Consider the following 57,671-nt stretch of genomic DNA (forward strand, 5'->3'; position numbering starts at 1 on the left):
GCAGTACTTACAACAATCTAAAATCCGCTTTACTTGGGGTGAACGTGATGGGTCTGGTGAGCCGTTAGTGATTCCGCTCCCAGAATACTTGGAAACGTGGGTCGATGGCGATACCTATAACAATGCCAGTATCAGCGTTAACGAGTTTAAGCACAGCGGCAATATGATTAATAATTTAAAAGAAATTTATCCCAATTCTGAGTTTGTTGAGTTTTACCATAAAGGCTCAGAGCAATACTCTGGTATGGATTGGCGTATCCTACGCTTAGTGTTTGATGAGTACCAAGGCAAGCGCTATTTGGTCGCTATCGTCAATGAACAATGGACGGTTTAAATAATTTTTAGATACAAAAACAAGCGCTTACAGTCATAAAAGCCAACAATAATGGGCAGTGCTATTAAGTCAATACACTGCCCTTTTTATTTGCTTTTATTGCTATATATTCACTTTTGATTAGAGCGGCGTTTGGCGAAAAAATTTCACCATTATGTCGTAAATATCAGGATAAGCCTCAATCAGCTTTTGCGGCGTTTCAAAAAACACTTCACTCAGTACCGCGAAGAACTCCGCTGGATTGGTCGCGCCATAACGGTCGAGACCTGATTTATGATGGCTTTGAAAATCCTCAAAGTCTCGGCTCATAATCTTGGTCCAGTGCGCCGGATCCATATCAGGTTGCAGCGGCGGAAAGCCATTGGCACGACCATTTAGCATATCAAGCTTATGCACAAACTCATGAATGACCACGTTGTGACCATCGCGCTCGCCTGAGTGTTTGGCATCCTTCCATGACAGAATGACAGGCCCGCGCAGCCACGCTTCTCCGCTACGGTGCTGACTGCCCTCATGGACAATCCCCAACTCATCGACAGTGGTGATTTCGCTTTTATAAGAACCTGGATAAATAATAATGGCCGACCAGCCAGCGTACCACTCAAGGTTTAGGTTTAAAATAGGGAGGCAAGCTTGTAAGGCGATAGATTGCTTGACCGCGTCGGTAATCTCAAAACCCTGTGCGCCAGTAATCGACTTATCCGCCAAAAATAACGTCGCCAGCTCAAACAGACGTATTAGCTCATCCTCGTCTAGCCTATCAAGTATCACAATACGCTTAGCCGCTTGCAGCCAGTCAGCATGGGCAAACTCGCTGTTGTCTAATATGCGCTGCTCGCGCCAGTCTTTTATCATGCTAAACATAGTGAGTTTCCTTTAATTTTGTCGTTAGACTGTGCTTTTTATTATTAGCGTTATGTGTTTTTAAGTGGTTAAATGGTGCTGACAATAAACCTGTTTATCAAGACTCTAAGGACAGCATATTCATAATCAATTTAATCAAGGTTTCTTTTTGGTTGGGGTCAGACTCGGCAACCAATAAGGTTAATGCGGCAAGGCCTGTGTTATTGATGACCATATCACCTTTATCATTGAGCAGTCGATTATTCCGATGCAGAAAATCTACAAACAAAAAAGCGCCGCTGCGTTTATTGCCATCGGTAAAAGGATGATTTTTGACCATAAAGTACAGCAGGTGCGCCGCTTTACTCTCGATGGTTGGGTATGCAGGCGCGCCAAACACCGTCTGCTCTAAATTACCCAGCACACTGTCCAAGCCATCACCGCGAGGCTTGGCAAATAGCTCAGTCGCCTCACCTCTATCTATCAGCTGTGCTTTCAAATCCGTCAGCGCTGCCATTGCCTCAGTTAGACTGGGTAAGATACCGCCCTCTTGCCCTGCGGGATCGTCAAGCAAGCCTTCATCATAGCGCTGTAACCATAAGAATGTCTGTGTATAACGGCTGATAATCTCAACCAAGCCGCGACCTTCATCGGTTTTCAGCTCGGGACTTTGCGCGGTTTTTCGAATTAAATTTAACGCTTGTTGTAGCTCGCTTGAATTTTTATCAAAGCGCTCTTGATTGAGCGTGTAGCCTTGGACCAAGTATTCACGTAAGCGCTGCGTTGCCCAGCGTCTAAACTGCACACCTTGAGGGGACTTGATGCGATAGCCTACTGAGATAACCACATCTAAGTCATAAAACGTCACAGGGCGATCAGAATTTGCAATATGCATTTTTTGCATATTGCTTTTTTCAGCAATTTCTTCATCGTTTATAGCATTGGCAATATGACGCGAAATCACTGATTGGTCACGACCAAACAGCTCAGACATTTGTGCTTGCGTAAGCCAGACAGTCTCTTGCTCAAAACGTACGTCTACCTGTGCCTTTCCATCAGCGCTTTCATATATCTCAATGATTGAGTTATCGTTATTTTCAGCCACTTTCATTGATACAGCCTCTATCCTTATATAGATTATTTCGCTAAATACAGTCTATAGTTTAAATACACTGATAGTAATAGAGATAACAAAAAACCCAAGTCAACATATACTTGATGACTTGGGTTTAGTGGTTTTGAATAGCATCATAGCGATGTCTAATTCGGTGTTGTGTAATCTACCTCATAACCTGGTACATGGAAGACTCACTGGACTGCACCTAGATAGTGCCCCTAGTGCATTAGCTCAACCACGATTGCGTGGTTGCGCCAGCGAGCTAATGACACTAGGGGCACTATCTAGGTATTAGCAGGACTGAAACAGTTTTCCTTGGGTAAAATGTAATGGCTTGACTCGTGGACGACGCAGCATCGTCCTTCACCGAAAACGGCGAAACGCTAAATCTCACAACATCCCTATTTTGCCTTAATCCTAATCAGTCTGTCAATCAATCTTTGTTCAATATTTAGGTTTTTTGAGACGTATGCGTCATATAGTGTCGCGCATTTCTACTTATTTATTGGCGCGTCATATAATGTCGTGTTTTTATTTTTTATTAACAAAAGTTCTTGATATTTATTCTCAAATAAGCTTTTATATGCTCACAAACATCATTCGCTGACCACATTATTATTTAAGGCAAACCTCTATGAGTCTGTCGTTCGAACACATTCAGCACGCTTGGCAGGTACAAGACCCAAGCTTGGTCGAAAAGCTTTGTTTATTAGCCCAGCAACCTGATCCGTTATCTGAGTCGACGATAGCAGATGACGAGCTAACATTTGAGCGATTTTTAAATAAGATCCTAAGTTATTCGTTCCGTCAGCAACATCCTGAAATACAGTTTGCAGAACGTGTGGCAATGATAGCAACTGTAGAGTCAGATGAAGGCACTTATTCTCTTCCTGATCGCTACAAAATCTACTTAATATTAATAGCACTTTGGGACGATGGAAGTACCTATTCAAGAGCCATTTTAAAGCAAGCCATCAATAAGTTGCCCTTAAGTTACGGCGTTTGGCGCGGGTTAAAATACATTTATAAAGCAGCTGAGTATGAGCAAGATTATGAAATTTTTGCGCCTATCGCTGCCAAAGTAGACTTACATCGTTTTGATCAAAGCGCTCGAGATTCTGTCAGTCTTGCTACCAAAACCTATATGAGCCTTAGGGCATGGCGTTATCTGCGGAAACTTGGTCAGCAGATGCCAGCGGGCTATATTGAGGCAGCCGTTTCTGTGCTTGCCAGCTATGATGAGACCATGACCGTCGGTCAATTGCCACAAATCAATAGTTGGGTGCTCAATCACATCTGCTTTCACAATTCAGCAGATTATGGCGTCAATCGCTTTCATAGCCACACACCGCGCAAGTTATTTGACAATAAAGGTCGGGCTTTTAAAGAAGCGTGGCAACGAGATGCTGAACCGCTTATCAGATTATTGGCAACAGCGAAAAACGAGGCCATACGGCAATTTTCGACAGATAGCTTAAAGCATGATTTTAAGATTCAGATGCGTGATGTAAGCTGTGAGACTATTCAATACTTATCGGCAGGCTATGCACACAGTCAAGCGCGCGATGAGATGATTGTATGGCTGATTGAGCAATCACCACACTTTGAGAAGTCTAAATTTGTGCCGCTTGGGTTACATGAGGTGGTACTCAAGTTATTACATTCGAACCATTCTGCCGCTTATCAATATGCCATTGACTATGCCAAAAGCTACGCACAAGCACTACCGCTATCAGAACTAATGATGCTTGCTGTGTCAGATCACGAGCCTATGCGCAGCTTTGCAATCAATATTATTTTAAGCCGTCATCCTGTCAATGATATTGGGGTGTCAGGTTGGGGGCAGTTACTAGATACATCTTATCATCATAGTATTGCAGCTGAACAACTTAGTAAGCACTTCACGCGCCGTGATCTGACTGCTGAATGGTTTTTTGAGCGCTTGATCAGTAATCAGCGTTACAGCACGCGCTTTGCTATACGCAGACTGCCTGAGCTATACAGCGCACAGGAACTTGGCGTTGAGTATTTTATCCGTCTGGCAGTACAACTGGATACTTCCACAGATAGTGACAGCAACTATCTGTGCATGAACTTTGCACTGCAAGAGCTCAAACGTCTCGATCTGAGCGTAGTGGATACTAATGTATGGCAGTATCTATTACTACATCCGCTGGCTCAACAAACAATCATCGATTGGATTAATGAAGATATTTTGTCAGCTGGCAAAATACAAATGCCCTATTGGCACGCTCTTGCCTATGAGCCTGATTGGCATAGCAGTAGAGAAATTGCACAGCTGAAAACCTCTCCCTATTTTACCCATTCGCATGACAATCTAGGTATAAGCAATTCAAATGTAAATACGGTCAAACAGTGGCAAAAAGATCTGACCTTTGATGAATATTTAGCTGATACCGTGCGTGGTTGGTTGGCCGATGTCCGTAGGTTTGTGCCAACTCAGTTGGGATTTGATTGGCTCATGACACTTGCGCACAGCGAGCATTCGCATTATCGAGAATTTGCGATTGAGCGCATCAATAAAGGTTTCTTGCCAGCAGATTTTGCGACCAATCAAAATAAGTTGTCAGAGGAAAACCTGTCTAACGACACAAACGCTATTCATACTACTGATGTCATTGATAATATCACTGTCGACCTAGGCAATCAGCGTTACTTGTTCACTGGCAAAATGCAAAGCATGAGCCGAGGCGATGCTGAAAAGCTGGTCAAGGCCGCAAATGGCGCGATAAGTAGTGCGGTAAATGCCAAGCTGGACTATCTGGTAATCGGTGATGACGGCTCTCCTCTATATGGCGCTGGCCGTAAAGGCAGTAAGCAACTCAAAGCAGAAGAATTAATCGCTGGAGGGGCACCGCTCAAAATTATATCAGAAACGGCATTTTTGCAGATGCTAACAGGACAATCACGCGCCGCATCCAAAGACGATACCGTAGCAGGTGCTGAGGTCTTGTGGTCGATGGCGATCGATGATCCTAACGCTCCTATCAGTGAGCTTGCGATCAGTTATCTGAGTCATCATCACGAGCAGATCTGTATGGCATTAACGGACAGACCTGTCGATCCTGATGCTATTATTCCTTCTTCCTTCTTCAGTGCCGAACGCGTCATACCATTATTGCAAAGTACACAGCAAGCGCTGCGCAATTTTGGGATGTTACTCACAAAGTATGAGCTGGCCAAATGGTCGCCAACACCTGCGCTGTGGCTGATAATAGCAGAATCGCCTTATCTTGAGGTGACGCAGTTATTACAGCAAGCACTATTGGCAGCACCCTCTGTCAGCAATCGCACCTACCATGTGCCTGTAGAGCAGTTCAATGAGACCATTCTCAATGCATTCATTGGCAGTAAAAAACGACTGGCGCGGCAGCTTGGTATGACATTATTGCAGCGCCATCGTCAATTTCAAAACCCGCAGTCTCTCTATATATTAAGTCAAAGTGCTGATCGTGAAGTACGCTATTCAGCAGTAACCATGCTTTGGCAGCAGTACAAAGCGCGTCATGTTTCACCACATTGGCAGCCAGCAGACCAGTATGATAAGACTGACACAAAAACTACCACATATACTCAGCCAAACGACTGGTCAACCAATCCACCTGCTGACTTAAATCAGTTATTAATGCTCTTGCGGCGCGGTCTGTTTGAGCTGCCACCAGGAAGATTGAGCACCCCTCAAAGTAGCGAGCGACCAAGTCTGGCAAAAAACGAACAAAGTCGTCATACCAAGTATGGGAAACGCACTGATAAGACAAATGAGCTAGCAGATCAGGAGCAAACCCTCTCACATAAACCCATACCTGCCAGCCAAGCAAAGCTGGCATTGATTGAAACATTCCGTGATGTGGGATTAGCGGATGAACATTTTGCTACGCTGATCATGCCTTTGTTGTACACCTTTACCCATTCTGCAGGCAAGATGGAGCGTCATGCGTGTTTGGTCGCAGTCACGCGCTTATTGCATCGCTATCCCAAGCTATCCAACCATTTACAGCCAATAACAGCGCGCTCAAGTTAAAAAGTAAGTAGCAAACAAATAAGAAAGATGATCACACCATACGACGCCATTTCAACTGAGATTAGATCATGAAAACAACCACACTACCCTATTGGGGTCAAATCATAGGGTTGGTCAGTAGACAGCCTACGACTGAGTATGCGACGCAAAAAACCACAAAAACAGCCGCGCTACCAGTAACGCAAGGCCGAAGTTTGTTTATTACTCGCAAGCCATTGGATGCTGAAAACAGCACTGAAACCTTGTATCGACTCGATAATAGTGGTGAGCAAGTAAGCTTAGCAACCGCTGCCTTGCCTTGTGCCATGGATGCCATCACGACGTCAGATGACACTATTATATTACTTGGCTGTGACGGGAATTTATATCAGACAGATTGGCAAGGAGAGACAATTCATAAAATCAGCCAAGAGTCGCTATTCACGAGTATTACTGGGGTTAACGATAAATCCTTATCAATGAAGCGCAGCCCACAAGCAATTGCTATGGCCACGTTGCATCAAGCTATTGTCGTGCTGTATCCGAATTACATAGTCGTCTGTCCGCTTGCTGGTCATACTTCTTCAAAATTATCAATGCAGGCGATGGTTAATCAGATTGTTGTGCAGCCTTGTACTGACAATAAAACTCAAAAAGCCACTGCTCTTGCGGCATCAAGTGATGGTAAATGGCTGGTAATAGGTGACGATCTTGGTAATGTCAGTAGTTATCAATGGCTAAATAATGCTGATATGAATGCCAGTGGCCAACTAATACAAAGTAGTAGTAAGTTACTACATCAAGGCCGTGTCAATGCATTATGTTTTGAGCCTATTGGTCATTATTTCTTTTCAGCAGGCGCAGACAAACAGCTTTATCGCACGCATGTACAAGGCGAGCTACAAGCAATAGATAGAGCCAAGTCAAGCCAGCATAGTCAGATGATTACTGCGCTTTGTGTCTCGTATACGCGCCTATTTACTGGTGCTAATGACAGTAGCATTAAGTCATGGGCGTTTGATAAAGGCCAACCAAACACCTGCAAAGATGACCTCAGTAAAACGCAGCTATTGGTATACACAACTTATGCAGAAAAACCGGCCCTGTTGGCGGTTGGGTCAGATCAAAGTTTACGTTTTTCACCGATTGATGAGACGCAAAACAGTAAGCTGTTGACCGTTGCTACTATCATTGAAGATGGATACCATCGACTTCAGAAGCTATTAACCGACAGTAGTAATAACAGTGAAGCGGCATTTTTGGATGGCATGGCATTGCTTGAATCACAAGCGAGTCATCAGACGATAAAGTTGGTTGGACGCCTGTTAGCAGACCGTGGCAATAGCTTGAGCACAAGCCATGCTTTGCAGTTAGTACATTGGCTAGCTGGCACGACGCTTGATACGCGCTTACCGATACTCGAAGAGCAGCTCAACTCACCACGCGGCAGCAGCGTCCGCCTTGCTGCTTTTGAGGGTCTGGCTATCGCTGCCACGCATACAGCAAGTCCTCATGCACTACCTGCCTATTTAGAATACGCCCTTGGACGCGCTAACGAAGACATCATTAGCGCTGCGCTACAGAACTATCTAAAAATTGCCGTTCATGATGCGGACAAACAGTCTCGTATTTTACCAATTTTTCAGACAGCATTATCGCACTCCATGTTGCCTATTCGTCGGCAAGCCTTGGCATCACTTGAGCACTTACTGCCTGATTCCAGCCCAAAAGCAGATTTTATGGCTTTAGATAGCCGCTACCCTGACACTATTCAGGCAGGACTGATTCGACTCTATCAGCGCGGTTTGTTAGACAACCCAGAAGTGTCGCGCCAGCTGATGTTGCTACAAAGCCACCATCAAGCCGAAGTCAGACAAACTGCCTTTTATGCCGCTTTACTGGCGCAGCCTGAGCTCATCACTGCCTTAAAGCAACAAGCCCATGCCCAAGAAGACGCTCAGTTACTACGCACATTGACCGACTTTGATGATTTTCGCTTATTGCGCGGTACGGCCTTTGATAATGTAAAAGCGGATAAGCGTACGTCTTATCATGATGCGCTATTAACTATTTCCATAGGAACACAGACTGAATCTCAAAACAAAAATGCGACTGTGGTCACCAATCAAAGCGCGGCAGATGAAAGCTCTGCCATCAGCCTTACGTTAAGTACACAAAATTTTGCTGCCTCAACAGCGCAAAAAAACATCATGGATAAAAGCACCACTCAAACGCCAAGAAAAACCGTATCAAAAACCACTAAGACAGTAGTACCGCATCCAATATTGAGTAATTCAAGCCTTGAGCCTTTATTACAAAACCTGAGTAATCACTACGAAGACATTAGTTTTCGCGCCGCCTATGCACTTGCCTGCTTAAAGGATGAGCGCGCCTTTGGCACCTTAATACGGTTCATGCATCATGAGAATGATGCGTTCATTCGCGCAGGGGTCGCTGCCGCCTTAGGACATCTAAAGCTAGCTGATGGTAAAGCCATTTTGCCCACCTTGCTGGATGATAAGGACGCAAGTGTGCGCCAAGTCGCAATGAGTGCCTTAGGTAAGCTCGTCAATGATGATCTATCTTGGGTAGCGTTTGGTTTTGCTTCAAAACACCAAGACATTCATGAGCGCGCGCTTGCGATACTGCTGACACAAGTGCTCAATGACAAAAAAACGTCATTCAATTCATCAAGTATGAGCAATATACTAGAGCAAGCGCTTAACAACCCTTTTACCAGTATTCGCTTAGAAGTGGTAAAAGTACTCCTCAATCGAGCGCTTGAACGCGTTTCCAAAGCTGCAATCATAAGCATGATTGAGCAGCTACAGCACAGTCTGTTTGAAGATGTGCATCAAGTGGCACTAGAAGAATGGCAGCGGTTACTGCTACAAAGCGCATCAAAGCCAGCTGTGACACCGGACAGCGTAGACACATATCAAGCGGTTATGACGTTACTGTTTGCAGATAATTTTGCTAATGTTCGCAAGCAAGCGTTTGATACTGCTCTTAAAAATAGCAAACGTCTCGGGCTTGACGATCTGATGTTGACCGCGCTTGCCAGCCCTTACCTTGATATCAAACGTTTGGCACTTAACTATTTACAAACCAAAGCCAGCACTCGGCAGCTGCGCGCTTTAATGCCTGCCTTAGTCAATTTATTAGCCGACGACAGCATGGACTTGCGCCAACAAGCATTAGAGGTCGCTTTGACGGTGGCTGATATTGGCATTTCGTTCAATCCAATTAACCACGCTAATAACGATAGTGGCAAGAGTAATAATATAAATCTGAGCGATCATGAGGCATTACTCACCGCAGGATTAAACAGCCCTTACCCTGATATTCAGTTGACCGTTGCTAAATTGCTGGCAAGACAGTCTCATATCTACCCTGAACCACTAAAAACGCAGTACGAAGAAAACGCTTATGCAGTGTTTGCACAGTACCTGAATAAAGAGATGCCAGTAGTCGCCAACGATAAGAAAAACAATGAGGATTACAAGCAGTGGCATCACCATATTGCTGAGGCGCTGACAGGATTGGCAACACTCTGTGATCCTCAAAAATACCACGCTTTAGACTGGTATGCGCGTTACCTACATCATCCCGATGCAGATTTTAAAGCACTTGCGCCCAAGCTCATGTACATTGCTTCCGCACAAGATGCTGAAGTGGCTGACGTATTGGCCACATGGCAAAAAGACGAGCGCCCCCTCATTCGTCAATCAGCCAGTTTGGCATTGGCGGTTTGGGGAGATAGTCGCGGCCAATACTTTTTTAGCAATACATCAACCAATGTATCGAGCAGCAGCACTCGTACCAACGACAGTCATAGAGATAGTCTGCGCCATCTTGTCGAGCCTATTGGCGCTATTGAGTGGCTACAAGCGCGTGCAGGTTTGGGTATTACTGAGGCACAGCAGTTGCGTGCTTTATTTGATACTCAATACTATGCGCCAGCGGCCAGATTATTACTCATATTTGATGCCTTAGTATCACAATCAGCATCGCCGCTTATGCGACCTGAGCGTTTGATTGAGACGCTTAGTTTTTCAGACAATGAGACTGCCGTTGTTTATGCGCACGTATTGGCACGCTTTAATTTACCCCTGATATCCAATTGGCAATACCTCAGTAAATACCTCTCTCAGAAGATTGATAGCATTTTGTCTGCCCACCCAAAGATACTGATATTATCATCAGAGACAAGTAGTACAACTGACGCACGTGCCAGCATAGTGAGTACGGTCAATGTTGCAAGCTTGCAGCAATTTGCACACTTGACCCAGCACGAGAAACCTTTGATACGCGCTCAAGCGGTGGCAGTATTAGGCAAGTTGTCTCGTCTACTGACGCAGCAACCTTATGACGATGAGGCACAAGTATTTAATATCTTACAAGAGTGGCAACGCAGTATCGAGGCGTTACTTCAGCGTCATCACAGCTCAATGGTTACCGATGATATCAGTCAGCAAGATTTAAGCAGCAGCGACATTGCCCATAGCTACCAGACACTTGCGTTTGGCGCTTGGCTTGGTGTGATTCGTGAAAGCGACAATGACAACAGCAGCACTGAGCAAGCAATTCGCGGACTAATGTGGCTGACCAAACAACCTTTGGCATCAATCACAGATACTGCATCTGCCGACAGCAATCAAGCTAGGACTATCGATTGGTCGGACAGTGTCAGTCGTGCGCTGTTACCGCTACTGCACCGTCCTCATATCGTGACGCGCGAGCTGGCATGGGATTGCTTGACTAAGCTACCTGTGCCGGCGTCAAAGCTGGCAGAGTATGCAATGAGTACGCCTTATCGTGACATGGTCAAGCGCGGTTTGCATTGTCTGATTGATAGTAAGGATGAGGCCATTGTTAATAAACAGCTGAAAGAATTACTGCTCACCAATCATCAGTTGCTGGCTGAAGAAACTTATCAGCTATTAAAAGAGCGTATGGGTCATCTGCCCGCCAGCTTGATGGCACTGCATACCGAGAGCTTACCACTTTTGCGCCAACTGGTTAGTGAGTGGCGTCAAGTCACGACTCGCGCTTCCAATTCGGCCACCACAGCTACGACGGTAATGGATACTTCTAATCAGGTGCTATCAGAGCAAGCGTTACGCCAAGACAAGCTGACCTTTTTATTACAAGCGCGCCATTGTCACGACTGGCAGGCACGTTATCAGGCCTTTATGCAACTCATCGAGTTTGACGAGGTATTGTTTACCGATACCGCGTTTAATAATACAAAGCTTAATGATACTGGACTCATTGACGAGCTATTCACCTTTTTGATGGACAGCACAAATAAATACGAGCAGGGACAAGTTTTATCGCTTATTACTCAGGTATTGCAGTCTTGCAAGCGTGTGAAAGCGGCGACGCATAATAATAATGTCGATGAAGCTTTTGATAAAAACATTGTTGAGCAAATTGTTGAGCAAGTGGCTCAGACAGCCTGCAAAAAGCTATTGGACTTGCTAGATAATCCAACACTCAAACTGTCAAATGCTGACTTGTATCAAACTATTGGTACGCTTCGTGATACACACATGGCAGCACCTTTACGCCACCGCTTACAAAAACTGTTTGAGCATCCAGCACCGCACTCACATAAAGAGCGCCAGCAGCTATTTGATGCGCTTGTAATGATAAGTGGCTACGATCAACCCATTTATGATTATTTGGATGAGGACAAAGATTTGCGCTGGCTACAACGCCAGCATCCAAGAGATCCTGAAGCACTGCTGTCTTTATTCATCTTGCTCCTTCGCTATGCCGACTATACCCATGCCGCTCAACTGTTAAAATCACTTGCATGGATACCTGCGATATGGACGCAAGATACTGTTATTGATGAAGATATCGCCGATAAAAACGTTATTAGCAAAAGCATGACCAAGGAAAATGAGGATATTGCTGTTCGTATTGATAAAGCATTGGCATTGTCTTATGAGCAACTGCCTGCCAAATATATCCAAAACCTGATCGAAGCCGTCGCTTACCGTGCAAAAAAACGCAAAAATAATGCAGGCGTCCTGAAAAACATACTCAAAAAGGCGCTATCAAACAAAGAGGCGTCAATACCATTTTTGGCAGCCGAAGGTTTGGCGCTTTGCGGCAATAGTGAGGGTTTAAGCACCTTAATGGCGAGTATGGATTACCATACCGATGGTAATATTCGTCGGCGTAGTGTGCTTGCCATTGGTGAGATGATGCATGTTGATTCTCGCACTTCCATACAATTATCTGACGCTCAAGCGACTGACATAACGCATACGCTATACAAAGCTTATGATAAGTTAATCAAACTGGCTGAAGATAATGAGCATTATCTGCAAGACGTGGCTTGTGAAGCATTAGGGCATATCGCGCAGGGTGGTGAGTTTGAATACAGCGCGCAGATTTTTGCTTTATTAACGTCACAGTTATCAGACCCTGAATTACAGCCTTACAACCCAGCTATCACTCACTGGTTAAATGGGTTACGTTGGTTGAACACCAGCAATGCTTGGGCGCAAATCCGCAACCACATCCAGCGACAGTTGCATGAGCAGTTACTATTTGATCCGCAGCAGCATGCCATCTCTTTATTATCGCATCATGATAGTGAAGCAAATAAAGACCTACTGCTAGATATTCTCAAACAATATAACGATCAAGAAGAAATACTGGAAACCGCTTATACGGCGGCACAAAATCTGTGGGGCAACCGTGCTGATTACATTTATCCCTATGACTGGGCTGCGATACAAAATTCAGATGAAGACTTTGCAATTCTAGCAACGCCTAGCCTAAAACGCATCGTAACGTATAGCAGCATCGACATGCTGGCGCCTTTCATCACTGAGCATCTTCATCAGCTGCCCGCTCAGACGATTACTATCTTACAAAATGCGCTGTTGGCAAAACAGGATATGAGTCGTTCAACGCTACACAGCTTGATGAAAAGCTCTGATGCGCAGATACAGCAGGTAGGCCTGCGTTATTTAACGCAGTATCCTCGCGAGTATCTTGATACGCAGATGCAGATTGACTGTAAGCAATACTTCATCACCGCGCAGCATCGATGGCAATCTCTAATAGATACTGTCATCGCGCGCCCAGCGATGTGCCAAGACTATTTGTGGCTGACTGAGGTACAACAGGTAGCAACTACTATTACCCATCTGCTGTGGATCACATGCCGCTACAGCGTACCTGATAATGCCCTATTTGACTGGTTGAGAGATCAGCTAGCCTCACCTGTCATCAGTAGCGTAACTGCGCTTGCTACTGCTGTCAGCCAGTATTGGCAGCAAGCCTTATTAGGGCTGCTGGCAAGGCAAGCGAGCGACGATCATTTGCTGAGCGACCTAGTGCCTACGCTTACTAATTTAGCAAACGAGCAAATAGCATCTTTGGCGGCAGATGACAAAGTTCTTCTATTTACCTTACTTGAGCGATTAAGTGCGCAAGATGCTCAAGTAAACAAAATAAATGAAGCAGGTGTGTTGTCGCGATTGGTGGGCTTGTTCTCACAACGTGGTGATAATATTGAGACACTCAATGTAACGCCTCAGGCAGATATAAACCAGCCATTACTGCTAGCCATAAAAGCTAAGGATGCCGCTACGTTATATGAATATGCACAGGACAATCAGGTGGAGATGTCACTACGGGTACGCGCCATCGAAGCACTTGGGCAGCTACACGACCCTAACATTGGCACGTGGCTTAATGCTCTAATGCAAGCACCTGCTGATGCTGATGCTGATAGTCACGCTGACATTGATATTCAAAAGCTGGCTTACAAAGTTTTGCGCCGCTGGCAACGAGGATTGACACGCGCTCAGCAAAAGCGCCCACAAGTGCCTAACTTAAATGTAATGAGAACAACACATTTACAGGCTATAGATAATCAACGAGATCAGGGCGAAGGACAGCATCATGACCAATAATCAAATCGACAACTTAATTGAGCAAGAGGCCTCAGAAATCAGTCAAGATGACATGCCAACAGGTAGTGACGACATTAATGCTAATGGCATGACGATGCAGCTGAATTATGCCGCGCCCAGTCATGTGAGCTTATCTGCCGATCAGCAATCTACCCACAGCCGACATGTGGCGCTGTTCACACAACTAGATCGCGATGCCGTCAGCTTTCATGGCACGGTTAAAGATCCGCTGGTTTTTCGAGATAGCTTACTTGCCTTATTTGATGTGGTCAGTAGTGACTACCGCTATGTTCCCAAAGATCGCGCTGCCTATGCCGTTTTTATGCAAATGCGCCGTGCCAGTCGTCATAAGAACTTATCTTCTGCACAGCGTGATTACTTCACCTGGCTGTTCAATAATGACCCTTTAGCCTTTTGTCTTCTTGATCCTATCATTCAAGTGCATCAAGAAGGCGTTAGCTTTGAGGTGTTTAGCCGTGATGAAGGCTGCTATGCGCAATTAACCTTGCAGCATGATTTATTTGAAACAAACTCTGCACCAGTGCTTGGTACCACCAGTATTGATTACAGCAGCGCTTTATTTGATGGTATCGAGCAGATTAGTGATCACCAAACAACCCTGCTAGACATTGGTCAAGAGGCGGTACATCTACAACGCTCAGAGCCAGCAGACACATCAGACGCAGCAAGTAACGAAACCGAATCTGCGACCACAGTGAGCGAGGTCATCGAAAAACGTATCAATGTACCCAAAAGTTGGATACGCGCACTATTGCAAGTACAGTCTGCAGCTCAATTGGCACACGAACGAGTTGATCTTGACCCTATTGCTTTGTACAACGTTTTATTTGAGCTACGTATGCATGCCGATATCAAGGGCAAGCGCCGTGGTTTATTAATCGAGCTGATACCGCAGCAGCTGCCAGTGATAATTTTAGAGCCATTTGATATAGCTGTCACCAGCCAAGTCAGTCGCCAGCAAACCCCGTATCAAGGACAAAAATCCAAGCTCATCCGCTTATGGGGTCGCCGCCGCCTGAGTTTATTAAAGCGCTTGTTGCCGTATGCCGATACGGTCAGTGTGTCGCTGCTTGGACAAGGGATGCCAAGCTACTGGACGCTCACTGGTAAGGGTTTTCATTTTACCTTTGCCATGACAGGATTTAGCCAAGCCAACTGGTCGCAATCACTAAATTTTGATTTGTTATTGCCCAAGCGCCCGCAGCAAAATGCACTAAATAATGAAAACCTTAACAACGATGATTTATTACCGCTAGTACAAACGCTTGCGGAGCAACCTAGCCGTATCGATACCTTGACCAAGCATTTATCGGCGCAGCGTACATCAGATAACCCTATTACAGCCAGTCAGGTACGTCAGCAATTACTATCTGGCGCTCAGCAAGGTTTGATTCGCTATGATATGGCCAACCAGTCTTATCATTATCGCCCGTTGACGCAAACGCCTCTCGATATGTCGCAGTTTGCGCATCATAGCGAGGCAGAAAAACAGGCATTTGACATAGTTGGTCGTGAAGATGGTGTGCAGAATCTAAACGTACAGACAGTGGTAGGACAAGGCGTCTCCATCAGCGCTGATATCCATGTAAAAGAAGATCGTCGTACTTATCAAAGCCAGTTGCAATTGGGCGAAGATGGGTTGGTCAGTCGCGCCGTGTGCAGCTGTCCACAGTATTTACAGCATCGCCTTAGCCAAGGCATCTGCGCGCATCTTATCGCCCTGCGTTTAAGCTACCATCAATACGACCACACGCAGACAAACAGCAGTTATGACACGCGCACGCTTAGTAAACGGGTACCCAAACAGCAAAAAAGTAAGGATCAACAAAGGCAGAAAGCAAAACCATTATTTGCTAAAGAGACAGCTCAATCAATGTTGCCCACCAGTGATATCTTAGATTTATCAGCTCTTGCCCAAGGACTGCCATCAGATGATATGCAAGCAAAGCCTTCAACAAATAACTCTACTGAGCATACCATCCGCTATGTGCATTTGACCTGCGATGATAAAAAAGTGCTGATCGAACAGATCATCGATGATGACAGCACGCGTCAGCAGTTCATATTCAATCAGCCTGCCGCCGCACATGCAGCGTTTTTACAACATCTTGCCAGATTTGAAGCCAAAGGCTTTATCGAAAATAAAGGGGTATAACCCATGAGCACAACAAACAATCAGCAAACCGATTACATTACCCCTGCGCAGACTATGACCCCAGCTGAGCGTCAATGGCAACAACTTTGGCAAGACATTGAAAACGCTGGCGGGCGTTATCAGTATATCCAGCAGCAAATGGTACAGCATGGGTTTATGGTCGAGCGTAAGCCCATAGATAACATGTCGCCAAAAGAGCGTGAACGCTACAAAAAGTCTCTTAAGAAAGAGGCGGCTGAAGAAAAAAACCTCAAAAAGATAGCATGGCAAGCTTATAAAGCACAGCATATCGTTTATCTTGGGCGCCACATCTATTGGTCAGATGATACCAGCATCGACAAGTGGGATACCAAGGATGCTAGCAATCGACTCATTGAAAATAAGCTACCACTTATCAGCAAGCATACGCAATTGGCAAGTGCTGTCAATCTGACGGTGCCGCAGTTAAAAGGCCTATGCTATCAACAAGAGGTGGCTAGCAATATTCCTTACACACACTTTACCATCAATAAGCGTAACGGCACGCCTAGGCAGATATGGTCGCCTATTCCTCGACTCAAATTTGTCCAGCGCTGGATTTTAGAAAACATCCTAAACAATCTGATGACTCATGGCGCCGCACACGGGTTTGTCCGTGGTAAATCTATTGTTACCAATGCGACCGTGCATTGTAATAGCGCATTGCTTATCAAACTGGATGTAAAAGACTTCTTTCCTAGTGTGCATTGGCGCCGAGTCAAGGGTGTGTTTCGCCATGCAGGCTATCCTGAGCAAATAGCCACGTTGCTGGCTTTATTGTGTACAGAATCACCAAGACAGATGGTGCAGCAAAATGGCAAAACGTATTATGTGGCGCTCAGCGATAGAGCATTACCGCAAGGCGCACCAACCAGTCCTGCCCTAACAAATATCGTTTGCTTAAATCTTGATCGTCGTCTGACAGGACTGGCGGAAAAAATAGGTCTGCGCTATAGCCGCTATGCTGATGATTTGACGTTTAGCTTGCCAGCCAATTCTACCAGCATTAAAAACGCCGCCCAGCCGTCTGATCATAACCATCTGATTGGACAGTTATTAGGCTCTGTGCATAAAATTTTGCAGGAAGAAGGTTTTATCTTAAACAATGATAAGACGCGCGTCATACGTATGGGTAATCAGCACAACGTAACGGGCATGGTGGTCAATGGCGAAGGTGTGCCACGCGTGCCACGCAAAATAAAGCGCATGCTACGTGCCTCCCTTCATAATCTAGCATTAGGGCAACCTTTACGTGAGGGCGAAACGCTTGAAACTTTATCAGGATATGCCGCTTGGATCGCTTCAGCGGAACGTGAATTGGGGGAAACGTACTTAGAGAAACTTGCGGTGCTACAAGACCAGGGTAAGCTTGTCGAGATAAAGGGCAATGCCGCCACAGTAAATACTCATTAGAGAAATTAAAATCATTAATAGGGACAGGTAATATTGCAAAAATAAAATATGGTTTTGCCTGTCCCTATGTTTATTAACACATTATTGTGCCACCACTTATCACTCATAGCATCAGTCATATTGTTTTTCCTTAATATACGCGCTTAGGCGTGATGTACAAATCATACAGCGCCTGTATGACGAAGGACATAACAATGGCTAACCTATGCTTGGTGTATCTCGTGGCGAATAACCGAAATGCTGCTTATAAATGCGTGAAAAGTAACTTTGATCGCGATACCCTACTCTATAAGCCACTTCATCAATAGTCACATAGCTTTTGCTCTTCAAAATATGATTGGCTTGTGTTAAGCGCCGCTCTTTTATCCACTCTGAAAAGGTATACGGCAAATCAGTGAAAAGCTTATGCAAATATCTGACGGAAAGATGGCAAGCAGCCGCGACTTTTGTGGGAATCAAATCAGGATCTTCCAAATGCAAATTCACATAGTGCTCTATACGCTTTAAATGCAACGATTGTATCGAAGACATACCGCTCATCACGACTTCCTTTGGCGCACTTAAGGTTAAGACAATCAGGTTAAGCAGTTGCTGCTCTAGTATCTTTATCTCCAAGTCGCCCAGCTGGTTGTTATGAATAAGCGCTAGTATTTGACTAATCTGAAATACTAGCAGCCTGCCAGCACCTTCATCAATCGTTAAACTACGTGCAAATTGCCGCTCTATCGCACCCATTTGAGGCATAAGTAACGCTAACGGTATTTTAATCACATACAGCGACGCTTCATACAGATGGTAAAACTCGTAAGGCAGGCTAGATAGCTCAATAAAGAAATGACCTGGTGTAGACGTTAGCTGTCGTCCTTTTTGAGTGAAACGAACGTCACCCTTGATAGGAAAAGTCATTAAAATACTGTCATCAGCATAACCCGAACTTTCTACACTGCGGTTATAGTGCACAGTGTTGGCGTGATAGTGCGAAACGCCTACGTTTAAAAGCTTGGCATGTTGCAAAAAACCAGAAAACGTATTTGGTTGCCGAAAACTTACATCAAGATCAAAGTAAGTGTCACTAATGGTTCGCTTCCAATCAAAGGCATTTAAAGTTTGCACTTTATCCTTGGTCTGTCGGTCTAATACCAAAGAGCTTAGAATACTGTTATTACTTGGTGAAGCATCTAACGCATGAATGCCACTGGTTTTTAGAAAGTAAGTAGACGTACTATGACTATCAGAGATATCTTTTTTCTGACCTGCCTGCAAGGGTTGATAAGGGGTATTTTGATAACTGTTTGGCTTTTGATTTGCATTCATCCTTGAACACTCGATATATGGTATACAACTGTACTGATATCCTACCAGTTATTGATAAATAATCGTCTTTTATATTCTAAATAAAAGCAAAAAAGGCATCACACGCTGAATCCCGTTCAACCTTTGATGCCTTAACGCAACATAAATTTTAAATGTATATCACGCCGCCCGAGTTAACTTATAAGTTCCAGTCTCATGCAGCTCTGCTTGCCATCCATCTTTAATAACCACTGTAGTGGTTGGCTCTTGGATGAGTGCAGGGCCTGTAACGACCGCACCAGCACCGAATTTTTCACCGTCATAAATAGGCGTCTCTATCCAGTCATAAGATTGATCAAACAGCATTTCACGACTACCAGTTTTAGCACGACTGATATCACCTTGTTGGGCGGGAAGTGTTGGTAGTTTTGGCTTACTAATTTTACCGATGACAGCGACTTCGATATTGACCAGCTCCACGTTACTATCACGCTCATCATAAGTATATAGCTCGCGATGACGCTGATGGAACGACTCTAAGATAGTGCTGACACTATCAGCATCTAGTTTGCCATTTGGTATCAGTACATTGCACTCATGCACTTGACCGACATAACGCATCTCCATAGTGCGTTCAATGGTGATATCGTCGTCTATAAAGCCATCTTCTAACAGTTTTTGGACACCTTGTGCTTCAAGCTCTTGTAGCTTCGCGTTGAGTGCTCGCAACTCTACATCTGGTGCAAGAATCATCATTTGAGTCGCCAAGTAATTATACTTGATATCAGAGATGATTTGCCCAAAGGCACAGAGGCATGAGGCAATTTTTGGTATCAGAATAGTACCTATACCCATCTCTTCAGCCAAAGCAATAATGTGCATGCCAGCTGCACCACCTGCACAAATGAGCGCGAAATCCCTTGGGTCATAACCCTTTTCAATGGTGATGCGGCGAATGGCATTAGACATATTTTGGTTTACGATAGCGCTGATACCAAATGCAGCATGAGCCAAGTCAATGTTTAATGGATCAGCGATGTGTGTTTGTACCGCCTGTGTCGCTTTATTTTTATCCAAGGTCACACTACCGCCCAATACTGCATTTGGCTGCAGATAACCCAATACTAAGTTAGCATCTGTGACAGTTGGCAGCTCACCCCCTTTGCCATAACATGCCGGCCCAGGAGTCGCGCCAGCACTTTGAGGGCCGACCTCTAGCATGCCAAAGGTATTGACATGACCAATAGAGCCACCACCTGCCCCTAATGTCTCGACATGAATCATAGGCACGCCTATACGATTACGTAAAAAATCAATGTCACGATTAAGACTGGTTCGCCCTGATTTTGCCATTGTAATGTCAAAAGAGGTGCCACCCATATCAACCGTGATGATATCGTCAATCCCAAAAGGACTGGCAATATACAGACCCGCTTGCGGTGCTGATGCTGGACCTGAATTAATAGCATTCACTGCCCGCTCTCGCATGATACTACCGACCGCAAGCCCGCCATTAGACTGGAAATAACGAACAGGTTGCGCGGCGCCTAATGCCTTAAAGTAGTCATCAATCTTATGTACGTACGACGCCATGACTGGACTTAGATAGGCGTTAACTAGCGTTGTCGAAGTACGGGTGTACTCTTTAATCTGCGGATAGACGTCACTACCACAGCAAACAAATACTTCTGGCATATGCTGCTCGATTAGCTCCTTTGCACGTTGTTCATGCTGCGTATTGCGTATCGACCAGACAAAAGAAATGGCAACCGCCTTGACGTCTTTTTCCTTCAATACTTTGATAGCATCGAGCACATCTTGTTCGTTCAGAGGTTCATACTCAGTACCATCGGCTAAGATGCGACCACGAATGGGAAAGCGACGATCACGAGTAGCAATTTGTGGCGCTGGTGGGTAACTGGCATCATAGCGATGCCCCTCTTCTTTATGCCCTAAGCGTATCTCGATACTGTCTTCATGACCTTTAGTACATAACAACCCGACCTTAACCCCTTTCATTTGAATCAAGGCATTCAGCGCAACCGTCGTACCATTAATACACAAATCACAAGCTTGGATAATATCTTCAATAGGACGGTTAAATTGCGTGGCTATTTGCTGTAGCCCGTTAGCAATGGCCAAGGTGCCATCTTCAGGCGTAGAAGGTGCTTTAAACAGATGCACATCACCACTTTTTTCTGCTAAGACAAAATCAGTGAATGTACCGCCAGCATCGACGCCAATTCTAAAATCATTTTTCATCAGTTATCCTTAACTTAAGTTTTTTAATAGCAGTTAGTTTTTGGTTTTATGCTGTCATCTTGCGACGTAATGATTCAGTCTCTGCTTCATTTACTGCGAGCGTGTGTGGGTCAATAACCACACCATACTCAGTCTTAGCTGCTGCCACTGATATGATTCTTTCCTCTACATCTTTTAATACGGCGGGAATTGAACGTACAAACGAGCTGCCGTAACCGCCACCACCAGGGTTGGTGTTACGTGCACGATCACCTGGCTGGATTTCAGTAACGGTGTTTTGCTTATATAAATCAGTGACACCATCTTGATGAATAATCTCTAAGCGTCCCAGTTTTAGCTCAGGTGATATTTGTTCAGCACCAGCGGCCCCCATTGTTGGATGCTCACGGCCTTCGCCAAATGCCACAACCGTCATTTCATGACCTAATGGTTCAACTTCCCATACCGTGCCGCAGCCACCACGATACTCACCAGCACCGCCACTGTCTTCTGCCAAGCCGTACTTATGAATTAAGATAGGATACTGATACTCTAGTAGCTCGATATCACCAGAGCTTAACGCGCCAAAACAGCATAATGGGCCACAAGCGTGCCATCCATCCATCTGTTGAGTCGCGCCAGCACCAGAGATGATTGATGCTAAAATCATGGTGACGTATTGCTCCCCTGTTTTTGGATCAATACCTGAGATGTTGATACCAGAAGCATGACCCCAAGAGGCAATTACTCGATCCGTCGCGGCATCTTCAAACGCCATACGCACTGCGTCGGTCAAAGTTTCCATCGGTGTGGTGGTACAGTTGACATGAGGGGCAGGCTCTTTCGCATTACACAGCGTGCCATGGTCACCTAAGTCTACGGTGACACAGCGGTACAACCCTTCGTTATATGGCGGATCTACTTGCGCAAACATCATCAGCCCTAGTAGTACACCAGACATTGAGTTACCAGCGTAGGAGTTGATGAAATAAGGCACTTGTGGCGGACTGGTAATCTTGATATGTACATTGCTGTCTGTAATTTCGATGTCAGCGCTGATAGTCAAGTCACCCAAGCCGTGACCTGAATCTTCTAACACCGCCTCGCCATGATAATGACCATCAGGGATAGAGGAGATCAACGAGCGCATATGGATATCAGCCATATTTTTTAGCTCATTAATCGCAGCGCGGACGGTATCTACGCCATACTTGTCTAGCAGCGCGATCATATTACGCTCACCGACCGCACAAGCACCAAACTGGGCATTGAGATCGCCTTCTTGATTACGGCGAGAGCGCATATTGCTGTGTATTAAGTTAATGACATCACGACGTCTAACGCCCTTCTCCCAAATTTTGATAGGTGGAATACGTAAACCTTCTGCGTATATCTCTTTGGCATCTGGGTTATAGCCTGCAGGTACAGGCCCACCAATATCAGTGACGTGACCTTTACACACTGTCCAAAACACCAATTCGCCTTTATAGAATACTGGCTTATACATACAGCAATCTAAGATATGACTGCCCATCATCACGGGATCATTATGATAAATAACGTCGCCTTCGTGGATGTCATCACCGTAATATTCAGCCACGGCTTTCATGGCAGGCATGAGTGAGCCCAGGTGGATAGGAATATCTTGACCTTGCAAAATCATCTCAGGCAGATGATCAAATAAAGCATTGCTATAATCGTGAGCTAGGTTAAAAACACTAGAGCGGGCGGTTTTTTCTAACGTTGTCGTCATTTCGCGCTGTGCCGTTTCTAAGGCACCACGTACGACTGACAAGGTGATAGGATCAATTGAAGTGTGAGCGTTGCTCATGTGAGACTCCCTGTCTAGAAATTTATATCAGAAGATAAGAGCGGCTCTGTAAAATATAGCGCCCAATGTGACCGTTAATACTTACAGATTCACTTATTCTCTGTCTGGCTGTCATCTATCCTAATGAGGTTTTTGGCAAATAGATTGACTGACAGTGCAGGGTTTTTGACTGTGAGTGCACAAATATCTAGATAAGGCTTGTGAGTTCGATTTTTTGATAGAGTGTTTACAAAAAAAGGGCAATGCATCGGTTGTGATGCATTGCCCTATGAATTTGCATATCTGACTATCTATCAATTACCGCTACAAATTCTAAGCATTATATTAGCGCTCACCCTACTACCAAACGCATCATTTGGGTACTGATATAACCACCGAAAGTACCTACCGCATAACCGAGAATACCCAAAAATACTCCAACTGGCGCGAGTGATGGATGAAAGGCCGTTGCAACGATTGGAGCTGATGACGCACCGCCAGTATTAGCATTAGAGCCAACTGCCAAAAAGAAAAACGGTGCACGAATCATCCTAGCCACAGCAAAGATAATGACGACGTGAATACTCATCCATAAAAAACCAATGAGTAGTAGTCGCCACTGCGAGACGATACCCGCAAGATTGATTTGCATACCAATAGCGGCAATCAATACAAAGATAAATACCGTACCAATTTTGGAGGCGCCAACATGGTCAAGACGGCGGATTTTGGTAAAGGAAAAAATCACTCCTATTAAGGTAATAATTACCACCATCCAAAAGAACGAGCTAGCAAAGCTATATTGTACTGCCCAACTATAAGGTGCAAAAAAACCTGCAATATGACCACCGACAAAGTGCGCGACACCCACCATGGCAAAGCACAAGCCAAACATCACCATCAGGTCATTTAAAGTCGCTGGACGAGCATTATCACGCTCATAATTCTCAACCGCCTTAATCACTTTATCAATACTACTGGTATCCGCCCTCAACAGACGATCTATCTTATCCTTATGCTTAGTCAACACCAAAATAGCCAGTAGCCATAATGAAGCATTGGTGGTATCGACCAAAATCATCATGCCAAATAAATCATCACTGACGCCAAACAGCTCTTTCATCGCCGCTTGGTTTGCTGCCCCGCCAATCCAGCTACCCGCGACCGCTGAAAACCCGCGCCATAAGGTATCGTCGGTAAACATCTCAGGCGAAATCCATTTGGCAATACCTAAGCTAATCGGCCCACTAATAACAATGGCAATACTAGCCGCAAAAAACATCGCAATGGCTTTCCAGCCTAAACCTAATATTTTTGGCACATCCATCGACAAGGTCATCAATAGCAAACTGGCTGGCAACAGATAGGTGGCGGTAAAGCCATAAATCTGTGAACCAATACCATCAGCAAAGACACCCAAGCTATTTAGGGTTGCAGGAATAAAGCAGCACAATACAATACCCGGCAGTACGGCATAAAAGCGGCGCCAAAACTTACCAGGCAGCCCTTGGGTATAAAACACCAAACCAATAATGGCCATGATAATGCCAAAGGCTAACGGCAGATTACCAATGGCTAAATGAGAAATATCGGGCATCAGACAGCTCCGCAGCACACGATGATTAAAAGCCTGTCAGTATAGACAAGGCGAAAAAGACGCGCAAGCAACGATATAGCATTGTTGACTTTTTATTAGTGAAACATACAAGTATTTTGACGCACAAAAAAGCCAGATAACAAGTATCTGGCTTTTTAATATGACGCTATATGATTAATAATGACATTTATTTAAGCCATTATTAACCATTCATTATAACGTTATTACGAGTTTCTACCACGGTTGCCGCCTGTTGGACGACCTTGACCACGGCTGTCAGAGCGATTCGCTGGGCGACCTTGGCTGCCACTTGGACGACCGCGACCGGTTGCAGCGCGATCGCCGCGTGGTGCGCTGGTACCGTCACCACGGCTAGGCGCGCCTGTGCGTTTGCCTTGATAGGGTTTGCCACCTGAGCGCTCACTTGGCTTGCCTTGATAACCGCTGTCATTGCTGGCGCGTTGACCAGTCGGCGCGCTGTCGCTTGAGCGACCACGGCCTTGACCATTGCCGCCGCCGTTTGAACGACCTGCATAACCGCCTGCTGAACGACCACGACCTTGACCACCGCCGTTAGAGCGTCCGCGACCACGGCCACGACCATTACCTTTGTTTTCGCTCGGTACATAAGTCTTCTTAGGTTCCATACCTTCGATGACACAGACTTCCATTTTGCGATCTAAGTAACGATTGATAGCGTTTAGCTGTGGACGATCATCCATGCTACATAAGCTGATAGCAATACCAGTACGACCAGCACGGCCACAACGACCGATACGGTGGACGTAATCTTCGGTTTGACGTGGCAAGTCATAGTTAATAACGTGTGAGATCGCTGGTACATCAAGACCGCGAGCAGCAACGTCGGTCGCTACTAGGATTTTAACCTTGCCATTACGTAAGTCTTGTACGATACGGTTACGCTTGCTCTGCGGCAAATCGCCATGTAGGAAACTGGCTTTATGACCCGCTTCTTGCAGCTGTTTGGCCAATTTTTCTGTACTACGTTTGGTCGCTGCAAAGATAATGATTTGTTCCATATCTTTGTCACAAACAACTTTATCAAGCAAACGGTTTTTGTGATCAAAATCATCACAGTAGTATACTTTTTCTTCGATATGCGCCGATTCAACTTTGATTGAAACGCGCTCAGGATTTTTGGTGAAGCTCGCCGCAATCTTGCCAACAGGGCCATCCCAAGTCGCTGAACACATAATCGTTTGACGATTATCAGGTGCCGCTTTCAAGATATCGTTGATATCATCAGCAAACCCCATGTCTAACATACGGTCAGCTTCGTCAAGTACCAACACTTCAAGGTTTGATAAATCAACGCGACCGGCTTTGATATGGTCAAGTAAACGACCAGGCGTCGCAACAATCACTTGAACGCCTTTTCTTAGCGCAGTAATCTGACCGTTGTACGGTGCGCCGCCAACCAATGGCACGCAGAACAGACCGCGCATGTCTTTTGAATAGGTACGAACGCTGTCATGTACTTGCTGAGCAAGCTCACGCGTTGGCGTTAAGATAAGGGCTTTGGTTAATTTGTCAAAGCTAGTGGCACGGCTTAAACGGTCAAGTACGGGGATAACAAATGCCGCAGTTTTACCACTACCGGTTTGCGCTGACAATAATAAGTCGCGACCCGCTAGAGCAAAAGGAATGGCTTGTTCTTGAATAGGTGTTGGGTTGGTATAGCCAACGCGGTCAAGCGCGGTCAAAATCGGCTTGGCAATATCAAGATCGCTAAAAGTGATTTTATTTTCTTCAGCAGCGTCAGTAGTAGCCGCTTGATTATTGGTATCAGCAGTTGCAGTTGTGTTTGGGGTGTCAGTGCTGTCGATGATGCCGTTTTCAGCGGCGATAGCAGATAAGATGTCAGTCATAGTAATCCTTGGTAAGTATAAGCTGCTGTAAATTCAGCAAGCTTGATGCATACCACTGATAACCGTTCATCACGCCGCATTTATAAAATTATTGTCTCACCTTAAAAAGGCTTAACAATCAAAAGCCAAGCCATAAAGCTTGTCAATATTATAAAGGCGTTCGTGCTGTCTGACGTATTTTGGTGGTAGTGCCGAGTGTCTTATCCTTGTTTGCTAAAAGCGCATTATCAATGCTTTGTCCAAAGCAGATAAAGGCTGGTAACAACCAATCTAACCGATATAGCGGTCAGTAGATAAGATATGAGTCAAAAATAACGGATTTTTCACTATTAATAGAAAAGGTTATTTAAGTACACAAAATCATCGGCAACAATTACTTATGGTCATCCTAGACCCAAAATCGCAGGCGATGTTATCAATCTCATAATTCACGCTAGTCTATGCTAACGTGGCGACGCAGTATAGCACAACATTAGCGCAAACAGTACCTATTTTTCTGTTTATGGTAAAAATAGGTCATATCTCAAACAATTTAGGCTAAAAAGCCGCTGCGCCAGTCTTTAATACAGCCGCTTCAACGCTTTTATCTTTAATACAATAATTTCTAACATACGCGCTATTAACGCGACATTTTCACTTCCGTCACATAGGTTGGCAATTGCCAAGCGCCGCCCGCCTCTATCAGCCGGCACATACCTGTGGTGCTTTCATGACTTTTCTCAAACGCTCTGCCTGTCCAGATCCACTCACTTTTAGTTAGGCAGTCCCCAAGCCCGCGGCCTTTTTGCACCGAGGTTATTTTACCATCGCCATAATCGGTCGCGCTTGTCGTCACCAAGCTCGGCTTATAAGGCTTAGTGTCATTGAATACCCAAACACCCGTACCCGTGTTATAAGCGCCCGTCCAACAATCATGCTGGGCGAGCAGCTGCTTACTGTTTAAACGGCTGACGCGCCACGCTGTCTTATCCGCTAAGTTTGGACATTCAGTGTTGACATCTTTCATAGTGGTTTTCATCATCTCTGCCAACTGCGATGAGCGCATGGCAAATTTTTTCTTACTACTAGAGAGGGCGTTAGGATTAGGAGTGACCAGTCGTAGTGAAGGAGCGGCTTGCGGCGATAAGATGCCACTATTAGATTTACTGGTGTTATTGCTAATAAAAGCGCTTGAGGTCCCTACCCGGCCTTGAGCTTCGTCGGCTTTGAGCATCACTGCACTGGCCCCTTTATCCGATAACTGCCAGCGCGTATTGCGAATCACTAGCTCAATTTTGCTTGATTTGGTCAAGGCATCAAGCAGCGCGCTCACCTGCGCTGAGGTTAGCTCGGCATGACCTGCGGCTACTGAGTAAGGCTTGGTTTCTCCATAATCTCTATCATTAATAAACAGTGAGATACGATGGCGATTACCAAGCTGCATCAGCGCTTTAGCAGAGCTTTCTTTAGCGCCGCCAAGCTTTACTTTGCCATCGACGGTAGCGTTTGCTCCTGCGCGGCGTACCAATAGTAAAGACACAGGTAAATCGCTATTATTCTCCGCTTGGTAACCTGCCAGCCGGCAAGTACGCGTATTGTCGCAAGCGACTTCCCAATCTTGATTACTAAAGCTTACAGGCGTGGCAGCCTGCGTCACTGAACTCAATAAAGCGGCGCTAAGGGCAGCAAATAACGGTAGTATCATTTTTTTTGTCATGAATAAAGGCAACTTTTTTATTTTTATCGAAATGTTTTTTCTATGCGGGTTGTTTTTGCTAGGAGCATTGTCTGTTAGCAGACTACATGCGCGATGGGATTGACGAGTGAATGGTAAAGGTAGAAAAACCATCTCGTTGAATAGAGGTAGTAGTATAGGCTGAGTTTTATTATTCTTCATAGTCATTACTCATTAATAGAAGAAATATCAACACCTGCCCAAGAAGGCGGTGGCTGCTATCTTAACGTACTAATGTTTCTATCTGTTATACTAATGTACCATTATGTAAAGACGAAAGTATAGTCAAAAAGCGATATATCGATAAATATATTTGGAATAACGAATATTAGAAAAGCAAAAGGTTAACAAGCAATGGCTTATTAACCTTTTTATGAAAACTTATGTTTTGCTACGACTATTTAAATATAAACTGATAAAGTTAAACCTTTAAACAATAGGCTTTAATTCTAACTCTACGGCGCGTTTTACCGCTGGACGGTCGGCGATTTTTTGTGCCCAACGTTTGATGTTTTTGTAATCATCTACTTGTAAAAATTCTGCCGCATCATAAAGCTTGCCAAGCACCAGCTGACCGTACCACGCCCAGATAATCATATCAGCGATATTATAGTCCGCCTCATCATTACCGCACATATACTCGTGGTCTTTGAGGTGCTTATCTAGCACATCAAGCTGGCGTTTGGTCTCCATCGTATAGCGATTGATAGGATACTCTAGCGGTTCGGGCGCATAGGCGTAGAAATGCCCAAAACCGCCACCTAAAAACGGCGCACTACCCATCTGCCACATCAGCCAAGACAGACAATCTGCGCGCGCTTTACCTTGCTGCATTGGGATAAATTTGCCAAACTTTTCCGCTAAATATAATAAAATAGCCCCCGACTCAAAAAGCGCAATAGGCTCGCCAGCATTTTTATCATTTAAAGCATCAGTATAATCAACCAGCGCCGGGATTTTAGAATTGGGGTTGATAGCGACAAACCCTGAGCCAAATTGATCGCCCGCAGAGATATCTATTTTGTAGGCGTCGTACTCAGCGCCTTTAACATTCAGCTCGGCAAGCTCCTCTAACAAGATATTTACCTTGACGCCATTCGGGGTATTTAGTGAATACAGCTGTAAAGGTGCATCGCCGACCGGTAATTTTTGCTCATGGCGCGCGCCAGCTGTTGGGCGATTGATACTGGCGAACTTACCACCATTTTCGCTGTCGTTTTTCCATACTTTAGGCGGCGTATAGGCTTTGGTATGGTTGTTTTGAGTGTCATTATTTTCGTCATTGTTTGATTGATAATTGTCACTACTCATAATAATTCCTATTTTTTTTGTTGTATAAAACAGAGCCAAAGCGAGACTGAGGCGGCAAAAGATTTATATTAGTCTCACGTCGTCCTATATGATAATTCTACTATAGCAAATCTTTAGTTAAAGCCCTGTCTTGTAACCCATTTTTAAAAGTAACGAGCACGAGTATCAAAGCGTTTGAGAACACACTTCTTATGAATGAGCTTACACCGTTACTTTGCTACTCTTTAACTCATAGGCGGTTATTTTTATACTAGCCCAACTTAACAGCTTTTTAGAGATAGGCTTAACAACAGAAGTCAAAAGATGAGGTCAAAAGACATGGTGATGACAATATGGTAACCCTAACCCCAACGCAAGATAAATACCTACCCTATGTCTTGGCGGTGGCGCTATTTATGCAGATTTTAGATGCTACCATCTTAAACACCTCTTTGCCGCAAATGGCGCAAGCCCTTGGCGAGTCACCATTAAAAATGCAGTGGGCGGTTATTAGCTATGCGCTAACCTTGGCGATTTTTATTCCTATAAGCGGCTTTTTGGCTGATAAATATGGCACGCGGCGGGTGTTTTTATATGCTGTAATCATCTTTTGTATCGGCTCACTATTGTGTGCCGCCTCCCCAACGTTGAATTTATTGATTGGTTCGCGCGTCATCCAAGGTATTGGCGGCGCGATGATGACCCCTGTGGCGCGTCTCATATTGGTCAAATCTTATCCGCGTAATAAGCTATTAACCGTGATGAACTTTGCGGTGATACCCGCGTTAATCGCGCCCCTAGTTGGACCAGTATTGGGCGGTTATATCGTGCAATATACCAGCTGGCATTGGATATTTCTCATCAATATCCCGATGGGTATATTTGGTTTTATCATGGGTAAAAAGCTGGTACCTGCTTTGTTTGAGGACACCAAGCGTTTAGACTGGACGGGTTTTGCTTTATTTGCTGCCGCCGCTTGCGGATTTACTTTGGCGGTCGAGTTTGGCTCACAGACTGGGCGTGGGTTTTACGGTTTGCTACTCGCACTCGGCGCTAGTATCTTGATAGGCGCGTATGTGTGGCATGCCAAACGCCGTGCAGCTCCATTATTTCCACTAAGTTTATTTAATATTCGCACTTTTCGTATCGGTATTACTGGCAACTTATTCACCCGTTTAGGCATCAGCGCCGTGCCTTTTTTATTGCCGCTATTACTACAGGTGGTGTTTGAATACTCACCGTCGCAAGCGGGTTGGCTGCTTGCACCTATTGCCGTTGGTGCAATCGGTATCAAGCCTTGGGTCAGTAAAATTATTCAGCGTTTTAGCTACCGCAAGGTGTTGGTGGCCAATACCTTTTTGATAGGCCTGCTTATTATTGTCTTAGCGCAGTTTAATGATGCGGCAAATTGGATTTGGTTTATCCCTATTTTGACCGTCATGGGTGCCTGTAATTCCATGCAGTTTAGTGCCATGAATACCATTACTATCGGTGATTTAGAGGGCGCGCAGACCAGTAGCGGTAACAGCTTAATGGCGGTCAATCAGCAATTGGCGATTAGCTTTGGCATCGCTTTTGGGGCGGCGGTCTTGAATCTACTGCGGGAACGCTTCGAGCTTGATACCTTGGTCGCCTTTCAGACCACCTATTGGATACTGGGTATTTTAACCATCCTTTCAGGTTTATACTTTTTACGCCTCAAACCTGAAGACGGTCGTGGCTTATATTAAGTTATTGGTATTGAAAGATACTTATCTCTAAAAGTAACAAACATTAAAAAAGCATTAAATATAAAAACGCCAGCGTAACCTAAAATCAGTTAATCTAAAACTTATCTTAGGATACGCTGGCAAGTAACGGCAATTCTTATAACTTTAAGGCGTGTGGTCATCATCCATTTGTGACTGAATATAATTTTCAATGCCAACGTCTTTAATCAAGTCCTCTTGGGTTTCAAGCCAGTCTTGATACTCTTCATTGCCATCTTTTAGGATAACCAATAAATGACGCGAGACATAGTCATGCTTGCTCTCGCACAAGGTAATTGCATCAGTTATGATAGAGAACTTCTGCTTTTCTAAGCGCAAGTTGCAGTCAATCATTTCAGGCACATCTTCTGCGATGAACATTTTGCCGTAATCTTGCAGGTTTGGCAGACCGCCTAACAATAAAATACGCGCAATAAGATCATCCGACCATTTCATCTCTGCAATAGATTGTTTATAGAAATTTTCGTTTAATGCCTCTAAACCCCAATGACGGGCAATACGAGCGTGCAAAAAATACTGATTGATGGCGATTAATGACTGACCGAGCACTTGATTGAGTGCGCGAATAACTTCTTTATCCCCTTTCATGCTGTTCTCCCTGTCCTGCTTATTCATTTATCAATTTAATATTCGTGAAAACTGCTTAATATATAAAATACTAAACAATATCAGGAGACACTTCCGCCATCTGGCTTTGTAAATAATTGGGCAGACCAACCATATCAATCAGGCGCAGCTGCTGCTCTAACCAATGGGCATGATCTTCTTCGGTGTCTTTGAGCTGCTCAACCAACATCTCACGCGTCACATAGTCGTGCTCTGCTTCACAAAGCGCAATACCGTCTTTTAGATGCTGCTGTACTTGATATTCTAAGTCCAGGTCCAATTGCAGCATTTCAGGTACCGTTGCGCCAATATTAATCTCATTGACGCGCATCTTCGGCGTACCGCTTAACATCAAGATACGGCGGATAATCGCCTGCGCGTGCTGCGTTTCATCTTGCATCTCATGGTGGATACGGTCGTATAATTTACCGTAATGCCATTCTGCATACATCTCAGAATGAATGAAGTACTGATCACGAGCCGCAAGCTCGCCACCTAATAAAAAATTTAAATAATCAATGACCTTTTGGCTGCCTATCATGACTCATACTCCTATGTTTTTATTTGGCTACTAATACATTCACAATAATAAATATAGTTAAAGTACCATTCGTAAACCAATCAGTAAAGATTAAAACCCATCAAACGTCTTACAAAGTTAGATAGATATAGTAGCATAGGCACGCCGTAGCGCTTGTAACGATATGAACTAAGAATAAGATGCTAATTGAGAATTATAATTAACTCGCTTACACCGATAGCGTTTAGCGAGTAATCTTAATAGGTGATTTATGAAGGCAAACAGAGATAAAGGATAGCCGCACTCGCCTTTTGGGTTACTTATCGTCTTTCATGGTGATGGCTTTTAACCATAAAAAGATGATTTGAACGCGGATAAAGGCGAATTGGCGGCTAAAACACTACAGATAGAGGGAAAGCAGAAACGGGATTTGAACGGATTGGCAATAGAAGTGGATACAAGCAAATGCTTAAACTGTTTCTTAAACTGCGTAGGCCAACGCATCAAGCTTGGCATGATGTTCGTCAAGAAAGTCGTTGACCATAGGTTCGCAGCAGCCACAGCACGTCGCTACATCAAGGGTGTCTTTTAACCCCTCTAATGTGTCAATGCCTGAAGCAATGGCAGCTTTGATTTGTTTGTCTTTGACGTCGTTACAGATACATACGTACATGTGCGGCTCCTACTATGAATATCTAGCTAATTATGCTTTATAATAACGATAATTATTACCATTTACAATAGTATTTGGTATATTTATCCGTCATATTAGGTACAGCTAAAAGATATATTACCCTAACTTTATCCATGTAACTGAATACAGTCTTAGGTGTAACCACAAAGTACCAAAGGTAGTAAAATGGCGACGAACTGTAAATCTGCTCATTTTTTAATCGTTTTTACCGTTAACTGCTGTTATATTGACCCCCTATTAACTAAATCTATATTGGAATTGTTCTATGTCTAATAATAATTCTACGATACAGCCGCTTGAGTTATTTAAAGTCTTGTCTGACCCAACGCGCTTAAAAATTTTTCAAATCTTATTTAATAAAGAGTCGCGCTGTGTTGGTGAATTGGTAGAAATACTCGATCAGCCGCAGCCGACCATCTCGCGTCACTTAAATCATTTGAAAAAACTGGGCATTTTAAGCTGTGTTCGTGATGGGACGTGGATGTGGTACGAGGTGTCTGATGATTTGCCAAAATGGTGCCAAGATATTTTAGAAATCACCTATAAGCAAATATCAACTAAAGACATCAATATGCCAAAGCCTGCTTAATGTCAAAAAAAGCAGATTGAGAAAGTCTAACGACAAATAATTGAGCACATAAAAAAGACCTATCATTGATAGGTCTTTTTTGTTTTTAAGCGTTGTTTTAAAATACGCCCTTAATATAAATACGCCTTCAAGCCTAAATTAGACTAGGTCTAAAAAATCACTGACAAAGGCGTTTGCTGGCTGGTGAATCAGCTCCTCTGACGTCCCTACTTGCTCGACGCGGCCCTGATTCATCACCACAATCTCATCCGATACCGCCCGCGCCTCTTCTTGGTCATGGGTTACCATAATGCTCGTAATACCCAGCTCGTGGTGGATATTTTTTAGCCAAGTGCGCAGCTCTTTACGGACTTTGGCATCTAGCGCGCCAAACGGCTCATCGAGTAATAATAGTTTTGGCTTTACTGCCAAGGCTCGTGCCAGCGCGATACGCTGACGCTGACCACCTGATAATTGATGCGGATAAGCATTGGCAACTTGCGGCAACTGTACTAGGTCTAGCAATTCAGCAACGCGCTTATTGATATCCGCTTTACTTGGGCGCTCATTCTTCGGTAGCAAGGTTAAGCCAAAGCCGACATTATCGGCGATGTTTTTGTGGCGAAATAACGCATAGTGCTGAAACATAAAACCAATATGGCGCTTTTGCACTGGTGTATTGGTGACATCGAGCTCATCAAATAATATCTGCCCAGAGTCTGCATACTCAAGACCAGCAATGATACGTAGCAAGGTGGTTTTACCGCAGCCTGAAGGACCAAGCAACGTCGTCAACTTGCCTGTTGGTACAGTAATATTGATATCATCTAAGGCGGTAAAATTACCGAATTTTTTATTAACGTTGCGAATCTCGATGCTCATAATGGGTTCTCTTATTATATTTTTGGCTTAACATGGCAAGTGGTTTTACGATGCTTAATGTATAGAATAACGCTTATAGACGACCGCTGCTTTCTGCTAAGGTTGCATCTTTAGCGTCTTTAGCGTCTTTAGCGTCTTTAGCATTTGATGCATTGCTAGCATTGGCACTCACTGGCAATTCAGGCGCACTAACTAAACGCTCAGACTTGGCAAATTTGCGCTCTTGCAGCTTAGTCATCACTTGTTGTATTAGCAGCGTTACCAGTGCCAAGGCAGCAAGTAAGCTCGATAAGGCAAAGGCCGCAGTAAAGTTATAATCGTTATAAGCAATCTCAACCAATAGCGGCATGGTATTGGTTTCACCGCGGATATGACCGGAGACTACGCTGACTGCGCCAAACTCGCCCATTGCCCGTGCATTGGTCAAAATCAAACCATACAGCAGCGCCCATTTGATATTTGGTAGCGTCACATGCCAAAAGGTCTGCCAACCTGTCGCACCTAGCGTCAATGCTGCTTGCTCCTCGCTATCACCTTGCGTCTGCATCAAAGGTATCAGCTCACGGGCGACAAACGGAAAGGTCACAAATAACGTCGCTAAAATAATCCCTGGTACGGCATAAATCACCTGAAAGCCCATGCTTTCAAGCCAGCCACCAATGGTAGAGTTCAGCCCGAACAACAGCACAAACATCAAACCTGCAACCACCGGCGACACCGAAAACGGTAAATCAAGCAATGTCGTCACCAGCTGCTTACCTTTAAATTGATAACGGGTCACGAGCCAAGCAATTGCAATACCCATCACCATATTAATCGGCAATACAATCGCCGCAGTAATCAAGGTTAATTTAATCGCTTGTAAGGCTTCAGGGTCGACCAGTGAGGCAATGTACAACTGCCAACCATTTTTAAAGGCTTCATAAAAGACCGCGAACAGTGGCACGACCAACATGATGACCATAAATAACACCGCGATGGTGATAAAGGTACGGCGTATCCATGGCGTGTCTTTAGTCGCTGGGTTGCTTTGGTAGTCGTAGCTATTAGAAATTTGCATTAGCGGGCTCCTACGCGGCGAGACAGCTTCCACTGTACGATGTTAATGGTCAATAAAATTACAAACGAAATCAGTAGCATAAAAAGTGCGACAGCGGATGCGCCTTGCACATCAAACTGCTCAAGCTTACTAATAATGATTAAAGGTAAAATCTCAGACTGCATCGGAATATTACCAGCAATAAAAATCACCGAGCCATACTCGCCAGTGGCACGGGCAAACATCATACCCGCGCCCATCAGTAAAGCCGGCAATAGCTCTGGCAAAATTACCTTACGAAAGGTCGTTAAACGATTGGCACCCAATACCGCCGCCGCTTCTTCGAATTCAACGGACAATTCTGCAAGCACTGGCTGCACCGCACGGACGATAAACGGAAAGCTGACGACCACTAAAGCGAGCCAAATACCGAGTGGCGTAAAGGCGACTTGGATGTCAAATTTGGCAAACCACTGGCCGATTAAACCATTGGGTGCATAAAGAGTCGCAAGCGAGATACCGGTAACCGCTGTCGGTAGTGCAAATGGCAAATCAACCAAGGCATTAATCAGCGACTTACCCCAAAATTCATAGCGCACCAGCACCCAAGCGACCAGCGTACCAAACACCATGTTGGTTAGCATCGCCAAAAACGACATCCATAAACTGAGTTTGATAGCAGCAGTGACTTGCGGCTGAGTAATGGTTTCCCAAAAACCCGTCCAGCCCATTTGTGTCGTGGTATAGGCCATCATGGCAAACGGTAGCACCACTAGTAACGATAAGCTAAAGACGGTGATGCCCATGCTTAGCCCAAACCCTGGTAGCACATTGCGTTGACGCAAGCGCGTCAGCCACCCTTTCTTGATGGGTTTGCTGGCAGGAGAAGTTGTTGCACTCATAGTGATGTCCTATTGCCTAACTGCTGGCGCTTATTTGCTGCTTGTAAGCACCACGTGCTATCAGATGTATTTAATGTATTTATTATGGGTCTGTGTAAGCGATAAAGGACATAGCGTGGGTAGCCATGTCCTTTAGGTGCTTGGACGTTACGGTAAAACTGACGGTTTAAATGCTATTTAAGAAAATTTCTAAATAGCACAATCAGTCAGCGTACTAGCGGCTTACTTTGGTGCATTAATGGCTAACTGATCGAACACGCCGCCATCGCTAAAGTAAGTGCTCATGATTTCATCCCACGTACCAAAGGCATCGTTTGGACGGAAAGTATCGATAGGTGGCAACTTATCGCTGTTTTTATCAAGCACACTCTTCACGCTTGGGCGAAGATATAAGTTAGCTGCCAATTGCTGTGCAGGCTCGCTCCATAAGTAATCAAGATAGGCTTTTGCCGCATCGGTGGTGCCCTTTTTGTCAGTCACGGTTTTCACAACAGCGACTGGGCTTTCAGACTTGATAGAGTATTTTGGATAAACAATATCGACTTGCCCTGCACCAAAATCTTTGGCAGCCAAGTTGGCTTCGTTTTCAAAGGTGACCAAGACATCACCGATACCGCGCTGAACAAACGTCGTCGTCGCTGCACGTCCGCCATTCTCATAGACTTTGACGTTTTTCAGCATGTCTTTGACGTAGTTTTTGGCCTTAGTTTCATCTTTATTAAAGGCATGCAAACCATAACCATAAGCGCCTAAAAAGGCATAACGACCATTACCCGTGACTTTTGGGTTGGCCATGACAATCTCAACGCCTTCTTTGGTCAAGTCTTGCCAATCATTAATGCCTTTTGGATTGTCTTTACGCACCAAAAATACGATGGTACTGGTGAAAGGTACGGCGTTGTCTGGGAATTTGCTTTCCCAATCAGCCTCAACCAAGCCTTTTTGCTCAAGTAATTCGATATCAGAGCCTTGGTTCATGGTCGCCACATCGGCTTGTAAACCATTAGCCACCGACAGGGCTTGCTTACTTGAGCCGCCGTGCGATTGCTTGATTAAGATATTGCTGTTAGGATTCTCGCTTTTATAGTGCTCAACGAATAATGGGTTGTAGTCTTTATAAAAATCACGTGCCACATCATAAGAGACGTTTAGCAGTTCGATGTTTTGTCCTTCTGCGGCAGCTGGCGTGCCTTCTGCATTAGCAGTCGTTTCTGTCTTTTCGTTATTGCTACAGCCCGCAAGACCCAAGGTCAATGCAACGCCTGCAATGCTCAAGACGTTAAGTGTTTTACTTCTTTGTTGATAGCTTGCTGCGTCTTTCATAAATCCCTCAAAGGTGTCTGATAGATGATATTTATTAAATGATGCAAGTATGCTAACAGCGCCAGCTTATTATGTTTAATGATGAATATGCGTATGTTATTGCCAAAATGGAATAATGAAGTAATGGTGATTAAAATATAGCCTTATCAAACACTTAAACGAGAAATTTCTTAAATTGCCTTTACACTTTTATTATTCGCTAATGAAAATTGCTTATAACTATGTAAAACCCAGCTCTACTTCACTCTCGCCAGCTGATCAAAACGCCCGCCATCGACAAAGAACGTCGCCATGATGCTTTCCCAATCACCAAATACCGCCACAGGCTCAAAGGTTGCAATTTCAGGTAAGGTCTTGCTGTGTGCGGCGAGCACCTTGGTATTACTAGGGCGCATATACATCTGTGCCATCAGCTCTTGTGCGGGCGTCGACCATAGGCCTGTTAAATAGTCATTTGCCGCGGCGGTGGTGCCTTTTTTATCGGTTACGGTTTTCACCACAGCCACAGGGTTGGCAATCACAATCGAGTAACTTGGATACACGATATCGACTTTTCCCTTCGCGAACTGCTTAGCAGCCAGATGCGCTTCATTTTCGGTGGTGATTAAAACATCACCAAGACCGCGCTGGGTAAAGGTCGTGGTGGCAGCGCGCGCGCCATTGTCATAGGTGACGACGTTTGCCAGTAGTTTTTTGATAAAAGTATCGGTTTTGGCGGGGCTTTGCACCTTTTCTTTAAAATGATGTAAGCCGTAGCCATAAGCGCCCAAAAAGGCATAACGCGCCGTGCCACTGGTCTTGGGATTTGGCAATACTACGGCAATATCGTTACGCGCCAAATCTGACCAGTCTTTGATGCCTTTTGGGTTGCCCGCACGAACTAAGAGCACCATGGTACTGGTATAAGGCACGGCATTGTTTGGCAATGCCTGTTGCCAATCGCTAGCAACCAAGCCTTTTTCAACCAGCAAATTCATATCGCTTTCTTGGTTTAAAGTAACGACGTCCGCCTGCAAGCCATTGGCGACCGCCAGCGCTTGTTTGCTCGAGCCGCCATGCGATTGGTTGATATTCACCTTGATACTTGGGTGTTTTTGCTGATAATTTGCATTAAACAACGGGTTGTAGTCTTTATAAAAGTCGCGTGAGACATCATAAGACACATTTAATAAATCAATATTTTTTGCCTCGTTTGCGGCGTCATTTTGGTTGGCTTCGGTAGGGTTGCAGCCTGTGATCAGTACCGCCGCTGCAAGCACACTACCAAGACCAAAACTGCTGGTAAGATTGACGGTAAAACTAAAGCGATTGGTGAGCACTGTGCCGATGCTTTTAGGTTGAATGGCGAAAGAAGCACGCGCATTGATATGCTTGTGAGATGTTTTTTGGCCGCTCTTTTTATTTGGCTGCATATTTGCTCTCGATAGGAACGTTGTTCTCTAATAATAGGGATAAAAACCTTGCATTTCGAAATTCGGTTCTATGGATAATGAGCAATATGCTAACAGCCTGTGAGACAATTGCTTAGTGACAAATACGCTTATCGAGTGATTAACTTGGCATAAGTAATTTTATTAGTTATTCTAAAGTGCTTGTCTTTCCTCGGTATTTTTGTAGTTTTGTGATAAGCAGACACTTTTGAGTAAGTTACGGTATTGCTTAGGCTCTAGACGAGCCTCTATAGAGTCGATATTATCCCTTAGCTTGTTGTATATCAGGCGCTGCACTGATAAAACTTAGCCCATCCGCTTTCACTTATTTCCTGTTTACCAACCCCTTTAATAAAGGTAATGCAATGATCAAGTCTCCACCTCGTCATGCCCGTCAGTCACGCTTTTTTGTAGGTATTTTAACGACCTCTATCGCTTTATTGGCCTTAAGTGGCTGTAATAACGTAACGCCAAGCGTAAATAACCAAACCACTAAGCAACCGAACGCTGCCGTTACGCCAGCTGTACAAGCAGTCGTTGGAGATTATGCTTCTGAAGGCTATCACAAGCGCGCCCAAGGTTTTGATTGGGTTGGGGTGATGGTACGAGCAGATGGCGCAGACAACGGCGACCAGATTAATATTCAGGTAAGGGCGCGTAGCGATGTGAAAAAACCAAGCTGTCATTTTGATGGTAAGGCGATATTAATGGGTCAAGACGATGCGCACGGTGTTATTTTCCAAAGTAATATCAATGACAGTACAGCGTTCTTTCAATTTAAGGACGACACCTTGTCTATTGATAGTCAAGATAAATACGCCCTGAATTATTTTTGTTCGGGTGGTGGCTCGATCGTTGGCGAGTATCAGAAGCTTGAGGGAGATTTAGAGCTGCATTAACCGCTTTAATGGTTAGCTTTAGATAATAAAAAAGGTGTCAGACGTTTAATCTGACACCTTTTTTAATGCTTTTATTGATGACGATAAAATATTACTTAAACCGCAGAGGCACCGACTAATTTCACCTCAGCACGTTCCTCTTTTGCGATACCAGCATAGTAATTGCGTAAAATCTCTAGTACTTCAGGACGGCTAAAGTTCTCTGGCACGTTCTCATCTTCTGATAATGCCTTACGCAACTTAGTACCTGATACTTTGACATGCTCAGACGCTTCATGCGGGCAAGTTTTGTCTGAAGCCATAGCATTACAAGCATTACACCAAAACGTCCAGCCAATTTTTAACGGCTGAGTAATCAAATCATCTTTACCGACATATTCAAAGATAGTCTGCGCATCAAAGGCACCATAATAATCACCGACACCGGCATGGTCACGGCCGACAATCAAATGGCTACAGCCGTAGTTTTGACGGAATACCGCGTGTAGTAGCGCCTCGCGTGGTCCGGCATAACGCATATCGAGCGGATAACCGGCTTGAATGACGGTGTCTTGTCTAAAATAATTATCAATCAAGGTTTTAATCGCTTCTTGGCGCACTTCAGCTGGGATATCACCTGGCTTTAATGCCCCGAGTAATGAATGAATCAATACCCCATCGCAAATCTCGATAGCAATCTTGGCAAGGTATTCGTGTGAGCGGTGCATTGGATTACGCGTTTGGAAAGCGGCAACCGTTTTCCAGCCCTTAGCATCCAAAATAGCGCGGGTCTCCGCAGGGGTTTTATAAATCTCTGGGTATAAAGTTGGGAACTCGCCCTCGCTTAATACTTCGACACTACCTGCAATGTTTACTTCACCTTGGTTGAGTACTTGTTGTACGCCCGGATGCTCAGAATCTGTGGTGGTAAAGACTTGTTGACACTCATGGGCTTTATCGATGGTATAAGTCTCTTCTACCGTTAAGATGCCCATAATCTCGCCATCTTTCGCAACCAATGCGACTTTATCACCTTGGTTTAGGCTGTCGGCAGTCGCTTTAGGCGCTGATAAGGTGATGGGAATCGGCCAAAACAAGCCAGCATTGTCGCCACTCTGCAGGCGCATATCATCCACGACGCCCTGCCAATCTGCCTGATTCATAAAACCATTTAGCGGCGTAAATCCACCAATACCGAGCATAATCAAATCGCCACGCTCACGAGAGCTTAAGGTAATCGTCGGCAAGCTGCTGGCAATTTTCAATGCTTGGTTGCGGGCATCACCCTTTAATAGTAACGGTTTTAGCTCGCTGCTGCCGTGCGGCGGCACAAGTTTTGATGAGGAGAGATTGGGATTGGTAGATGTCATTTTTAAAACCTTAATAATGAAATTGAGAGATAGTTGGTCAGGAGAATGAGCGCTTAAATTTGATAAACATAGGCTACCTAACTTTGGTTATGAAAATTTATGCTGACTTTGGATATACATATGTCTTAAAGGAATTTATGTTTATAGACGCAAGCTTATATGATGTGACTCTGAATTGTTTACCTTGCGACTGGCAATAAGATCGATTACACACGCAAATCATTTTCGTCGCCGCTTTTATGTTTCAAACAAAATTGAGATTACGTCATGTATCAATATAATTACGCTGACCAAACCTTGGTAGAAGAACGAGTCGCCCAGTTTCGCGACCAAACCGAACGGTTTTTGGCAGGTGAGCTGCCAGAAGAGCAGTTTTTACCGCTGCGTTTACAAAATGGGCTATATATCCAGCGCTATGCACCGATGCTACGTATCGCCGTGCCTTATGGCTTGCTGGCAACCTATCAATTACGCAAATTGGCGGAGATTACCCGTAAATATGACAAAGGCTACGGCCACTTTACCACCCGTACCAATATGCAGCTGAACTGGCCAAAACTTGAAGAAGTGCCAGATATTTTGGCAGAATTGGCATCGGTGCAAATGCACTCGATCCAAACCTCGGGCAACTGTATCCGTAATACCACCACCGACCCTTATGCTGGTATTCATAAGGAAGAGATTGCCGATCCGCGTCCTTATTGTGAGATTATTCGTCAATGGTCAACCTTTCATCCGGAATTTGCTTTTTTACCGCGTAAATTTAAGATTGCCGTGATTGGAACGGCGAAAGATCGCGCGGCGACGCAAGTCCATGATATTGGACTACATTTAAAGAAAAATGACGCAGGCGAGCTTGGCTTTGAGGTGATTGTCGGGGGCGGTCTTGGGCGTACGCCAGTGATTGGCAAAACCATTAATGCATTTTTACCGCGCCAGCATCTGCTCAGCTATTTAGATGCGATTTTGCGTGTCTATAACCTGCATGGTCGCCGCGACAATAAATTCAAGGCGCGTATCAAGATATTGGTCGATAGCATGGGCGGCCCAGCGTTTGCCAAGTTGGTCGATGCCGAATGGGAAGCCAATATCAAAGATGGGCCGTTGACCTTGACCGATGCCAACTTTGCTAAAGCCAGCAGCTTTTTTACTGAGCCTGATTACCTAAGCTTTGATGCACTACAGGTACAGTCGGACTTGCAGCAGCAACTAGAGGCTGATAAAGACTTTGCCAATTGGTATCAGCAAAATACCGTGGCGCATAAAATCGCAGGCTACCGCGCGGTCGTCATTTCGTTAAAAGCGGGCTTAGTCGACGGACGCTACGTACCGTCAGGTGATATTACTGAGGCGCAAATGGACGCCCTCGCCGACCTCGCTGATGAACATAGCTTTGGCGAGCTACGTGGTACTTATCAGCAAAATCTGGTCTTTGCTGATGTACAAACTAACCGCTTGTACGAATTATGGCAGCAGCTGGCTGCACTACATTTGGCCCGTCCAAATATCAACACCCTAACCGATATGATCGTCTGCCCGGGCTGGGATTTTTGTTCGCTTGCCAATGCCACGACCCACAATATCGCTGAGCAAATCGAAAAACAGTTTAATGATCTCGACTACCTTTATGACTTAGGTGAGATTCGCCTCAATATGTCTGGCTGTATGAATGCCTGCGCCCATCACCATACCGGCGATATCGGTATCCTTGGGGTCGATAAAAAAGGTGAATACTGGTATCAAATCAGCCTCGGCGGTAACTCTAGCAACGACGCCAAACTCGGTAAGATATTGGGCAAGGCTGTACCAACCGATGCCGTAGCAACGACGATACAAAAGATAATCGACGTCTACCTTGAGCAGCGCGTCAGTAATGACAATGATGTCGAAGGCTTTGGTGATTTAGTTGACCGTATTGGTATTGCCCCTTTTAAGGAGAAGGTCTATGGCTAATCATCATGTGTTCAATAACGATGGCACCGATATCAGTGAGACTGACACTTGGCTTGCGCTTAGCACCAATGAACTGCCTGATGGTATTACCCTGACCGATATATCACTGCTAGAGCTGCTACAAAAACAAGAGAAACTTGAAATCGTTTTACCGCTTGCTGATTTATTAGATGCTAAAGGCAATATTGCAGGCGGACTACTATTACAAGTACGTGAATTGTTAGCCAAGCATATCAGCCGTACCGGTGTCTGGGTGACATCCGATAGCGACACCGAAGTGCTGACGCGTATTCCAGAGTTTTTATTACAGCAAGATTTGATTGTGATTCACGTCCCCGCTTTCACTGACGGACGCGGTTTTAGTTACGCCCAAACCTTACGCCAAATGGGCTATCAAGGCGAGATTCGTATGGCTGGCAAGTTTGGTCGCGATCAAATCGCCTATCTGCTACGCGCAGGCGCAGACAGTTTTGTGATAAGCGCGCATGACCTGCAGTCTATCTCTGATATCAGCCAAGCATTTAATGCACTTGCCAGTAGTTATGACGGTCGTAACGCCGCCGACTTACCGATGTTTGCTGGTGCTTAATATTCATATTTACCACCCTACTTATTATCAATCATTTATATATTTTTTACCCTTAAGGAATCCATCATGAGCCAATTACACCCAAATTTAGATATCGATCAAGCCAACCAAGAACTAAAAGGTAAATCACCAGAAGAAATCGTCGCATGGGCGCTTAGCCAAGCAAAAAACCCAATTATCACCACCAATTTCCGCCCATATGAGTCAGCGATTTTGCATTTGGTTGCTAAACAGCGCCCTGATATCACGGTATTGTGGGTAGATTCTGGCTATAATACCGACGCGACCTATCAATTTGCCAATAAAGTTATCCGTGACTTAAACTTAAACGTTATCACTTATATTCCTAAGCAAACGGCTGCCTATCGTGACGCAACCATGAACGGTATCCCAGGCATTGATAATCCGCAACATGATGAATTCACTGATCAAGTAAAACTTGAGCCATTTCGCCGTGCGTTAGATGAGCTAAAACCTGATGTCTGGTTTAACGCCATTCGCAAAGATCAAACTGAATTCCGCCAAGGTCTTGATGTGCTTAGCTTATCAAAAGATGGCGTGTTAAAAGTTGCACCTTTATTTGAAAAAACAGACGCGGATTTAGACGTGTATCTTGAAGAGCATGATTTGCCTAACGAGTTTGATTACTTTGATCCAACCAAAGTTGAAGAAAGCCGTGAATGTGGATTGCATACGCAGCTTTAAGCTTTATTCTTAACCTGTGAAATTAAAAAGCCCTCTTATCATTTAAGAGGGCTTTTTACACTTAGATAGCTTAAGCTTATAGCTTTTCAGGACGTTATTTACGATCGAGAATCCAGCCCCCATCCATAAAGACGTTCGAGCCATGCATATAGTTTGAGTCATCAGACGCCAAAAATACCGCGAGCGCTGCAATTTCTTCGGACTTGCCAGCGCGCTGGACTGGAATACGATTTAAGCGCTCATCATCAATACCATCGGTCATAGGCGTTTCGATAAAGCCCGGCGATAGAATATTTACTTTAACCCCTTTACTGCCAAAATCAAATGCCAACTGTTTGGTAAATCCTAACACCGCATGCTTAGAGGTCAAGTAAGCGGAACCGCCGGGACCTGCCATTTGCGTGGCTTGTGAGCCAACATTGATGATAACTCCACATCCTTGCTTGATAAAGTGAGGAATCACCGCTTTTGAGGCGAGGTATGGCGCTTTGGCATTCATTGCCATCAATTTATCGTATAAGTCTTCTTCTAACTCGACAGCATTATCATAAGCGTCATGGATGCCCGCACCATTATGTAAAATGTCAATTTGACCATAAGCTTCTAAGGCTTTATCGACCACCGCTTCAATCTCTGCTTTTTTGGTCACATCGGCATGCACAAAGAGAGCGTCTTGACCTTTATCCGTTATGTCTTTGACAATGCGTTTGCCGTCTTCTTCATCGCGACCCGTGACGACGACCTTTGCCCCTTCGTCGGTATAAGCTTTTGCAGCCGCTTCGCCTAGTCCTGAGGTACCGCCAAATATAATAGCCACCCTGTCTTGTAATTTCATCATGTTCATCCTTGTTTTTTATATTGTAAATTAAACTTTTTCCTATCTGATCACATCTAGGTTAGACATTTTTAATTAGCCAATAACTGGCATATATCTAGCCTTTTGGTTGCATAAATAACGTTTTCTTAACGTTTTATCGGCTAACATTAAGGTATTCTATGGCTTCAAAGCTGGCGCAACATCACATTAAACGTTAAGCCACTCTTTTAACGCTAAACTATGGACGAAGCTGCCCGTCGTTGCGGCTACTTGTGCGCCTATTTATCATCAAGCTCGATCATGGCTTTGCCACACTCATCAATACGGATATTTGATATGCCTTTAATAAAAAAAATCGATTCATTCTATGAAAAACTGCATGATAAATTGCCAGCTGTCGGCAAGGCAGCCTCTTTTTTGACGGGTACTGGCGTCCTCACGGCCAATAGTGCGTTGGTTGGTCTACCGGTCTGGACTATGGGCGCGGCGAAAGTATTGACTGGCTCGAAACTGACCGATGATGCCTTAATTGCAATTACCAAATATTGGATTAATACTAATAATGCCGTGATTGACCACGCGCTACCCCATAAAGACTGGCGCATTAATCTGCCCGACGATTTGAGCGAAGACAAGCAGTATCTTTTGGTCAGTAACCATCAGTCGTGGGTCGATACCAGTATTGTGCAATATATCAGCCAAGATACCCTGCCTCTAACAAGGTTTTTCACTAAGTTTAATCTGATTTACATTCCCGTTATCGGTCAAGCGTTTTACTTTTTAGACTTCCCAATGATGCGCCGCCACTCTAAAGAAGCGATTGCCAAAAATCCTGCCCTCAAAGGTAAGGATATCGAAGAAGCAAATCGTGCCTGTCGTCAATTAAAAAACAAACCCTTTGCCTTACTCAATTATTTGGAAGGCACGCGCTTTACTAAAGAAAAACATGATAAGCAAGGCTCACCTTATCAGCATTTGTTAAAACCACGCGCTGGCGGGTTGTCGTTAGCGCTTAATGCGTTAGGCGATGAATTGGATTCTATTTTAGATATCACTATCGTCTACCCAGACGGCGCGCCTGACTATGATGATTTATGGAAAGGTAATATTCGCCGCTTGGGCGTCGATGTGACTCGCTTAACCATACCAGACGAGTTATTTGCGGCCATCATGGACGGCGGTTATGACCGTGACGAGACTACTAAAAAAATGATGTTTGATTGGTTAGAGGATATTTGGCAACAAAAAGATGCGCGCATTACTAAGATGCTAAGTGAGTTTGAGTAGACTTTGGCAGTACGTTAAACTCTATCCATGTAAATATAAGATTTAGAATCCACATCAGCCACAAGCTTAAAAGTGAGCTTGTGGTTTTTTTCTGCCACGTTTCTACGTTTTTATTCCCCAGCTATTCCACATCTTAGCAAAAACCATCAGCAACATGACAAAAACGAATATGTTAATGCCAATTCACTGCATGAGACGCAGCGCGTGATACCGCATAATGATGACATATTTTATATTGACTGAATCATTGGTGAAGCTATGAACACCTTTCCGCTATTTTTTAAATTAGAAGACCACAAAGTACTGATCGTTGGTGGCGGTGATGTCGCGCTACGTAAAGCAGACTTACTCAGGCGCGCTGGTGCTGCGATCACGATTCTTGCACCAACTATCAGTGCTGAAATACAAGCTTTGCTCAGCCATACTAAGGACAAAGCCAAGCACGAACTGATTTATGAAAACTACAATCAAGCTTATATGACTGGCGCACGCGTTATTATCGCCGCTACCGATGATGAAGCGCTCAATCATCAGATTCACGCTGATGCCAGCGAGCTGAATATTCCCGTTAATGTGGTTGATACGCCGCATTTATGCGACTTTATTTTCCCAGCCATCGTTGATCGTAATCCAATTGTGATTGGCATATCATCCAATGGCAAAGCGCCGGTGCTGGCACGTTTACTGCGCGCACGTTTAGAGACGTTAATCCCGCAAGGTTATGGCAAATTGGCCAAGCTGGCTGGTGACTTTCGGGATGAGGTAAAAACCAAAATCCCAACGCTGACAGGACGTCGTCAGTTTTGGGAGCGCGCTTTTGAAGGTGACGTCAGTCAGCTGATGTTTGCTGGTAATGAAGATGCAGCAGCGGCGCGACTGCAAGCGGATTTAGATAACACTGCATCCGCTATCAATGAAAAAAGTACAGCAGATAATACATCTACAGAATCTCACACCGTAAAAAATCCAATGGGTGAAGTTTATATCGTCGGTGCAGGCCCCGGTGATCCAGAGCTGCTGACCTTTAAAGCGCTGCGCCTCATGCAGCAAGCCGATATCGTCTATTATGATGCGTTAGTATCACCGCAAGTATTGGATTTATGCCGCCGCGATGCTGACAAAGTATTTGTCGGTAAAAAACGTAGCAACCATGCCGTCGCTCAGCTTGGCATCAATGAGCTGCTTGTCAATAGTGCAAAAGAAGGTCGCCGTGTGGTGCGTTTAAAAGGCGGTGATCCCTTTATCTTTGGCCGCGGCGGTGAAGAGATTGAAAGCTTGCGTGCGCATGGCGTCCCTTATCAAGTTGTGCCTGGTATCACTGCTGCTAATGCTGCTGCAAGTTATGCAGGTATTCCTTTGACGCACCGTGATCACTCGCAGTCGGTACGTTTTGTCACGGGGTTTTTGAAGGCTGGCACGCCAAACAGCAACTTTAAAAGCTTTTTAAATACCGACGAGACGGTGGTGTTTTATATGGGGCTGCATTCACTACCACGCTTGACGACAGGTTTGATTGATGCTGGACGTAGTAGCGATACCCCTATCGCCATTGTCTCTAATGCCAGTATGCCCAATCAGCAAGTTTTGACTGGTACGCTTGCCAATATCGTTGAGTTGCAAGAACAAAACCAGCTACCCACGCCTGCTCTGCTGATTATGGGAGATGTGGTTGGACTGCATCATGATCTGGCTTGGTATCATGTAGACAATGAGCAAAACAACGAAAATGCTGCTGATACTGATAACAATTGGTTGCGCGGCGGCAAGACAGCGGCGGCAAAAGCCCCTACTAGCCAGCAAGCACATGCGCTATCAATGGTCGCTAATTTGGCGACCGCTGATGATGTGGAGCAACTAGTAATTGGTTAAGTGCGATTAAGGTCAAGCGACTATCGAGATTGTCGATTCATTACCAAAATACTTTTCCTCAATACATAATGCACATGAAATATCTGTTACTATTCCATCAATGCCATGAGATTATTACATATGATAAACAGATATTTTCTCCTAATTACTATCGTAGTTCTATTTCAGTTTGGTTGCACTAATAAAACAGTAAGTAATACTTCTAACCCAGTGATAAGAACGAAAAACTCACTCGATCTCTTCTCTTATTATGATGAAAGTAATAATTTTCAATTAACTGCATTATTATCAGGTACATTTACAATGAAGAATGGCTGTCTTTTATTTGGCGACGAAGATGATTATATAACCCCAGTGTTTAATACGAAAGCTACTAATATCAAAGTTGACTTAGATTCAAAAACTGTAATCTTAAATGCAATAGCAGTTCCATTTGATACAGAAGCTTTCGCAGGGGGCGGTTTTATTGATAAGAAAAATCTTCCTGAACTTAAAACTACTGGCGATGAAAAATGCTTAACGGATAGAGTAGCAACTATACATTCTATTGAAGTCCTAACTCCTGAATTGCGTAGAAAATTCTTACTTGATTGGGACGATAAGCCAAAGCTGTAATGAAATTCAATATCAACACTTAGTGTTAATAAAGAGTTAGTTTTTGAGTTTGGTTAACTGTGATAGGATGCGCAAGCCAAGCATTAGAAAGCTCACAAATTTTCATAACAAGTCATAATGCATTAATACTCTAAGCAATATCTAATAGAGGTTTTTGTAATCCTTACTCTATAGTCCTTTTCTTCTCAATTATCTTTATCAGCTTACTATAAAACGACGATACATCAGCAGTAGATTGGTGATTGTTGTATTCTTGATAAGCAAGGTATACTTGTAATGAGGCTCATAATCACAGCCCTCTATACCACTATAGCGATACCCATTTTCTTGCATTTGATGAGCATTTTACTGACCAAAGTTGAATTTACTCATCAATGCTGAATAAGTCTTTCCGTCTTTTTCACAGTGAATCAACCATAAGGTTATAAGCACAGCAAACCACAGCAATTCTTGCTAGAATAATCGCAGTCTTCTAACCATTATTAAGTTCACTTATGCCTGCATTTGCTATTAAACCGCTTACTATTCTTCATACCTCCGACTGGCATTTGGGACGCAGACTTTATGGGCGCATGCGTTATGAGGAATTTGAAGCCTTTTTAAGTTGGCTACAAGAGACCATTAGCGCGCAAAAAGTGGACGTACTTATCGTAGCTGGCGATATCTTTGACACCATGACGCCAAGTAACAGAGCCCAAGCGCTGTATTATGAGTTTTTAGGTAAAGTATCAAAATTGTGCTGCGAGCATATAGTCATCGTCGCGGGCAACCACGACTCCCCGACTTTTTTAGATGCCCCCAGTAAAGTCTTAAAGTTTCTAAATGTCCATGTCATCGGTACTGCTTGTGACGATTTAAATGATGAAGTGTTGGTTTTAGACGCGATTGATGGCACACCGCATTGTATTATCGCCGCTGTACCCTATCTGCGCGACCGCGATGTGCGTGGTAGCCATGCTGGCGAGTCAGCGGATAGCAAAGATACCAATGTTATCAAGGGTATTCGAGCGCATTATGATGAAGTGGCTAGCATTGCCAAAGCAAGACAGGAGCATTTAAGCGACGCTCATCAGCGCCATATTCCTATTATTGCGACGGGACATTTATTCGCCGCAGGTAGTAAAACTACAGAAGATGATGGCGTGCGCGATCTTTATGTTGGCTCGCTCGGTCAAATCTCCGCTGATATGTTTGATGAGTGCTTTGATTATGTGGCACTGGGGCATTTGCACGTACCGCAACGCGTCGGCGGCTGTGAGCATATCCGCTATTCAGGCTCGCCTATCGCCATGGGTTTTGGCGAAGCAAAGCAGCAAAAACAAGTGTTGTTGGTAGAGTTTGGCGAAGTAGAAAAATCTTTATCTGATGAAAGTACTATTCTTCAGCCTGCCAATACTACAAGTAAGGTTGAAAAAGTCGCGAAAAAAGCAGCCATTCAGACGCCTGAATTTATGGATGATTTATTTGGCTTTGTTGAGCAAGAAGAAAGCGCCGCAATTAACGTCGATGAAACGTCCTTTACTCAGTCAAAGGCGGTACAGCCTGATTCCACTTTTACAATGTCTGATTTAACTTCCCAACGACTGCATCATGATGAGTCACGGCAAATGCAGGTAATCTCGCTGCCGATTCCTTGCTTTCAAAAATTGGCACAAATAACAGGCGATTTGACGACCATCGCTGCTACGATAAAATCATTAAAGCCCTCAGAGTCTATTTGGCTAGAAGTGATTTATGACGGTGACGAAATCGTCAATGAGCTGCGTGAAGAAGTAAACGCCATGATAGAAGGCTTAAATTGTGAAGTGTTACTAACAAAGAATCCGCGTAACTATAATAAAGTCCTCAATCAGCAGCAATCTTCTGAAACCTTACAAGATTTAAATGAGCTTGATGTGTTTGATAAATGCTTAGAAATCAATGGCATTGCCGGTACCCAAAAAGCCTCATTACGCAGCGCCTATCAGCAGATACTCCATAATATCTACCATGATGACGCTCAAGCTGAATAAATGAGCGCTGAGCGCGGCATCAAAACATAAGTTCCAAAGCCCAATCACAACCATCCATTCAAACGACAAAGACCGACACATGCGCCTAATCGAACTGCGACTCAAAAACTTAAACTCTTTAAAGGGCGAATGGCATATCGATTTCGCTGATTCCGCGTTTATCAATGAAGGCATATTTGCTATTACTGGACAGACCGGCGCTGGCAAGACCACGATTTTGGATGCGATTTGTCTGGCGCTATATGGTGAGACGCCGCGAATTAATAACATCAGTAAAAGTAGCAACGAGGTCATGACGCGGCAAACGGCAGAGTGTTTCGCGGAAGTGGTCATTGATTTAAATGGCACGCAATATCGCTGCCGCTGGGGACAGCGCCGCGCTTATGGCAAGGCGGATGGTAACTTGCAAGATGCTACCCATGAGATTGCTTTGGTAACGCCTAAAACTAACCATCAAAATAATGCCGATAACAAAGATGACAAGCTTAAAGGCGATGAAATACTAGAAAGCAAACTCTCACGCACCAAAGAAAAAATCGTTGAGCTGACACGAATGGATTTTCAGCAGTTCACGCGTTCAATCTTACTGGCGCAAGGGAGTTTTTCCGCGTTTTTAAAGGCTAAGGCCGATGAGCGCGCCGATATCTTAGAAAAAATCACGGGTACAGATATCTACGCGACGATATCGACCCATGTCTTTGAAAAAAAACGCGCGGAAGAAGAAATTTTAAATAAACTACAGTTTGGCTTAGATGGTTTAACTTTGTTAGACGCCGATGAAGAAGCGCTGATTAACGAAAAATTAACCTCGCATCAAACCGCGCAAATCAAGCAGCAACAACAGTATCAACGTCTGCAAGTGCAAGTCAACTGGCTCGATACGGTGGCAGAATTAGAAAAAAACGTCGATAATCATCAAAACGAGGTTACGGTTGCCAAGCAAGCGCAGGCAGATTTCGCTCCTAATGCTAAGCGTCTTAACGCCGCCAATAAAGCCTTGGAGATTGACAGCCAATACAGCCAACTTGCCCATAATCGTAATGACGTTAAACGCTTGCAAAATGATCAGCAGGCACTAAACCATCAGTTGCCGCAGCAACAAGAGCGCCTTGCGCACGCGGTGAATACGCTAAAAGCAGCTGACGCTCATACGCAGAGCGCCTATAACGAGCTGCAAATCACGTTACCAAAAATTGCTCACGCTCGTAAGCTCGATGGCGCAATCGCCCAGCAAATGCAGGCGTTAGACGATCAGCAGCAAAGAAAACAACGCCTAGCGACCAATACGCAAGGCTTACGCCAAGAGATAGAAAATCATACCGTCCAATTCAATCAGGACAAAGCCCAGCTAGCAACGATAGAAAAATACTTGATTGACGCCGCCGCTTTGCACGATATAGATACCGATGCAGCAAATTTTGATAGTCATGGCAGCCGCCTAAAAGCGCTGCTGCAAGACAATGCCGCTTTGGCAAACGAAAAAACTGCTCATCATCAGCAATCAAGCCAATATCAAACCAATCTTGATCAATGTCAGCAGCAGCAAGATGCGACCAACGCTTTGATTGCCAAAGCGCGTGAAGCGCTAGCCACTTTGCAAAAACAGCAGGCAGCATTAACCCAAACGCAGTCATTGGCTGCTATACGTGATGAGCAAGAGCAGATTGAGCACACGCACAGCCAGATAGAGCAAGTGAGCTCTAAGGCACAGCAAATTGAAGCGCTTGCTAGCCAAATCAATAAGATAAACACTGCCCTGCCGACCATTAATGATACCTTGACCAAACTGGCGGCGAGCATTACTGACAACGAAGCGCTTATGGCAGACGCCAAAGACCGACGTCAAGATAAGCAAAAGCTGCTCGATTCATGGCAACAGGTTGCCAGTTTAGAGCGTTATATTACCCAACTAAAAGAGGGCGATCCTTGCCCGCTTTGCGGTGCGCGCGAGCATCCTTATGGCGCCCATCATCCTGTATTGAACAAAGAGCCATCCGAAGTGGCTCAAACGCAGCAGCAAATAAGCGAGCTGGATACGACGATAAATACGCTAGAACAAACCATCTCCAAGCAGCGTATTGAATATGCCACCACACAAAATCAGATTAAGCAGTTGCACGAGCAAAAAACCCCACTCTATGAGCAGATAAAAAAACTGGGCGCGGACAGCAATGACTTAATACAGCCGCTTTTGGCTAAAACCTATTCTAACGCCGTGACTGAAAGCATGACTCAGCTTGGCCAAATTGGCATAGATATGGATTTGTTGAGTGAACAAATAGCTGACGACTCAACAGATTGCACACTGATAAAAGAGCGCTTAATAAAAGATGGTTTGTTATTGCTAGAGACGATTAAAGACCAACTCAGTAAGCGCAAGCAGTCTTTAAAAGACACGCTTACACAACATGAAGCACTAAGCGATGAGCTTGCTAAAACAAACAAAACCATTGAGACGTTTGAAAAGCAGCAGTATCAGCTTGCCACTGATATTCATGAGATTAAGAGCAATAGTCAAATAATCACGCTGGCTTTGGATGCTATCGAGAAAAAAATCTCGACGAATTTTGCCGAATTAACGCAGCTTAAAGACGCTATATTGGCGATATTAAATAAATACCTTGCGGGCAAGTATGAGCTAGATGCCTTTACCAAACCTGCTGCTTTACAGCCGCTGCTAGCGAGTATTGACCAGCAAGTTATGCTAAATAAAGCTGACTATGAGGTTCACCTTGATACGCTGCGTCAGCAGCGTAGTAGTTTAGTGCAACTAAAGCAGCAGTTTACTGCTTATAAAAATGCCCAACAAAACCTAATCACTGCGCTTAGCAGCATTACCGTGCAAATCGAAACCAAGCAAGCCCAGTTGGATAAACAAAAGGTTGAGCTTGATGATTTGCTGCAAGCAATTATTGCGAAAACCGAGACACTGGCACAATTAACCACTGAGCGGCGTGATATTTTTGCAGACAATATTTTTGCAGATAACGTGCCGAACATTGGTGTTGATAATAGCAACATGAATATCAATCCTGATGCAGAAGAAGCAAGGTTACGCACTGTCCTTGAACAGGCGCACAGCGAACAAGCAGTAGCGCAGCGGCAATTAGATAGTGCTGAGCTCACTCTCAAACAATTACAACGACAGCAGCAGTTGCTTGCCGAGCAATTAACGACCGCTAGCACTGCTATGACGACGCAAGAAGATATTTTTAAAACAGCGCTCGCCAGCTCTGACTTTAGCGATGAAGCAGCATTCATGCGCGCGCGCCTGCCAGCTGCCGAGCGTCATCACTTAACCGAGCAGCAGCAGCAAATCAACGATACGCTCAAGCAAGCGCAATCCCTATTGACTCAAACCTTGCAAGCACTGGCGGAGAAAAAAGCCAACCCTTTAACCACTGAAGATAGAGAGTCGCTGGCTGAGCAGCAGCAATTGGCACAAAATGAATTGCAGCGCTTGATTGAAGCAATCGGCGCCATGAGCCAACAGCTCAAAGACAATGAAGAGAAAAAAGGCAACCAGCAGGCTCAGCGCCAAGCCATTGCTCATCAAAAAGACACCTTGCAAGTCTGGCGACAGCTCAATGAACTGATAGGCTCAAGCAGTGGCAAAAAGTATCGTACCTTTGCCCAAGGTCTGACCTTTGATATCATGGTGACCCATGCCAATGCCCAGCTGCATAAAATGAGCGATCGCTATTTGCTGGCGCGTGACGACAATAGTCCGCTCGAGCTCAATGTCATTGACAACTATCAAGGTGGCGAGAGACGCAGCACTAAAAATCTCTCTGGCGGTGAAGGCTTTATTATCAGCCTAGCATTAGCGCTCGGACTGTCGCAGATGGCCAGTCATAATATTCGCGTCGATTCGTTATTTTTGGACGAAGGCTTTGGCACCCTTGATGAGGAATCACTGGATATCGCCCTCGATACCTTGACCAGCTTACAGCAAGAAGGCAAATTGATTGGCGTCATCTCGCACGTGCAGGCGCTAAAAGAGCGTATTTTGACCCAAATTCAAGTCACTAAGCTCTCAGGTGGCTTTAGTAAAATCACTGGACAAGGCTGTTATCATATTGCCAGTTAATGGCTAAAGTAATTTTAAGGTGGCACATTTATGCATACTCTATTTAAAATTATTTATATTAATGCGCGTTTGCTTATTGCTTTTATATTTACTATTACTGCTTCTACTTTAAGTTTGACGACTGCGCAGGCGACGATTAATTGCGCCGGAACTCTACCCAGTAGCTACTTTGAGCGTATTGAAAATAATACGCCGTTTGCTGGCAAGTTGATCGAACAAGCTGACGGGTCGCAGCAGCTGCAAGACCTAAGTGGTCAGATCGTCATGGATAATCTGTCCGATGCTTATATCGTAATGGACAGCTATGTGCTTGCTAAGCAGGATGGTAAATACGGCGTTATCAATGCTGCTGGCAAGATCATTGTCCCTTTTGACTATGACGCTATTCAAACCGAGCCGGATATCGCAACCAGCTTTATTGTCAGCGTCAAACCATCAGATGCGACAACCAGACAAGGTATTATTAATCGTCATGGCGACTGGATTTTTCCACTCACCGCGGCGCGTATCGAGCATGCGCACTACGATTCTGATCATGACCAAGATTATTTTAAAATGACTAGTGATCAAGGGCGTACAGGACTGCTTGATGATAAAGGCTACTGGGCAATCGTGCCAAAGTATGAGGCGATTCATCCGTTAAATGCTTGTACAGGTCAGCTTTTATATTTACAAGTAAGCTTAAACGACGAGACCGCGCTCATTGACCAAAACAATGACGTTATTATTCCTTTTGCCGCCCATCAACATATCGAAGCGTTTAATACTTCTGCTAAGCCGCCGCTATTTTTGCGTAGTACGTTAATCGATGGTAGCACCGCTACAGGCATGAGCGAAGATATCCAAGACGAGATTGTTAGCGCGCAGATTATCGATGCTAATGGTAAGTTAATCCTTGCATCAGACGCCCCCATCAGAAAGCTGCTATACCATCAGCTTTATACTTATAAGCAAGCGGGCAAGTTTGGCATTATAAATAATAAAGGCAGTGTAATACTCAAACCACAATTTGCTAGTTATCGTGACGATGGTGAGAAAGTGTGGGTTGAGAAGAACGGCAAAATGCGCCGTTTAAATACCTTTATAACCTTAAATTAGCCTTTTTAGTTTTCTTTTTATTATTGAAAAACAAAAAATCACCGTTAACTCATAACGGTGATTTTTTTCTATAAACATATAATCTGGATTTTCTGTAATTTGCTATCTGACTTATTTTTTAGCTTATTACTTACTTACCAGCCCACTCAGCTCACTCATCAATACCGATAATGTTGATAAACTCATATCACTTTCATCATTGCTATCAATTTTTTGCATCTCAGCGGTGATGGAATCAAGCTGACTTTCATGACGCGATTTCCAGTCATTAAAGGCTTGTTTGGCATCAGGCTGCTTTAATAAAGTATCCATCAGCATACGCAGACTGCGCGAAACTTCGTTGACAAGGGCATGACGCGCACGGCGATCCCAGTAGTCTTGCTGCGGTAAGGTGGCGATATTGTCCATCATCCAATCTAGCTGCAAAACGTGATAGGCCTCAAAGTATAAAGTGGCAATCTCATCGACTGGGCGCTCATACTGCTCAGCCAACAGCGCTGCATCTAGGGCATCGACATGGTACGGCAACATCGCGAACATCGCCGCGTCATCCGCAGACAGCTCATTTTCCGTTAAGCTTGTGATGTCTTCTTGCAAGTACTCTGAGAATTGCTGCTCGATAAAACCGCCTGCTTTGGTCAATTTCTCCACACTGTCTTCAAAGCGCTCGATCATATCGGCAACTTGCAAGTCCTGCCCAAAGGCATTGATAAACCACACTACGCCATTTTCAAGCGCATCACGCAAACGCAGCTCAAGCTCGAGTAGCAAGGTCGCATCGACTTGGTTGTCTAGTGACTCAAGTTTTTCCCAAGCTTTGGATACATGGAAGACATCACGAGCAATTGCATAGCCGCGCGCAATCGTAGCAAGCGTTTGCCCCGTTTCCTCAAATAAACGGAATAAGGCTTCGATACCCAAACGGTTGACGATGCTATTGGTTAAATAAGTACTGA

At 44.5% G+C, this 57,671-nt stretch carries 36 protein-coding genes and 2 pseudogenes (2 of these 38 cut by a window edge); 18 read left to right on the forward strand and 20 right to left on the reverse strand.

Going from position 1 to position 57,671, the window contains the following annotated elements; all coding sequences use genetic code 11:
- Window positions 1–334, forward strand: partial view of a hypothetical protein gene (locus JMX70_RS06900; RefSeq protein WP_200662224.1) — the 3' end only. It extends 341 nt beyond the left edge of the window; only the last 334 of its 675 coding nucleotides appear in the window; its start codon lies beyond the left edge, outside the window; the stop codon is at window positions 332–334.
- Between the two features lie 120 nt (window positions 335–454).
- Here the strand turns inward: JMX70_RS06900 and JMX70_RS06905 are convergent, their stop codons facing one another.
- Both JMX70_RS06905 and rhuM read right to left on the reverse strand, forming a co-directional pair.
- A complete protein-coding gene (locus tag JMX70_RS06905) occupies window positions 455–1,198 on the reverse strand; it encodes a M90 family metallopeptidase (protein WP_201590769.1) in 744 nt (247 codons plus the stop codon).
- A 97-nt stretch (window positions 1,199–1,295) separates the two neighbouring features.
- The gene (rhuM, locus tag JMX70_RS06910; protein ID WP_201590771.1) at window positions 1,296–2,288 is read right to left on the reverse strand and encodes a RhuM family protein; all 993 of its coding nucleotides are present in this window, start codon (window positions 2,286–2,288) and stop codon (window positions 1,296–1,298) included.
- 640 nt (window positions 2,289–2,928) lie between these two features.
- On the opposite strand from rhuM, the gene JMX70_RS06915 reads away from it, so the two are divergent.
- The 5 genes and pseudogenes from JMX70_RS06915 to JMX70_RS06930 all read left to right on the forward strand — a co-directional run bounded on the left by JMX70_RS06915 (window position 2,929) and on the right by JMX70_RS06930 (window position 17,865).
- Window positions 2,929–6,336 (forward strand): BRCT domain-containing protein, encoded by a 3,408-nt coding sequence (locus JMX70_RS06915; protein ID WP_201590773.1) that lies wholly within the window; start codon window positions 2,929–2,931, stop codon window positions 6,334–6,336.
- 2,189 nt (window positions 6,337–8,525) lie between these two features.
- Window positions 8,526–8,864, forward strand: a pseudogene (locus JMX70_RS12485) (HEAT repeat domain-containing protein); the annotation flags it as partial.
- 4,929 nt (window positions 8,865–13,793) lie between these two features.
- Window positions 13,794–13,967 (forward strand): annotated as a pseudogene (locus tag JMX70_RS12670) (hypothetical protein); the annotation flags it as partial.
- Between the two features lie 280 nt (window positions 13,968–14,247).
- The gene (locus JMX70_RS06925) at window positions 14,248–16,434 is read left to right on the forward strand and encodes a hypothetical protein (protein ID WP_201590777.1); all 2,187 of its coding nucleotides are present in this window, start codon (window positions 14,248–14,250) and stop codon (window positions 16,432–16,434) included.
- A 3-nt stretch (window positions 16,435–16,437) separates the two neighbouring features.
- The gene (locus JMX70_RS06930; protein WP_201590779.1) at window positions 16,438–17,865 is read left to right on the forward strand and encodes a reverse transcriptase family protein; all 1,428 of its coding nucleotides are present in this window, start codon (window positions 16,438–16,440) and stop codon (window positions 17,863–17,865) included.
- A gap of 198 nt (window positions 17,866–18,063) precedes the next feature.
- On the opposite strand, the gene JMX70_RS06935 is transcribed toward JMX70_RS06930, so the two are convergent.
- From JMX70_RS06935 to yghU, 7 genes are all read right to left on the reverse strand, one after another.
- Window positions 18,064–19,179: an AraC family transcriptional regulator gene (locus JMX70_RS06935; RefSeq protein ID WP_144296167.1), complete on the reverse strand. Its 1,116-nt coding sequence runs from the start codon at window positions 19,177–19,179 to the stop codon at window positions 18,064–18,066.
- 159 nt (window positions 19,180–19,338) lie between these two features.
- Window positions 19,339–21,420, reverse strand: coding sequence for a caprolactamase subunit alpha (gene capA / locus JMX70_RS06940; protein WP_144296168.1), 2,082 nt, complete (start codon window positions 21,418–21,420; stop codon window positions 19,339–19,341).
- 46 nt (window positions 21,421–21,466) lie between these two features.
- Window positions 21,467–23,230, reverse strand: a complete 1,764-nt coding sequence (gene capB, locus JMX70_RS06945) for a caprolactamase subunit beta (RefSeq protein WP_201590782.1) — start codon at window positions 23,228–23,230, stop codon at window positions 21,467–21,469.
- 331 nt (window positions 23,231–23,561) lie between these two features.
- Entirely contained in the window at window positions 23,562–24,806 is a 1,245-nt protein-coding gene (locus tag JMX70_RS06950) for a DUF819 family protein (protein WP_201590785.1), read from the reverse strand.
- Window positions 24,807–25,030: 224 nt separating this feature from the next.
- Window positions 25,031–26,695, reverse strand: coding sequence for a DEAD/DEAH box helicase (locus tag JMX70_RS06955; protein WP_191689842.1), 1,665 nt, complete (start codon window positions 26,693–26,695; stop codon window positions 25,031–25,033).
- 619 nt (window positions 26,696–27,314) lie between these two features.
- Entirely contained in the window at window positions 27,315–28,391 is a 1,077-nt protein-coding gene (locus JMX70_RS06960) for a DUF1176 domain-containing protein (RefSeq protein WP_227671192.1), read from the reverse strand.
- 447 nt (window positions 28,392–28,838) lie between these two features.
- The gene (gene yghU, locus JMX70_RS06965; RefSeq protein WP_201590788.1) at window positions 28,839–29,720 is read right to left on the reverse strand and encodes a glutathione-dependent disulfide-bond oxidoreductase; all 882 of its coding nucleotides are present in this window, start codon (window positions 29,718–29,720) and stop codon (window positions 28,839–28,841) included.
- Window positions 29,721–30,052: 332 nt separating this feature from the next.
- On the opposite strand from yghU, the gene JMX70_RS06970 reads away from it, so the two are divergent.
- On the forward strand, window positions 30,053–31,429 hold the full coding sequence (locus tag JMX70_RS06970) for a DHA2 family efflux MFS transporter permease subunit (protein WP_068405478.1): 1,377 nt from the start codon (window positions 30,053–30,055) through the stop codon (window positions 31,427–31,429).
- Window positions 31,430–31,573: 144 nt separating this feature from the next.
- On the opposite strand, the gene bfr (JMX70_RS06975) is transcribed toward JMX70_RS06970, so the two are convergent.
- The 3 genes from bfr (JMX70_RS06975) to JMX70_RS06985 form a co-directional block, all read right to left on the reverse strand.
- Entirely contained in the window at window positions 31,574–32,056 is a 483-nt protein-coding gene (gene bfr, locus JMX70_RS06975) for a bacterioferritin (RefSeq protein WP_102076432.1), read from the reverse strand.
- A gap of 70 nt (window positions 32,057–32,126) precedes the next feature.
- Window positions 32,127–32,615, reverse strand: coding sequence for a bacterioferritin (gene bfr, locus JMX70_RS06980; RefSeq protein ID WP_068405485.1), 489 nt, complete (start codon window positions 32,613–32,615; stop codon window positions 32,127–32,129).
- 460 nt (window positions 32,616–33,075) lie between these two features.
- On the reverse strand, window positions 33,076–33,267 hold the full coding sequence (locus JMX70_RS06985) for a (2Fe-2S)-binding protein (RefSeq protein ID WP_068405488.1): 192 nt from the start codon (window positions 33,265–33,267) through the stop codon (window positions 33,076–33,078).
- A gap of 286 nt (window positions 33,268–33,553) precedes the next feature.
- On the opposite strand from JMX70_RS06985, the gene JMX70_RS06990 reads away from it, so the two are divergent.
- Window positions 33,554–33,877 (forward strand): ArsR/SmtB family transcription factor, encoded by a 324-nt coding sequence (locus JMX70_RS06990; RefSeq protein WP_144296175.1) that lies wholly within the window; start codon window positions 33,554–33,556, stop codon window positions 33,875–33,877.
- Window positions 33,878–34,015: 138 nt separating this feature from the next.
- Here JMX70_RS06990 and JMX70_RS06995 read toward each other — a convergent pair whose 3' ends face one another.
- The 5 genes from JMX70_RS06995 to JMX70_RS07015 form a co-directional block, all read right to left on the reverse strand.
- Window positions 34,016–34,738 (reverse strand): sulfate/molybdate ABC transporter ATP-binding protein, encoded by a 723-nt coding sequence (locus tag JMX70_RS06995; protein WP_082894303.1) that lies wholly within the window; start codon window positions 34,736–34,738, stop codon window positions 34,016–34,018.
- Window positions 34,739–34,811: 73 nt separating this feature from the next.
- Window positions 34,812–35,798: a sulfate ABC transporter permease subunit CysW gene (gene cysW / locus JMX70_RS07000; protein WP_201590791.1), complete on the reverse strand. Its 987-nt coding sequence runs from the start codon at window positions 35,796–35,798 to the stop codon at window positions 34,812–34,814.
- A complete protein-coding gene (gene cysT, locus JMX70_RS07005; protein WP_068405497.1) occupies window positions 35,798–36,679 on the reverse strand; it encodes a sulfate ABC transporter permease subunit CysT in 882 nt (293 codons plus the stop codon). Before cysT ends, cysW begins: the two co-directional genes overlap by 1 nt.
- A gap of 222 nt (window positions 36,680–36,901) precedes the next feature.
- A complete protein-coding gene (locus JMX70_RS07010) occupies window positions 36,902–38,002 on the reverse strand; it encodes a sulfate ABC transporter substrate-binding protein (protein WP_191689852.1) in 1,101 nt (366 codons plus the stop codon).
- A gap of 236 nt (window positions 38,003–38,238) precedes the next feature.
- A complete protein-coding gene (locus JMX70_RS07015) occupies window positions 38,239–39,414 on the reverse strand; it encodes a sulfate ABC transporter substrate-binding protein (RefSeq protein WP_082894297.1) in 1,176 nt (391 codons plus the stop codon).
- A gap of 383 nt (window positions 39,415–39,797) precedes the next feature.
- On the opposite strand from JMX70_RS07015, the gene JMX70_RS07020 reads away from it, so the two are divergent.
- Entirely contained in the window at window positions 39,798–40,331 is a 534-nt protein-coding gene (locus tag JMX70_RS07020) for a hypothetical protein (RefSeq protein ID WP_201590794.1), read from the forward strand.
- A 95-nt stretch (window positions 40,332–40,426) separates the two neighbouring features.
- On the opposite strand, the gene sat is transcribed toward JMX70_RS07020, so the two are convergent.
- A complete protein-coding gene (sat, locus tag JMX70_RS07025) occupies window positions 40,427–41,680 on the reverse strand; it encodes a sulfate adenylyltransferase (protein ID WP_201590797.1) in 1,254 nt (417 codons plus the stop codon).
- Window positions 41,681–41,947: 267 nt separating this feature from the next.
- Between sat and JMX70_RS07030 the strand changes: the two genes are divergently transcribed.
- The 3 genes from JMX70_RS07030 to JMX70_RS07040 all read left to right on the forward strand — a co-directional run bounded on the left by JMX70_RS07030 (window position 41,948) and on the right by JMX70_RS07040 (window position 44,927).
- The gene (locus JMX70_RS07030) at window positions 41,948–43,633 is read left to right on the forward strand and encodes a nitrite/sulfite reductase (RefSeq protein WP_201590800.1); all 1,686 of its coding nucleotides are present in this window, start codon (window positions 41,948–41,950) and stop codon (window positions 43,631–43,633) included.
- Complete coding sequence (locus tag JMX70_RS07035) at window positions 43,626–44,222, forward strand: DUF934 domain-containing protein (RefSeq protein ID WP_201590802.1); 597 nt, start codon at window positions 43,626–43,628, stop codon at window positions 44,220–44,222. The genes JMX70_RS07030 and JMX70_RS07035 overlap by 8 nt, the downstream gene beginning before the upstream one ends.
- A 66-nt stretch (window positions 44,223–44,288) precedes the next feature.
- Window positions 44,289–44,927, forward strand: a complete 639-nt coding sequence (locus JMX70_RS07040) for a phosphoadenosine phosphosulfate reductase domain-containing protein (RefSeq protein WP_191689862.1) — start codon at window positions 44,289–44,291, stop codon at window positions 44,925–44,927.
- Between the two features lie 94 nt (window positions 44,928–45,021).
- Here the strand turns inward: JMX70_RS07040 and JMX70_RS07045 are convergent, their stop codons facing one another.
- A complete protein-coding gene (locus JMX70_RS07045) occupies window positions 45,022–45,765 on the reverse strand; it encodes an SDR family NAD(P)-dependent oxidoreductase (RefSeq protein ID WP_201590805.1) in 744 nt (247 codons plus the stop codon).
- Window positions 45,766–46,080: 315 nt separating this feature from the next.
- On the opposite strand from JMX70_RS07045, the gene JMX70_RS07050 reads away from it, so the two are divergent.
- The 6 genes from JMX70_RS07050 to JMX70_RS07075 all read left to right on the forward strand — a co-directional run bounded on the left by JMX70_RS07050 (window position 46,081) and on the right by JMX70_RS07075 (window position 56,715).
- Window positions 46,081–47,031 (forward strand): acyltransferase, encoded by a 951-nt coding sequence (locus JMX70_RS07050; protein ID WP_201590807.1) that lies wholly within the window; start codon window positions 46,081–46,083, stop codon window positions 47,029–47,031.
- A 258-nt stretch (window positions 47,032–47,289) separates the two neighbouring features.
- Window positions 47,290–48,900 carry a siroheme synthase CysG gene (gene cysG, locus JMX70_RS07055; RefSeq protein ID WP_201590809.1) on the forward strand — a complete coding sequence of 537 codons (1,611 nt, stop codon included), beginning with the start codon at window positions 47,290–47,292 and terminating at the stop codon, window positions 48,898–48,900.
- A 120-nt stretch (window positions 48,901–49,020) separates the two neighbouring features.
- Window positions 49,021–49,515 (forward strand): hypothetical protein, encoded by a 495-nt coding sequence (locus JMX70_RS07060; protein WP_201590811.1) that lies wholly within the window; start codon window positions 49,021–49,023, stop codon window positions 49,513–49,515.
- A gap of 494 nt (window positions 49,516–50,009) precedes the next feature.
- Entirely contained in the window at window positions 50,010–51,527 is a 1,518-nt protein-coding gene (locus JMX70_RS07065; protein WP_201590813.1) for an exonuclease SbcCD subunit D C-terminal domain-containing protein, read from the forward strand.
- Window positions 51,528–51,606: 79 nt separating this feature from the next.
- Window positions 51,607–55,617 (forward strand): AAA family ATPase, encoded by a 4,011-nt coding sequence (locus tag JMX70_RS07070; RefSeq protein ID WP_201590815.1) that lies wholly within the window; start codon window positions 51,607–51,609, stop codon window positions 55,615–55,617.
- Between the two features lie 30 nt (window positions 55,618–55,647).
- Entirely contained in the window at window positions 55,648–56,715 is a 1,068-nt protein-coding gene (locus tag JMX70_RS07075) for a WG repeat-containing protein (RefSeq protein WP_201590817.1), read from the forward strand.
- Window positions 56,716–56,841: 126 nt separating this feature from the next.
- Here JMX70_RS07075 and JMX70_RS07080 read toward each other — a convergent pair whose 3' ends face one another.
- Window positions 56,842–57,671 carry the final stretch of an NAD-glutamate dehydrogenase gene (locus tag JMX70_RS07080; protein WP_201590819.1) on the reverse strand. Its footprint extends 3,979 nt past the window's final position, so 830 of the gene's 4,809 nt are visible here — the last part of the coding sequence; its start codon lies off the right edge, out of view — the gene reads right to left on this strand; it ends in the stop codon at window positions 56,842–56,844.

Source organism: Psychrobacter pulmonis (assembly GCF_904846465.1).
Lineage (GTDB): Bacteria > Pseudomonadota > Gammaproteobacteria > Pseudomonadales > Moraxellaceae > Psychrobacter > Psychrobacter faecalis.

Excerpts from the sequence above, each read along its gene's own strand:
- JMX70_RS06995 (WP_082894303.1), bottom strand. The coding sequence starts at position 34,738 with ATGAGCATCGAGATTCGCAACGTTAATAAAAAATTCGGTAATTTTACC.
- capB (WP_201590782.1), bottom strand. The coding sequence starts at position 23,230 with ATGAGCAACGCTCACACTTCAATTGATCCTATCACCTTGTCAGTCGTA.
- JMX70_RS07050 (WP_201590807.1), top strand. The coding sequence starts at position 46,081 with ATGCCTTTAATAAAAAAAATCGATTCATTCTATGAAAAACTGCATGAT.
- JMX70_RS07060 (WP_201590811.1), top strand. The coding sequence starts at position 49,021 with ATGATAAACAGATATTTTCTCCTAATTACTATCGTAGTTCTATTTCAG.
- rhuM (WP_201590771.1), bottom strand. The coding sequence starts at position 2,288 with ATGAAAGTGGCTGAAAATAACGATAACTCAATCATTGAGATATATGAA.
- JMX70_RS07065 (WP_201590813.1), top strand. The coding sequence starts at position 50,010 with ATGCCTGCATTTGCTATTAAACCGCTTACTATTCTTCATACCTCCGAC.
- JMX70_RS07010 (WP_191689852.1), bottom strand. The coding sequence starts at position 38,002 with ATGAAAGACGCAGCAAGCTATCAACAAAGAAGTAAAACACTTAACGTC.
- cysG (WP_201590809.1), top strand. The coding sequence starts at position 47,290 with ATGAACACCTTTCCGCTATTTTTTAAATTAGAAGACCACAAAGTACTG.
- JMX70_RS07040 (WP_191689862.1), top strand. The coding sequence starts at position 44,289 with ATGAGCCAATTACACCCAAATTTAGATATCGATCAAGCCAACCAAGAA.
- JMX70_RS06985 (WP_068405488.1), bottom strand. The coding sequence starts at position 33,267 with ATGTACGTATGTATCTGTAACGACGTCAAAGACAAACAAATCAAAGCT.
- JMX70_RS07045 (WP_201590805.1), bottom strand. The coding sequence starts at position 45,765 with ATGATGAAATTACAAGACAGGGTGGCTATTATATTTGGCGGTACCTCA.
- JMX70_RS06925 (WP_201590777.1), top strand. The coding sequence starts at position 14,248 with ATGACCAATAATCAAATCGACAACTTAATTGAGCAAGAGGCCTCAGAA.
- JMX70_RS06960 (WP_227671192.1), bottom strand. The coding sequence starts at position 28,391 with ATGACAAAAAAAATGATACTACCGTTATTTGCTGCCCTTAGCGCCGCT.
- bfr (WP_068405485.1), bottom strand. The coding sequence starts at position 32,615 with ATGATAGGCAGCCAAAAGGTCATTGATTATTTAAATTTTTTATTAGGT.
- JMX70_RS06970 (WP_068405478.1), top strand. The coding sequence starts at position 30,053 with ATGGTAACCCTAACCCCAACGCAAGATAAATACCTACCCTATGTCTTG.
- JMX70_RS07035 (WP_201590802.1), top strand. The coding sequence starts at position 43,626 with ATGGCTAATCATCATGTGTTCAATAACGATGGCACCGATATCAGTGAG.
- JMX70_RS07020 (WP_201590794.1), top strand. The coding sequence starts at position 39,798 with ATGATCAAGTCTCCACCTCGTCATGCCCGTCAGTCACGCTTTTTTGTA.
- sat (WP_201590797.1), bottom strand. The coding sequence starts at position 41,680 with ATGACATCTACCAATCCCAATCTCTCCTCATCAAAACTTGTGCCGCCG.
- JMX70_RS07015 (WP_082894297.1), bottom strand. The coding sequence starts at position 39,414 with ATGCAGCCAAATAAAAAGAGCGGCCAAAAAACATCTCACAAGCATATC.
- JMX70_RS06955 (WP_191689842.1), bottom strand. The coding sequence starts at position 26,695 with ATGACTGACATCTTATCTGCTATCGCCGCTGAAAACGGCATCATCGAC.
- JMX70_RS06990 (WP_144296175.1), top strand. The coding sequence starts at position 33,554 with ATGTCTAATAATAATTCTACGATACAGCCGCTTGAGTTATTTAAAGTC.
- JMX70_RS07030 (WP_201590800.1), top strand. The coding sequence starts at position 41,948 with ATGTATCAATATAATTACGCTGACCAAACCTTGGTAGAAGAACGAGTC.
- cysT (WP_068405497.1), bottom strand. The coding sequence starts at position 36,679 with ATGAGTGCAACAACTTCTCCTGCCAGCAAACCCATCAAGAAAGGGTGG.
- JMX70_RS06950 (WP_201590785.1), bottom strand. The coding sequence starts at position 24,806 with ATGCCCGATATTTCTCATTTAGCCATTGGTAATCTGCCGTTAGCCTTT.
- JMX70_RS06930 (WP_201590779.1), top strand. The coding sequence starts at position 16,438 with ATGAGCACAACAAACAATCAGCAAACCGATTACATTACCCCTGCGCAG.
- JMX70_RS07070 (WP_201590815.1), top strand. The coding sequence starts at position 51,607 with ATGCGCCTAATCGAACTGCGACTCAAAAACTTAAACTCTTTAAAGGGC.
- JMX70_RS06935 (WP_144296167.1), bottom strand. The coding sequence starts at position 19,179 with ATGAATGCAAATCAAAAGCCAAACAGTTATCAAAATACCCCTTATCAA.
- yghU (WP_201590788.1), bottom strand. The coding sequence starts at position 29,720 with ATGAGTAGTGACAATTATCAATCAAACAATGACGAAAATAATGACACT.
- capA (WP_144296168.1), bottom strand. The coding sequence starts at position 21,420 with ATGAAAAATGATTTTAGAATTGGCGTCGATGCTGGCGGTACATTCACT.
- JMX70_RS06915 (WP_201590773.1), top strand. The coding sequence starts at position 2,929 with ATGAGTCTGTCGTTCGAACACATTCAGCACGCTTGGCAGGTACAAGAC.
- JMX70_RS07075 (WP_201590817.1), top strand. The coding sequence starts at position 55,648 with ATGCATACTCTATTTAAAATTATTTATATTAATGCGCGTTTGCTTATT.
- JMX70_RS06905 (WP_201590769.1), bottom strand. The coding sequence starts at position 1,198 with ATGTTTAGCATGATAAAAGACTGGCGCGAGCAGCGCATATTAGACAAC.
- cysW (WP_201590791.1), bottom strand. The coding sequence starts at position 35,798 with ATGCAAATTTCTAATAGCTACGACTACCAAAGCAACCCAGCGACTAAA.
- bfr (WP_102076432.1), bottom strand. The coding sequence starts at position 32,056 with ATGAAAGGGGATAAAGAAGTTATTCGCGCACTCAATCAAGTGCTCGGT.